Genomic DNA, 51666 nt, shown 5'->3' on the forward strand with positions numbered 1-51666 from the left:
CGGCCTTGAACTGCGGGCTGAACCGACGACGCTGCTCGGGCATGGACTCATCCTCTCAACTCGGAGGACATGTCCAGGATCCTTGGTACACCTCACCTCGCTGCGTAGCCAGTCGGGGTTGTCGCCAGCGGTGACCAGCAACTGCCCGGCGACCTTGACCGCGCCTTGGAGCGAGCAGCCGCGGTTGATCGCGGTAACCAGTGGTGTAATCAACGCGTCCAGCTCGGTGGTCTCTGCGGTGGGCTGATGTAACGGCGGTCGAGACTGCGCAGCACGATGATGACGGCGTAGCCGGGTCGAACTGCCGGGCGGCCGCCGCGAGATGGCCACGAGTTCGCGGACCGGGTAGCCGACGCAGCCGGGTTGGACCTGCTCGGGCTCGGTGACGTCAGCGTCTCACTTGCCGCTGGGTGGCGGCGCGGACGGTGACCACTCCGCGGCGGGCGACCCGCAGGTTCCGCAGCACCTCCGCCTATCTGTCAGGGTCCTTCCAGTATGCGGTGCGGGCCGTCGGTGCGGTTTGCGTGTCGCGGTGGGTTTACGCACCATCGGTGACCTCGATGAGCTGCTGTCATGGTGGTATATCCGTCATGTTCCTCGCCTGGGTAGGCGGCATGCACCCAGCCGGGCGAGGATGGACAAGACATGACGGGCCTCTGGCCGGGCTCCTGTGAGGTCAGGATCGCCACATCCGGTGAGTGCACCCCATACCGGCACGGCCAACAGATCCCCAAGGCCCCGATCAGTCAGTCCAAGGGTCAGACCGCGGTACGGGACTCACCCACATCCTGACTGTTAGGCCAGGCCGAGGCGGTGAGCGGCCAGGTCGCGGATCACGGACGGGTCGACGCCCAGCTCACCAAGCAGCTGCGGACCACCCTCGTCCGAGTCGGTCAACAGGGCGTAGATCAGGTGGGCGCTTCCGGCCGGCACCCGGGCGCCGAGGGTGCTCAACTCCCGGGCCCGCTCGGCAATCCGGGCCGCCGCCACGGTCCATGGCGGGTTGTTCCGATCGGTGCGCCAAGCCCGCTTGCGCTGCGGCCCGGTGAACTCTCCGCCGTAGCCCGTCGCGGCCACGGCTAGGCCGGCTTTCTGCCGAGCCAGCCCGAAGTGGCCGAGCAGGATCTCGTTCGCGGCTCCGGAGGGCGCACGAGGATGCAGCTTCCCGGCCCGCATCTCTTCCTCTAGTACGAGCACCGCCATGATCAGATGGGCCGGCACAGTGCGATCGTGTCCGAGCCGCACCGTCTCGGCCACCGCCTCCAGCTCCAGCCAACCGAGCGCCGGCGTGGTTTGGCTGAGCAACCGGCTGGCCGAGGAGATAAGGCGGGCTTTGAACATGCCGGCCGGCGCAGGGCTCGAGACAGCGAGCACCCCGATCTGCCGAAGCGGACCAGCCAAGCCCAACCGGGGCGGTTCCTGGTCGCCCTGGGGCCAAATCCGAGCTGCCACGTCGTCGAGCCGGCCAGGCAGGAAACGATCTTCGGCGATGTTCTGTATGGCGCGATTACCGGGAGTCTCCAGGAGCGCTTCCAGCAAATGGTTGCTCCCTACCAACGGAGCCCGGCGACGCACCGCCAGGAGGGCGGCCACGCGCAGCACCATCGCTGCCTCGGGCTCCCAGCCGGGTGTCCCGGCGAACCGGTCCCTGGCCGGGCCGGGCCAACCAAAGGAGCGCCAGAATGCCTCCCGCATCGCCCGGGCCAGCTCGAGCGTCAGCCCCACCGACAGCTCGGGGTCAGCAGGTACTTCGTGCGGCGGCTCCACCGTCGTGACCGGCGGCGACCGGAGCGGGATCGCCGGGCGTAGTTGCGGATAACGTCCCAACAGCCCGAAGAGTAGGTCGTCGCTGCCGATGCTCGGGCTCTTGAGCCTTGCTGCCTCGTGCCCGGCGCGGCGTAGTACTGAGTAGAGGCCGTCGCTGATCGTGATAGACATGATCACCTCCGTCTTCCCGTGCTACGCCGCGCCGCTCGGGTCGCCGGCCCCTGGCCGGCCGTAGTCAGATCCCGGTCGCCTGGTTGGGGTTGTACTGGGACCGGTGCTGCGGGGTGTGCCGGTGCTTGCCTCGATAAGGCTGGGGCTTGCGGTGCCCGGCGTAGCCGCCGCCAGCGTCCCGATAGCTCTTCTTCGCGTTCCGTGCCCCGTAGTAGGCCCGACTGCTGTACTCCGCAGCTTGCCTCGACCAGTGGTTGCTCGGCAGGAGACCCAACGCCTTGGCGAGCAGGCTTTTCTCGTACGTTTCCAGCGCGCCCTCGCCGGCGCCGTAGATCGCGGCACGCGCCCACGGGGGCAGCAGCCGAGTGGCCAGGCTGGGCGAACCGTGGCTGCGCAACTCCCGGCCGTGCCTGGGTTCGTAACCTGTGGGTTGGTCGGAGTAGCCCTTGCCGCGATGCTTACCTCCGCAGTTGTGCACCAGGACCGGGTCGTCGCCGGCCAGCACATAGTACGTGTGCACGTGCTGCACGGTGAGGTCGTGCATCTGCCGTTCGCCGAGCCGGTTGTCGACCTCGGCGACCACGACCGCTTCACCGTGCGCGGTTCGCAGTCGGTGCCCGACACGCAGGTCAGCCGCCGCCACCCAGGCCTGGTCGGTCTCGTCCCAGAACGGGTGCTGGCCGGTGGTCTCGATGACCTCGGTGTCGCCCTCAACGTCGGTGACCGTCACGTCAGTGAGGTCGTAGTCGGTGTTGACGTAGGTGGCGACGACCAACTCGGCGCTGTCCTCACCGGTCTCCGGGTCGGTGGTAGCCACCGTGTCACCCGGTTCCAGATCGGCGATGGCCCTGCTCTCACCGCCGGGAACCAGCACCCGCGTGTACGGCGGGAACGAGTGCGGCACCTGGCAGGCGTCGTCGATGAAGCCGAGGTTCCCGGCGAACTTGCGGCCGAGTTTGTCCACGCCGACATCGAGGCCAGCGGTAGCGGCGCCGACAGCACCGCCCACCACCATCTCGGTTGCGAGGTCCTTCGGGGAGAACTCCCGCTCCCCCTGGGCAACGTCCACGCCGTATGCGCTGCCGGCTGCGGCTGCACCAGCGGCAGCGCCGGCGAGGATGACGCAGCCCACACCGGTGGCGCAGACGCTGGCCACCGCTGCGGTCACGGCGATGCCGACAGCGACTTCGCAGGCGAACTTGAGGGGGTCCTCCTTGACGGACTGGTAGGTCTCCTTTGCCGCGCTAACCGCGAACTCGCCGACGTTCTGTGAGGCGTTGGCGACGGCGTTGGTGGCCTTGTCGGCGGCGTTGCCGACCGCGCCGGCCGCCTGCTTGAGGAACTTCGGCCATAGCCCGTCGGGGTCGAGCATGGTGGGTGGCGCATTGTTTGCGTACGCGTACCCGTGCATTTGTTGTGGGTCGTTGGTGTCGATGACCGGGTCGACGGAGACAAACCGGCCGGTCGACGGGTCGTACTCCCGAGCGCCGAGGTTGGTCAGGCCGGTCGGGTCGATCGTGCCGCCGACGAAGCCCTTGTCCCCGGCCCAGACCGTCGGCGGGTCACCCCGGACTTCGCCAAAGGGCAGGGTCCGGCGCCGCTGCACGGTCAGATCCGCCGCATTCAGGTTGACCTCGGCGGTGCCGTGGTGGTCGGCTACCACCCAGATGGTGCCGCCCGCCTTGGTACGGACAGCGATCTGCTGGTCGACGTGGCTGTAGTAGCGGGTGCAAGAGGCCGTGCTAGCCCCTGCGGCGACCTTGACCTCCATGCCACCTGGCAGGTAGAGAACAGTGCCGGTGCCGTTGGGATCGCGGCGGATCAGCCGGTTGCCGTCGGCGTCGTATAGGTAGCTGACGGTCTTGCCGGACCTGGTGACCGCGGTGAGTCGGCCCTCGGTGTCCCAGTCCAGCGTCTGCTCGACGCCGGCCAGGTTACGGACGGTGGTGTTCCCGGCGGCGTCGTAGGCGTAGGTGTCCAGGGTGTCCGTGCCGGTGCCGGGCTTGTCGGTGCTGACCTGCCGCAGGGCGTGTGGCCGCGAGCCGGCCGCAACGGCCTGTGCCGGGTACTGGTAGGTGCGGACGGTGTCACCATCGGCGGCGTGCCAGGTTTCCTTGGTGCGGGATCCGGTCAACCCTTCCGCGCCAGCGTATTCGTAGGAGTGCCAGTAGGGGGCCGGCCCGCCTAGGGTGTCGGCGTCGGGGCTGGCTTGGCAGTCTCCTGAAGACGGAGTCCAGGCGTCGGTCAGACGGCGCACGTGGTCGTAGCGGTAACACTGGGTGTCGGCGTTCTGCCCGTACGGGCTGTCGACGATCTTCGTTAGGTTGCCGAAGGCGTCGTAGGTGTAGTCAAACTGGGCCGGAACGGGTTTGTTCTCCGGGGAAACCTTGGTCCGGTCCAGCCGGCCGGTGATGTCGTTGATGGTGTAGTTGATCTGGACGCGTTTACCAAGAGCGCCGAACTGACGCTCGACCAGTTCGCCGATCTTGTTGTAGGTAACCGCGTAAACCAGGATGCCCAGGTTCGAGCTGATCGTCGTCGGGGCACCGACGTCGTTGTAGTTGAACAGCAGTTGCTCGGCGGCGAGGTCGTTGCGGATGCCCGGCAGGATCGTCGAGGCGGTCTGCCCGTCTGGCTTGTAGGCCGTCCGGAAGGTGTAGCTACATGCGTTGGTCGCCGTGGAGGCGCAGAGCGCTCCCTCAGACGACGGAATCGTCACCGTCGTGCCGGTGGCCCGCCCGGCGCTGTCGTACCCCAACACCTCGCTGACGTACTGCTGGCCGTTGTCGTGCCGGACTGACCTGGTGAGCTTGCCAACGCCGTTCGCCAGGGTGTCGTAGACCCATTCGGCGCGGACCGGGCCGATGGCCGAATCCTCCCGCAGGCTGGTCCGGCGGCCCAGTTCATCGTAGGTAGTGACCAGCGAGGTGTTCCGGGCGTCGGTGACCCTGGTGATGTTGCCGGCCGCGTCGTACTCGGTGGCAGTGACGCCTTTGTCTGGGTCCTCGTCCCGGATCTTGTTGCCGCGAAGGTCGTAGGAGTACTTCCAGACGTTGCCAGCTGCGTCGGTGACGGTGGCCAGTTCGCCGGCATCGGTATAGGTGTAGCGGGTGGCGTCGTAGCTGCTGGCAGTGGAAAACTCGCGGAACTCGACAGTCCGGCCACGGCCGTCAACCAGGGTCGCGGTCCGGGTCCCACCGTCCGGTGGCATGACTGTGGTCAGGTCACCCGTGTAGCTGGTGTCGGTGCGCCACTTGATGGTGCCGCCAATACCCTGTTCCTTGAGGATCTCCGATGTGACCCGGCCGGCGCCGTCGTAGCGATACTCGGTCAGCGCTGGCACCACGGGCTGGCCGGTAGTGCCAACCAGATCTGTGGAAACCGGGGCGCCGCTGATGTCGTAGTAGGTATGCGCCTTCCACCAGGTCAGGCCGCGTGAGTCGTAAAAGGTGTCGGTCAGCGCCCGGCCTCCACCCGGCGCCTGGGTCTGGGTCTGCCGTTCCCGCAGCCACCCGTCGAAGAGGGTGACCGAGGTCTTAAACCCGGTCCCGGTGGGCAGCAGCCGCCGGGTTGTCACGGCGGTTGGCTTGCTGTTGCGCACTAGATAGTCGAACTCGATGTTCGGCAGGTCCGTGCCCTTGGTCCGGCCCGGCTGCCAGACCTGCTTGAGTCGGCCCAGCCCGTCATAGGCCAAGTCGGTGATCGCGTCGTTCGCGTCCATGGTCCGGATGGGCAGGTGCCAGGCCGGGGCGAAGGTCGTGGTCACCGACTGCTGCTTCGGGTTGATCACGGTGGTGCTGGTGACCGGACCGGTCAACGTCGGGGTGTAGCTGGTACCGGTGGTGTGGCCGCGGGCATCGGTGGCCGAGGTGGTCCGCCCGTTGGCGTCGTAGCCGGTGATGGAGGTGGTCAACCAGACCGGGGTGCTGCCGGAGAACCGCTCAACCTCCTCGGTCTTGACCGGCAGGCCCCGCACCGGCAGATCGGTGTCCCAGTTGTTGGTCACCTCGTCGTAGGTGGTGCGCGAATCGGCGACCAGGTCGCCGGGCAAGGTGGCGGAGGTGGCGCAACTGACCCCCACGGTCTGGGTCCGCTTGACCCGGTCCAGCATCCAGTTGCTAGCGTTCCGGGCGTACCAGGTCCGAGTGCAGAGATCGTCGGCCGCAATCGTCACGTCGCCCAAGTCGTCGACCTCGTACGGCAGGTTGTCGCTGTTGTACTTCGTCTGGGTTTCGGTCCAGCGGACACCGTCGGGCTCACTGACCGTACGGCTGTAGCTCCGGTTCTTCGCCGTATTGACCATGAAGGCCTTGAGTGAGTTCGCCGAGGCGGTCTGGGCCGGTACGGTGGGCTCGGTGATGCTGCCCGTCACCCATGCCCCGGTCGCACCGTCCAGGGTCGTCTCTTCCAGGGTGAGCCCAGAGTAGGCCTCATGATCCTCGATGGAGCCGCCGAAGGAGTCGTTCACCCAGACGTTGCGGGTGCCAGTAGGCTGCTTGTCTCCGTCCATACCACGCAGGAAGCGGTACTCGCTGATCAATTGTGGGCCGCTGGCAAGTCCCTGGCGGACCTTGACATGCCCGTAGCCGCGGAACTGGCCCCAGGTGCGCTTCTTCTCCTTAACCAACTCGCTGTCTTCGTACCGCCAGGCCGGCGGGTCCAGGTAGTCGTAGTAGGTCTTCTGCGCCTCGGAGGCGCCGGTGTTGTCGGTGACGTCGACAAAGTCGACTACGTACTTGTGGAACCAGTCCAGCGTCGGATCGGTCCCGTCGTTGCTGTAGTACTGCGGCATGCACCGCTTCGTGTTGCTGTGCGGGGTGGGGAGCGCCGAGCGCGTGCACTCGGTCGGCTTGAAGGTGACAACAATCTGCGCACCGGTCTCGGTAGTGATGGTCCGGATCCGCCAACGGAACAGCGCCGTCCGCCCGTCATTTGGCCCGTCAACGCGATTGGCGAACGGGTCCGCTCCCGGGTCGAAGACGATCTCCGGGTCGGAGACCGCGGAGCCACCAGCAGTGGTGACGTGTCCGGTCCGGGTCAGCCCGCGCAAATACATCGGGATGCCCTCGCCGTACGGGTAGCCGGCATCCAGGTACTCGTGCCGCAGTGACCACGACTCGACGTCCGAGTAGCCCCCGCCCCCGGTGTGTATCTGAGCGCGGATCTTCGCTAGCCGCTTCTGGGTGAAAAAGACCGGCGTGTACTTGTCGGTGCACGGGGTGGCGTCGCAGTACAGATCCCATGGGGTGTCTGGCCACGACGGCTTCACCGGCTTGCCGCCACTGTCGTAGCAGGTCGCCCCCGCCTTGCACCGGTCCAACACGTCGAAGACCACCCGGGCTGCGGCGTATGTGACCGAGGAGGCGTCCTTGCGGTTGCCGTACTCTATCCGGGTGAGGTAGCCACCCCGGTCATAGGTAGTCCGCTTGCTCGTATCGGCTTCCCGGCCGTACGCTCCAGCCTCCTTCCCATAGAAGAGCATCATGGTGTTGCCGTTGGCGTCCTCGACATAGTCGAGGTTCCACCGCCACGCCTGCGTCTGCCGCGACCCGGCGAAATCCCCGGACTTGTAGCCTGGCTCGCCCGGGTGGTTGCCATATACCTGGGTAGTCCAGACCGAGTTGGTTTCGGTGCCCGCACTCGCGCCACCGATCCCGTGATGCCGCCCGAAGTAGTACCGAGTGCCATCCATAGTGGTGACGCGCCAGTACTCGCCATCGTTGTCACCGTTGCCAAATCCGGTGTCTTTCAGCAGCTCGATTCGGGACCCGTCGTCGGCGACTCCCTTCCACTTCCCGCCACCGGCATCCACCAACTCGGTGGACTGCCCATTCAGCGACATCGTGGCGTTGTAGCGCCACCAGCACTGATCGCCGGTCTTTTTTTCCTTGTTGTTTGGATCATCGCCACCGACCGCGTCCGTGTCCTCGCTGCACGTCTGGTAAGTCCGCTCGATGAACCCGGGCCACATGTCCCAGCCGTCGCCGATCCAGGAACCCTGCCCATTCGTGCCGCCAGTGCGGCCGTCGATCGCCTGCGAGTTGTAAGACAGCGTTAGCGACGGCTCCGGCCCACCCACCCCGGGCACCATCCGCAACGGATAGGACCATGCGAACGCCCCGGTCTGAGGAGACACCTCCCAGGTGGAGGCGGGCGTCAGGCTCGTCGCCGAGTAGTCCCCGTTGTCTCCGGACGCCTCTGACGAGAGCGCCAGCACCGTGGCACTGCCGTCAGCGGCCAGTGGCGCTTCTGCCGTCACCGTCCCCGATCGGAAGTCCCGAGTGGAGTGCAGAGGGGTGCCGGCCGTGCAACCGGCCGCGGTGGGCGTGGTCAGCGCGCAGTCCGGCAGCATGGTCAGCCGCAGCCGGGAAACCCAGTCTGCGCCGAACGCGGCGGCGACCTCCCGGTAGTCAACGGCCACCTGCGCCCGGGCAGCTCGGCGAACCGCGTCGGCCCGATGCAGTTGCAATAGCAGCCCGTCCACCCCGGCCCGGGCTGCCGTGGCACGGTCGTGCAGCCGTACCCCGACCGTCCGCAGCGGCCCGGCCCCGGCCCGCCCACTGACCTCCGGGTCCGGTTCGGGCACGGCGGCCACCGACACCGGTAGCCCACCGGCCCGGACCCGCGCTGGGGCCGCCGGCAGAGCGCCCGGCGACGTCGGCTGGGCCGTGGTCAACTCGATCGTTGCGCTGCCCGCCGCCGGCCAGGCGACCGTGGCGTCCCCGCGCACTTCTCGGCCAATCGCGGTCCAGGTCGGGCGGGCAGTCCACGGCAACTTGCCGACCGCGATCCCCGGCGCCCGGTCCGGACCCGGCGGATCCCACTTCGGGGCTGCCGAGGCCGCCGGCACGTACGGCACCAACGTCGCCGCCAGCACCACCACCAACAACCAACCGAGCCGCTTCGTCCGCTGGGCCACCACCGCCATCCGCGGGGCACCACGCCATACGGTCCTGCGGCCGTGCCTGGTCAACATCGCTACAGCCCTCCCCGTCACCGGCCCCGGCCGGTGCTCACGACTGCTAGAAGAAGGTCTCGTTGGGCGCTCAGTTCAGCGCAAGTAACTCGATCTCGGTCTGCTCCGGGGTGCGCTGCCACGCCCACACCTCGTCGATGTCGCCGACGAAATGGGCTCCGGCGATCGCCCGGCCGATGGTGAACGCACCGGTGGCGTCCCAGACCGCGGTGAACGATCCGGTCCGAATCTCCGTTCTTCCCGTGTCAACGAAGCCGAACTCGTCCTTGTGATGCACGTAGAGCGTCATGGTTCCGCTAGGACCGTCATAGACCCCAGCCAGATGCACCCACTCACCGGCCACCACTGGCGCGGTGGCACAGACCCGGGTCCCGGCGGCGGCGGTGGAGTCGGATTCGAACATGGTGAAGCAGTAGTTGTTGGTCGAGCCGGCCTGATAGCCCAGCTCGAAGATGCTCTTGTTGGCTCCCTGCTGGGAGACAGCAGTCCGGTAGGCCGTGGTGTCGGTGACCCGGACCCAGGCCGCGACGCCGAAACTGCGCCTCTCCCCGGTCTCTGGATGCGGACCGGTCGCCAGGACCGGGAGGCTCGACCAGGTGTTGATCGAGGCTGTTCCGTCGAACCGAGCCTCGTAGTACCCCTCTGGGTAGTAGGGCGCCACGTATCCCGTGGGCGTGAAGGTCACGCCGTAACCGGTCGAGAGTGGCTGCTGATCAGCGTGATAGACCACCGCCCTGCTGCCGGCCGCGTTCTCGATGCCGATCGTGGCGTTCCTGCCGTCCTCTCTCGGGTCGCCCGCGGCGATGTCCCTGTATGCGAACACAACCGTGCCGTTTTCGTGCAGCTGCACTTGGAACGTAACTCGAGCGGTGCTGGACGCCCAGAACCCGACGTTGCGCCATTCCACGATGAAGGCCCGGTTCGGCGCTGTACCGTGCACCGCCGTACGGATGCTCGAATCCGGCTCGACAATGAGGTCATCCCAGAACGGATAGACCGCCAGGTTCGCCTCGTTCTGCCAGGGGGACGAGGGAATGGTCCAGCCGTACGACATCGAGTAGGGCAACTCGGCGAAGGCGACGATGCCCTTGATGTCCACCCAGGCCTGGCTGTACGAGCCGCCGTAGAACGGGAAAGCGAAGGGCAGCGCGACCTGTTCCACACCCTCGTAGTCCTCGAGCGGCAACACGGCGCCTTCTGCCGGGATGAAGGTCCGCAGACCACTCGTCATCGTGTATTCCGGCTGGTCCGGCTCCGGCGCGAGGCGGCTCTGCGTGTAGACGACCTTGTGGCCACTCGCGTGGTGCGGCACGGCGATCAGGTCTTCGTCGTCCATGGAGCTGCCGTCGAGTTTCCAGTGACCCGCCTCCGGTTCCGGCGAGCAGACCCGGAACTCGTAGCTGGCTTCGCCGTAGCGGCCCGCACCGTCGTAGGCCCGCACCCGCAGCGTACGTGCCAGGTCCTTGAATGGTTTGACGTTGATCGTCGCGGTCTTCGGGCTGGTGCCACCGGCGGCGACAGGGCTGCTGAACGCGCCGCCGTCCAGCGACCAGGTGAACTGCAACACGCTGGTGTCGGCGCTGAGATTGAATGCACCGTTCACGCCAATGCCGCCGCTGCACGATCCGGAGTTGTCGTCGGGGAAGTATAGGGACGAGTTGCTCGGTGTGACCTTTGGTACGGCCGGTGCCGTGGAGTCGGTGGAGAAGTAGAACCAGCCGGTGTAGTCCGAGTAGCTGTTCTGCTCATCCCTAGTTCGGGCCCGCCAGCGATAGCTGCCGTCACCGAGCAGTGGCGTAATCCGCCATTTGGCCGGCTGGGACGGCTTGGTCGGCCCGCTGGCGTAACCGGTCTTGGCTCCGCTGGCCACCACCGCGCCACCTGAGGTCTGCACCTCGAAATACACCGTCAGGATCGTGTTCGGGTCGGGGTCGGTACCGAAAACCGACAGCTCTGGATCCTTGCGGGACACCACGGGGCTGGACGTGCAGTTCAGGTAGCAGTCCGAGATCGCCATGTTGGTCGGCAGGTTCGGCTTACGGTTGTAGGTGACGGTCAGGAAACTCTTGTTGCCAAGAAACCGGGTCCACTGGTAATGATCCGACTCGTTGCTGGCGCGCAGCCCGACGGTGAACCGGCTGGAGTTGCCCGTCGCACCCGCCTGCAGCTTGCCCTTCAGGTAGCCACCGAAGACGTTTTCGTCGTCACCCTCGGGGCAGGACGACTCGTTGGCGCTAAATGTCTTGGTGTCCAATCTGGACATCCAGTCGCCATCGGAGTCGTTGTACCAGGTGTAACTCCCCGGGCTGGACACGTACTGCGTCTGCCAGAGCTGGATACTCGTACCGCTGCAAGATGCCGTGTGGTCGGCGGTCATCGACAGGTCGGCGGTAAGGATGGTGCTGCCCTTGAGTTCGGCCGTGTCGAACTGCATGTGCGCCCGCCACACGTTGGACGTGGTCCAGGCCCGGCCGACCCGCAGCTCCGAATAGTCCCCGTAGAAGGACGTGTTCGGGCTGTCGTCCATCACGTTCGTGTACCACATGGGTGCGGGCTTAGAGAACGCAGGATCGATCATGACCGGAAAGATGGTGTCGGCCGCGGTCAGCATCTGCTGCAGCGGAAGAACGGCCAGTTCGGTCTTGCTGACCTCGACCGGCATCCGCTCCCTCCGGTGCGGCGTCGGCTCTCCATGCTGGGCCGTACGCTCGGCCTCCACCTGGGCCGCCTTCGCAGCGGTCGTCGCACCCCGGGCGATCTCGTTGGCCGGCACGACCGGCTGGGGCGAGTCCCACATGTATGCCCCAGATGACTCGAAGACCAGGGCACCAGCGGTGTCGACAACCTCGACCCGACCACCGGCTCCGGCCCGCAGCGCGACGCCATCGGTTGTGAGGGACAGGGCCACCCGCCGCAGCGCTGGGTTGCTCGCAGCCTGCCGGGTCTTAATCACCAGCAGTTGCCGGTACGAGTCGACCCCAGCATCGATCCGCAGGTCGACCCCGGGCAGCACTTCCGGGTAGATAGCGGTCGGCCCGTTCAGCACCGGCTGCGGCAGTACCCCCAGCGGCCAGGTCAGCGAGTAGCGTCGACCGGGCTTGCCGAACGTCAGCAGCGGTCCGGTACCGCCCCGGGAGAGGGCCAGCGGCTCCAGCACGGCGCGTGCGGCGATAGCGCCGTCGCCTCGGCGGATCAGGGTCGGGTCGACGTCCGCCCAACCCGCGCCCTGCCGCACCCGCTGCGGAACAGGCGAGATCACCGAGGTGAACGAGCCGTCCGGATTCACGTAGGTCAACGATCGCTCTGACCGACGCGAGGTCACCTCCACCCGAACGCCGCAGGCCTGGGCGAGCACCCGAGCATCCGCCTCGACCACGACCTCGGTGCGGCACTCAGGCTTCGGCGGCGCAGCCCCCGCCGGTCCGGTTACCGGTGCCATGACGGCCACCAGGGTGAGCCCCAACAGTTTGGCAAGGCACGACCGACGTAGGTACCGGCGAGACATGAGCGCTCCCCCGCAAAGCGATGTCCAAGAGTGCGCGCACTGTAACTGGGTTCCCACAAATCGAAGGGAGAGGCAAGTGATAGATAAATCTAGATTAATAGATGTCACGGGCTCGCCGAGGGCGCGGAATCCACCCGAGGGCGGGGTCGCGATCAGCAAGGATCACTGTCCGCGACCAGCCTGCGAGGCCGGTCGACATCGACGGCGAACCCCACGGAAATCGTCGACATTTATCGAATCGTTATAAATGACTGCACCGGGACACCCAACCAGCCCTCGATAGTCACATCCGTCGATTTCGATCAATTCCGGCGCGGCCTTCTATATCGGCTATAGTCGATTATTTTTGGTTAACTCGAACAAGAGGGATCATTATCCGGATCAACGTCGGCCGAGCGCCGGGGCATACCCGGCGTCGATGCGCACTGAACCTGCGGTAGAAGGTGTAAGCGGGGCGGCACTCGGGGCTACCGGCTGGCCAGGAGTCGGCCCTCTGCGGTGACACTGGGTGCCAGACGGGCGGCACCGGCGGCACGGGCGCCACTGAGGTCGACCTGCGACGTCGGAGATCGATGGCGCGTGGAGGCGGACGGGATCGTCCGCCGTAGCGCGGGAGCACAGCGCTGGCGTATACCGTCGGGTCAATGGACGCCACCTTTTTCTTCGACCCCGCCTGCCCGTGGACCTGGCGCACGTCCCGGTGGCTCGTCGCCGTCGCCGACGCCCGCGGGCTGCGCCTCGAGTGGCGGGCCTTCAGCCTGGCCATCCTCAACGAGGGGAACGTCGCGCCGCAGTTCGCCGAGGCGATAACCGCCTCCAGCCGGGCGCTGCGGCTGGTGGAGGCGCTGCGCGCCGACGGCCGCCACGACGACGTCGCCCGGTTCTACGCCGAGGTCGGCGCGCGCAGCCACGACGCCGGCAACCCGCTGTCGCCGAAGATCGTGGCCGCGGCCGTCGAGGCGGCGGACCTCCAGGAGGCCGCGCCGGCCCTCGACGACGACCGCTGGGACGACGCGGTACGCGAGTCGCACGCGCTGGCGTACGCCTCCGCCGGCCCGGACGTCGGCTCACCCGTGCTGATGCTGCCCGGCGCCGAACGCGGCGTCCACGGCCCCATCCTGACCGAGGTCCCCACCGACGACGCCCTGACCATCTGGGACTCCCTGCTCCCGCTGATCCGGATGCCCGCCTTCCACGAGCTCAAGCGCGCCCGCCACTGACCCTCCCTCCTCCCGCCTCGCCCGTTGATCATGAGGCTGTTGGGGAAGATTGTCCGCTTCGTCGCCGCTAGCCTCATGATCAACGGGGCTGGTGGAGGCTGGCGTGGAGAGGCGGACTGGTCGGCGGAGCGGGCGTGGCGGGGCGGGTCGGGCGGGGTGGGGCGGGATGATGGGGGCGTGATCGCGAGTTTCAAGGACCTCTGCCTGGACGCCGCCGACCCCCGCGAGACGGGGGGTTTCTGGGCGCGGGTGCTCGACGGCGATCTCGTCGACCTCGGCGACGGGGACACGCGGGTCGACCCCCGGGCCGCCCGGTCCGGCGCCGAGTCGATCTGGGTCAACCGGGTGCCCGAGCCGCGTACGGTCAAGACCCGCGTACACCTGGACCTGCGCCTGGCCGAGGCGGACCCGGCGGCGCTGCTGGCGGCCGGCGCCCGGCTGGTGCGCGAGCCGGACGCGAAGATCGGCTGGTGGGTGCTGGCCGACCCCGACGGCAACCTGTTCTGCGCGTTCCCGCCCCGCGAGGACGCCCGGCCCGGGCCGTTCGAGCTGGTCGTCGACGCGGCCGACCCGGCTGCTCAGGCCGCCTGGTGGGCCGGGGTGACGGGCGGCAAGGTCGAGGCCGGCGACGCGGGCGCGGCCTCGGTCGTGGGCGCCGCCGGCTTCCCGTGGGACTGGTGGGTCTTCGACCCCGTGCCGGAGCGCAAGACGGTCAAGAACCGGATGCACTGGGACGTCGACCTGACCGACCCGGAGCCGACCGCGCTGCTCCGGGCCGGCGCGACGCTGCTGCGCGAGCCCGACGACGCGGTCCGCTGGTGGGTCCTGGCCGACCCCGAGGACAACGAGTCTGCGCCTTCGCGCCGCGTCCCACCCCGTGAGCGTGGAGCTACCGAGCGGCCGGCCGGTCGACTAACGTTTCCGTAGCTCCGCAGCCAGCGCGTTCGCCGCCGACGTCGACACGCCTCCGGCCGACCCCATCCTGTCCGATCGGTTGGTTCTCGCGGGAACTCCCCTGCACCGCTCCACCGGTTGGGCAGGATCGTCCCCAACGAGGAGGTGCCGTCGTGCAGGACACCCGCGCTCTCGCCCTGACGTTCGAGGTGAGCGGCCTGCCACCGGTCAAGACCGAGGCGCTGTCCATCTTCGCCGCCGGGCACCGGCAGGCGACGAGGGTCCGCGCCCTGCTCCTGGCGGCCTGCGAGGCGGCCCAGCGCACCGGCTGGACCCCGCTGTCGGGGCCGGTCGAGGTGGACCTCGTGCTGCGCTGCCCGCCGGGGCACCGCACCTCCGACGCCAGCACCCTGCTCGGCGGGGTGTGCGCGGTGCTCCAGGACAAGAAGCGGGTGGCCAGCATCGGCCTGGCGCACCTCGGCGTCCTCGTGGACGTCGCCCTCTACGAGGACGACCGGCAGATCCGCCGGCTGTCGTACGTGGAGGAACCGGCCGATGACTTCTCGTACCAGGTGCGGGTCGCCGCCGCACCGAACGTGGTTTGACCGACGGCCGTGGTGGGGTACCGCGGACGCCGACGAAAGGAGCGCCGATGTCGGAGCCACATGTCACGCTGGACCCTCGCGGGCTCGATCCCGTGCAGCAGAAGCTGCGCGGCCCGCTGGAGGACCAGCTGACGTCGGCGCTGCAGGCCGCGACGGAACGGGTCCGGGCCAGCTACGCCGGTGAGCCGGTCGAGCAGGTCTGCCAACGGCTGCTCGACGAGACGCGCGGCGGCCTGCACCCCGACATCGCGGCCGGCTTCCAGCCGGACATGGACGAGTTCTGCCGGGTGGCGGTGGCGATCGTCCGCGGCGAGGTCTCCTAAGGTCGACAGGCCCGTCGGTGCGCTGCCCGGCGAGCGTCAGGCCGTCGACACGGCCCGCCCGCCGAGGTGTGGGGTCACCGGTCTCGGGGTCGTCTCCAGCGATCTCACGACAGTCGTCGATCGGTCAGGCGACGAGTGGGTCCACCCGCCGCACCGTCAGCGGGGCAGCCGGCGTCGGCTCGTCGGACAGCAGGCCTGCGATGGCGCGGATGGAGGCATCGAAGTGTTCGCGTCGGCCGTGGTAGCGGGACAGGATCCGCCAGTTCTTGAGGTGCCCGATGACATGCTCGACCCGAATGCGCTGCGACGAGTGCCGTTAACGAGCCGCGTCGTGCGGCGATGCCCCTCGGCGGCAGCGACCCCTGCCCTTTCCGCGGCTTGGGCCTTGGGGTGATCACCGCGCCGGCGGTATCCGCACCGAGTCCTTGGTAGCCAGCGTCGGCAAGGACCTGAACCCCGATCGGCGCCTGAAGGAGGAGCAGGTCGACGAGGCCCGCAGTCTGCGCCTGGGTGAGGTCGTGCATCGAGCCCAGCCGGGTCTCGCCGCAGAACAACAGCCGACCGGCCGGATCGCAATTCACCAGGGCTTCATCGTGTTCAGCCGGGCCTTGCCAGACACAAGCCGGTCCCGGCCCGCCCTGCCCTCGACCGGTCGGCGGACCCGCACCTCGGTGGCGTCCATCAGAGCGCGTGGCTGGTGACCCAGGTACGCCACCACGTCCGCGAACGTGCGAAGCCGCGCGCCGTCGTGCACCCGGCAGCCACGCTCGGCCAGCAGCGGCCGCACCTCGGCGACACTGCGGGTGATCGTCGAGCGATGGACTCCGAACCAGGCGGCCACCACGTCATGGGTGACCCAGGGCCCCGGCAAAGTCGTGACGGTGTCTGCCTTGTGGGGCTTGGAGTAGAAGCGCCGCTGTTGGTGGCAGCAAGACGGGCATGACCGGCTCAGAAGATCATCAAGGTTCTCTACGCCATGCTGATCGCCCGAAGTGAGTCATGCCCACACTGCCATCATCGCTGATCTCGTCCTTGTCCTGCGCACCGGCTCTGAGCGTTGTCGAAACCGCCGGTGGGCTGCCCGAAGCGCTTGCCGGTCTGCCTGATCCACGGGCCCGGCGAGGTGTCCGGCACCGGCTGACGGTCGTGGTCACCGCAGCTGTGTTCCGTGACAGCACCGCTTCCAACCTCCCAAGCCGGGCAGTCGCGCAGCGGCGGGATTGCCGAGGTGACGCCCAGCTGGCCGTTCAGGACGTTCCCGGCGCCTGAACATCTCGGCCTGTTCGTTGAATCCAGGTCAACGATCCTAGTTCGATCTTGGCTTGATGGATGCTGCCGGCCGCCGAAGACTGGAGGTCATCACCGCTTCGACTCCTACCGATGGGAACCCACGCATGAACATCGAAAGCACCGTCGAGCCGGTCGCGCCGGCGGGCGCGCGGCCCCGAACCACCAGTACTCGAACTCGTCCAACGATGCTGATGGGCTGCGGTATCGCCGCGGGCCCGCTGTTCCTGGCGGCGGGCGTGATCCAGGGCCTGACCCGCGAGGGCTTCGACTTCACCCGCAACGCCATCAGCCAGCTCAGCCTCGGAGATCTGGGCTGGATCCAGGTGATGAATTTCGTCGTCTGCGGAATGCTGATCATCGCTGGCGCGGTCGGCCTGCGGCGGGCGCTGCAGGACGGGCCAGGCACCACCTGGGCACCCCCACTGGTCACCGTGTTCGGCGCCTCATTCCTGGTCAGCGCGGTGTTCGCCGCCGACCCCGGTGCCGGCTTCCCCGTCGGCACCTCCGACGGCCCGACCACCTCTCTCAGCACCCACGGCGCCGTCCACATGGCCGGCGGCATGATCGGCTACCTGGCGTTGTGCGCGGCGTTCATCGTGCTCGCGCGTCGCTTCTCCGCCCAGGGCCGGCGTGGCTGGGCGCTGGCTTCTCGCATCGTTCCGGTGGTCGTCGTCGCCGGTTTCGTCGGTTCGGCGGCAAGCGTCCTGCTCTTCTTCACGGGAGCGGCCCTGGGTCTTGTGTGGCTCTCCGCGACGATCGCCAGGCTCGCCACGACGACGTCGAGCAGACGGTGATCGACCGACGCTTCGACCGTTGAGCGGGCGAGCCCTACCTCAGGCCCAGCCACCGCTTCACCAGTCCCGCTGACCGTGTGGATGGCTCGGCGTTTCCGGGCTACTGCATCCTCCAAGCCCGCTCGCTGCTCTCGGGATGCCCCGGAGTCTCACCACATATCGGATGGCCGGCCGCGGGCACGTGACAGGGCTCGGTCAACCGACCCGGTAGGCCCTGATGGTCGTCTGTTGCACCGTGTTGCCGTCCACGTCCGTGGTGCTCGCGCGGAGAGACACGTAGCCGGCCTGTCCGTATGGCACCTGTGCCCGCCAGCTGTTCCCGTCTCTGGTGACCGTCACCTGACGCCAGGTCCAGCCGTCGTCGTAGGAGGCGGCGACGGTAAGGGAGGTGACTATGGGTGACCCATGACGTAGATGCACCAGCGTGGCCAACAGTCGATCCCTGAACGCAGACCAGTGTTTCGCCCCAGCGCCAATCCCACGCCGACGCGCCCGCGGCAAGCCGATCACGATGCCGGGCCTGCCAGCGCGGCGCCAGCTCCACAACCAGAGCCTCGATCACCAGCCGGGACGGCCCCATGTACGAGGTCGTTAGGCGTAGGACCTTTATGATCACTGATGCCTGTGCCCGTCTCCCACTCGCCCGCCCCCGACTTATTTGCGCGACCTCTTACTGGATCACCTCACAGACGGCAACCCAACCTCGACAACCTCTTGCTCCTTGCCAGTCGAGTGCACCACCGCCGCGCGCTGGCCGTCAATCGCCACCGCTATAGCGCCATAAGAGCCAGAGGAAACCAGGGATGCTTGTCCATCACTGACCGTCACCTGCCATAGGCCCCTCTTGCCATTCACGACACCAGACACTAGAACGGAACCCCTCTGCACCACGGCAACCTGATCATAAGGATCAATAAATTCTGGGCCAATTTCCCGTAGGTGCTCAGACTCAGGCTGATAGACCAGCAAGCTCCACCGAGGCCCGGATGGATCACCGAGTGAGGTCTCAGCCTCGTCAGATGCAAGGAAATACAGCTCGTTCACATTTCCAACGGCGACGAAGCCCGCCCTACCCCGGGCGGCGCAGCTCGAGCCCTCAAGAGCGTCTCGACCCAGATCCCAGGTCACGACATTTGCCGGCCGGTACCTAGGAAAAGGCAGTGCCTTTCCGTCGACAAACCGAGCGATGCTCCTGCAGCGACCCGTCAGGACTTCCAGCCAACCGGTCTCAAAATCGGCATTCCAGGTGATTAGCCGATCTGGGCCACCGAGTGTAGCCAGCTCAATAAGCTTTCCATCCTCGATCGCCACAGACACCCTTTCGTCCCTCGAATACGTACCACCTCCTTCGCATGTCACGACGGCACCAAGCCTCCCGTCCGGGAGTATGGACAAGTCAACGAAGGCTGGCTGAGGGCAGAAACCGACTGGCGCAAGAGCCACTTCTCGTGGCATTTCCGTCTCAGAGGTGAACTCGACGAGCTTAGGCTCATCTTCGCTTGCAGTGCGATGAAGACCGAAGATAGTGCCGTCAGCTCGCCAAGCAATGTCCTCCACATTGCCGCCGACAGGCTTCCCCAGCCGCTTCCAGGGGGACTCGACCTCCGGGCTGCAGGCCGCCGCAGAAAGGAGGGAGGAGGCAGCAACGGCGGTCAAGCAGCATCGCACAAACCGATTGACACCAACGAACGCCATTGCTGCCTCACACCTTCCTAATTAACTGCCGTCAGAAGCAGAGCCCGACAGAGTTCGAGGCAAGGGCACTACTTACACCGTCTATCGTCCGGCTACTGCGGCGACCGACTCCAGTGGATCACCGAGGCGGGCCCGAACGGTGGCGACAACCGGAGATCCGCCGGACCGTCACCGGCCACCAGCCGTGCCGGCCACTGGGCCGACACGGCTGGAGGATCCTCAGGTTCGGGTCGACGGCGAGCGTCAGTAACGGTCGAGGTTCGCGTACGGGCTAATCACGATGCGCGGCGACAGCGCCGGGTTAATCCACCGCAGGACGGCCACCAGGTTGGTGTGCGACAGGCTGACGCAGCCGGCGGTGGGGTTACCGCCGCTGGTGCTGAACTCGTGCAGGAAGATGCCGCTGCCCGCGTACGGGACAGGCTTCGCCACGTTCGGCGGCATGTTGTACGTGATCACCGCGAAGTGCGTGTACGCGGGCGTCTCCTGCCACAGCGCCTCGCTGTAGCCGCCGGGGTTGGTGGCGCTGTGCTGGAAGGTGTTGTAGAGCGACGACTCCGGGTTCTCGTTCCACCAGTCGCCGCTGACGAGGCGGTGGTACGGGTAGCGCACGCCCGGGTTGGCCCCGATGCCGTACATGGTCGGGCCGATCGAGTAGACCCCGGTCGGGGTGGTGGGCACCCCTTCCACGTGATTGTCGCTGAAACCCTTCGACCCGATCCGGGCGGGCAGCGCGCCCGACACCCGCCGCCAGTGGCCCAGCACCTTGGCGTACGTCTCGAGGGTCGCGTAGGTGGTGGTGTAGCTGGCGCCGCCGACGACGATGACCTGCTGGCACTCCACCGGCAGCGTCCGCAGCTTGGCGGCACGGTTGTTCGGGTCGACCCACATGCGCCGGTCACTCGGATAGCGGGCCACGGTGGTCGTGGTGCTCCAGGCGTCCCGGGTTCCCGGGGCCACGGGGGCCGCGGAGGCGCGGGCCGCGGGGGCGACGACGGCGGACGCCGCCGCGCCGGCGGCGGCAATTAGGAGGTTTCTCCGATTCATGCCGGATATCCTGGCAGCCGGCACACGTTCCCGTGGTCCCTTGGCATCACGGTTCCCGACCCTTGATGTCGAGCCGGGGTGGAAGGGGCGTGTCCGCTGGGGCGGGTCAGGACCGGGTCCGCAACTCCCCGATCCTGACCCCCAGCCGTCCGGCGTGGTAGCGGACATCACCGAATGAGCGCGCGGGCGTGGCACGCCGCCCACGCCGGGCTCACCACGGCGAGCCTGCCGCCTGCACTCAGCTCCACGGTGCCCAACTACCGGACTTCGGCGCGCCCCCGACTCACCCCGACGAGCCGTGAGCGCCGGCTCAGGTTAGGCGCGCGTCCGCGGGCCGGACAAGGACGAACCGGGTCCGAGCGAGCGTGATTGATGTCAAGGTGAAAAAGCGGCATGTCGACGTAACGCGGCCCCGCGGGCCAGCGCTGTTCCCCGTCGAGGCGACCACCGTGCCGCGGCCCTCGCGCGGCCGCCCACGACCAGCGTACGGCTCAGAAGTGGAGCAGCAGTTCGGGGAACGCGGACAGCCGCAGCACGCCCCGGTCGGCCGGGTCCAGCTCGGCGTGCTCCAGCACCCAGGTGTTGTCGTTGGGGATGAGCACGGCGTTCATGCCGGCGGCGCGGGCGGGCAGGATGTCGGACTTCGGGGAGTTGCCGATCATCCAGGCGACGGCCGGGTCGATGTCGTGCTCCCGGGTCAGCCACCGGTAGGTGTCGACGTCCTTCTCCGGCACGATGTGGGCGGCCCGGAAGTGGTGCAGCAGCCCGGAGGCGTCGAGCTTGCGCTGCTGATCCTCGGGCTCGCCCTTGGTCAGCAGCAACAGCTCGTGCCGGCCGGCCAGGTCGTCCAGCGCCTCGGCCACCCCCGGCATCAGCTCCACCCGGTGATCGGCCAGCGCCGCCGCCAAGCCCTCGATCTCGCGCCGCTCGGCCTCCGTGGCGGGTCGCTGGCGCAGCCGCTCCAGGCACTCGGCCAGGCTGCGCAGGAAGACCTTGCTGCCGTAGCCGTGCGCGACCGTGTTGGCCCGCTCGATGTCGTCCAGGATGGCGCGGGTCTCGGCGCGGTCGAGGGTGGGGTGGTCCAGCCACTCCAGGAAGTCGTCGATGACCCGCTCGAACAGGATGTTGTTCTCCCAGAGCGTGTCGTCGGCGTCGAAGACGAGCACCTGCCCGCCGCGCCGGCGTGTCGTGTCTGCCATGGCTTCCTCCCGTTGACGGCCGGCGCCACGGTACTGCCCTCCGCCGGCCCGGTCATCCGGGTTCCGCCCGCCCCGATGCCCGTCGCCCGACCGGCGGGCGAGAGCGGGTGACGGGGGAAGGCCCGGCGGGTGTCGGTCAGCGGCGCAGGGTGAGGATCAGGTCGGCGACCAGCGCCGTCCAGCCGGTCTGGTGCCAGGCGCCCAGGCCCGCCCCGTTGTCGCCGTGGAAGTACTCGGGGAAGCAGATCAGGTCCCGCCAGTCCGGGTGGGTCTGGAAGAGCTGGGCGGCGCCGTAGATCGGTCGCCGGCCCCAGCCGTCGCGGGTGAACAGCGAGATCAGCCGCGCGGAAAGGTCGTCGGCGATCTCGTCGAGCGTCCGCTTCACCCCCGAGCGCGTCGGGTACTCCACCTGGAGGTCGTCGCCGAAGAACGCGGCGTAGTCGCGCAGCGCGCTGATCAGCAGGAAGTTCGTCGGCATCCAGATCGGGCCGCGCCAGTTGGAGTTGCCGCCGAACAGGCCGCTGGTCGACTCGGCCGGCTCGTAGCCGACGCTGAACTCCTGCCCGCCGAGGGTCACCGAGAACGGCTTGTCCAGGTGGGCCCGGGAAAGCGTCCGCAGGCCGTACTCGGAGAGGAACTCGTCGGGGTCGAGCATCCGGGCCAGCAGCGGGACGATCTGCTCCGGGCCGACCATGGACAGCAGCCGGTGCTGGCGGCCGTCCGGCCCGAGCCGCCGCGCGCCGATCACGTCGGCGTACTCGGGGCGGTTGGTGAGGAACCAGCGCAGCCGGGCGCCCAGTTCGGGCAGCCGGTGCAGGGTGCGCGCGGTGAGCCGGGTCGTCGCCGCGAGCGGCAGCAGCCCCACCACCGAGCGGACCTTCAGCGGCACCTTCGTGCCGTCGGCGAGCCGCAGCACGTCGTAGAAGAACGCGTCCTCGTCGTCCCACAGGCCCTGCTCGTACGCGGCGGCCGCGATGTAGGCGAAGTGCTCGAAGAACTTGGTGGCGGTGTCGACCCAGGTGCGGTCGTGCTCGGCCAGCACGATCGCGATGTCGAGCAGGTTGAGGGCGTACATGGCCATCCAGCCGGTGCCGTCGGACTGCTCCAGCACCCCCGCCACGGGCAGCGCCGCCGAACGGTCGAACGGGCCGACGTTGTCCAGCCCGAGGAAGCCGCCCTCGAAGACGTTGTTGCCGCCGGTGTCCTTGCGGTTGACCCACCAGGTGAAGTTGAGCAGCAGCTTGTGCATCGCCCGGGCCAGGAAGTCGTGGTCCCGGCTGCCGTCGATCTCGAACACCTTGAGCGCCGCCCAGGCGTGCACCGGCGGGTTCACGTCGCCGAACGCCCACTCGTACGCCGGGATCTGCCCGTTGGGGTGCAGGTACCACTCGCGGAGCAGGAGCAGCAGCTGCTCCTTGGCGAAGCCGGGGTCGACCCGGGCGATGCTGACGCAGTGGAAGGCCAGGTCCCAGGCCGCGTACCAGGGGTACTCCCACGGGTCCGGCATGGAGATCACGTCGAAGCTGCTCATGTGCCACCAGGCGCTGTTGCGCCCGTGCCGGCGTCCGGGCGGCGGCGCTGACCCCGGATCGCCCTCCAGCCAGCGCTTGACGTCGAAGTGGTAGAACTGCTTGCCCCACATCAGCCCGGCGATCGCCTGCCGGGCGACCAGGGCCTCGTCGGGGGTCGCCGCGGCCGGGATCACGCCGGCGAAGAACCGGTTCGCCTCCGCCCGCCGGGCCCAGACCACCGCGTCGAAGCCGTCGCCGAGGTCCGCCGGCGGGGGCGGGGTGCCGCCCGGCGGTGGGGCGGTACGGGTCAGCCGCAGCCGGATCCGCCGCTGCGCGCCGGCCGGCACGTCCAGCACGTAGTGCAACGCGCCCTTGGTGCCCTCCCGGGCCGGGTTGACCGTCGCGGCCCCGTCGACGACGTGGTCGTTGATGCCGTCCTTCGGGTAGCGGGACCGGCTGCGCAGTCCCCAGAGCCGCTCGGCGTTGCTGTCGTTGTCGCAGAGCAGCGGCGTGGGCTCGCCGTCGCCCTCCAGCAGCAGCTGGCCGAGCACCCGGTGCTCCCCCACCAGCCGCGACCCCTCGCCGACCAGCCGAGGCACCCGGTCGCAGCCGGGCAGCCCCCACGCCCAGGTGTTGCGGAACCAGAGGGTGGGCAGCACGTGCAGGGTGGCCGCCCGGTCGCCCCGGTTGGCGACCGTGACGACGACGCACATGTCCGTCGGGGTCGCCTTGGCGTAGTCGACGGTCACCGCCCAGTACCGGTCGTCGTCGAAGATGCCGGTGTCGACCAGCTCGTACTCGGTGTCGTCCCGGCTGCGCAGGGCGTTGACCGCGACCAGCTCGTCGTACGGGAAGGCGGCCTGCGGGTAGTGGTACCGCCAGCGCATCCACGAGTGGGTGGGCGTGGAGTCCTCGTACCACCAGTACTCCTTGGCGTCCTCCCCGTGGTTGCCGCCGTCGCCGCCGAGGCCGAACATCCGCTCCTTGAGGATCGGGTCCTCGCCGTTCCACAGGGCGAGGGCGAAGCAGAAGGTCTGCCGGTCGTCGCAGACGCCGGCCATCCCGTCCTCGCTCCACCGGTAGGCTCGGGACCGCGCGTGGTCGTGCGGGAAGTAGTCCCAGGCCGTACCGTGCTCGCTGTAGTCCTCCCGCACCGTCCCCCACGCCCGCTCGGACAGATAGGGACCCCATGCGCGCCAGTCCTGCTCCCCGGCGTCGGCCTGAGCCAGCCGGAGCCGTTCGGGGTCGGGCGCGCGGTCGTCGGGGGGCGGCACGTCGGTGATCACTCGGACATCTTCGACGCCGCCGGAGGACTTCACCACACGGGCCATTCTCGTCGTGCTCCGTCGCACGCCGCCGCCGGTGGAGGAAAGTTGATCGACATTCGCTTGGGTCCGCAGGTGTGCGGCGACCTGACCGGCGGGGCGACCCGGGAGTGGCTGGTCACCGACGGCCTCGGCGGGTACGCCATGGGCACCGTGAGCGGCCTGCGGACCCGCCGCTACCACGGCCTGCTGGTGGTGGCCGGTGAGACGCCGGCGTCCCGACGGGTGGGACTGGTCAGCCTGGACCCGGCGGTGGTCCTCCCCTCCGGCGCGCGGGTGCGCCTGGGCGCGCACGAGTGGGCCTCCGGCGACGTCGACCCGCGTGGCTTCGAGCTGCTGGAGCGGTTCGACCTGACCGACGGCCTGCCGCGGTGGCGCTGGCGGGTCGGCGATGTGGTGATCGAGCGGGAGCTGGCGATGACGCACGGCCGCCCGGCCGTGGCCGTGGTGCACCGGCTGGTCGCCGGCGGCCCGGCGCGGCTCGAACTGGCGGCGGTCTGCACCTGGCGGGACGCGCACGGTGAGCGCCGCGCCGACGGCCCGGCCCCGCGGGTGGAGCCGGTGCCGGGCGGGGCGGTGATCGAGGGCGGGTTCCGGCTCGCCGGGCCGGACTGGACCCCGGAGGGCCAGTGGTGGCACGGCGCGCACCACCGCGAGGAGGCGGCGCGCGGCCTGCACCCCGACGACGACCTCTGGTACGCCGGTCGCTTCTCCGGGGAGCTGGGCGGGCCGGGCGACATAGTGTCGGTGCTCGCCTGGGCCGGCGACCCGGCGCAGGAGCCCCCGCCGGCGACCGAGGTGGTGGCGGCGGCCCGGGCCCGCAACCGGCGGGTCGTGGCGGCGGCGAAGCCGGCGGACCCGGTCGAGGCGACGCTCGCGCTGGCTGCGGACGCCTTCGTGATCCGCACCGGCGCCGGGCCGGACGTGGTGGCTGGCTACCCGTGGTTCGGCGCCTGGTCGCGGGACACGATGCTCTCCTACGAGGGGCTGTTCCTCTGCACCAACCGGGCCGACGAGGGCCGCGAGCTGCTGCGGGCGTACGCGGCGACCCTGTCGGAGGGGATGCTCGCCAACACCGCCGACACCGGCCGGGTGGAGTACAACACCGTCGACGCGACGCTGTGGTTCCTGCACGCGGTGAGCCGGCACGTCACCGTCACCGGCGACACCGACCTCGGCGACGAGCTGCTGCCCGCGTTGCGCGGGGTGGTCGACGCGCACCTTGCCGGCACCCGGTTCGGCATCGCCGTCGACCCGGCCGACGGGCTGATCACCCAGGGCGGCACCCCGGGCACGGCGCTGACCTGGATGGACGCCCGGGTGTACGGGGTGCCGGTCACGCCGCGCATCGGCAAGCCGGTGGAGGTCAACGCGCTGTGGGTCAACGGGCTGGCCGGCCTCGCCGAGCTGACCGAGCTGGCCGGGCGGGACGCGACCGACCTGCGGCGGCTGCACGAGCGGGCCGTCGCCGCGTTCCGGGACCGGTTCCCCGCCCCGACGGGCTGGCTGCACGACGTGGTGGACGCGCCCGCGCCGGCGTACCCGCTGGGCGGGGCCGCCCACCACGACGACGACCTGCTCCGCCCCAACCAGCTGCTGGCCTGGTCGCTGCCGTACGCCCCGCTGGAGCCCGACGAGCCCACGCTGCGCCGGATCGCCGCCGGGCTGCTCACCCCGCTGGGCCCGCGCAGCCTCTCCCCCGACTCGCCCGAGTTCGCCGGGCGGCACCAGGGCGGGCCGGCCGAGCGGGACGGCGCCTACCACCAGGGCACCGTGTGGCCCTGGCTGCTCGGCCCGTACGCCGACGCCGCCCGGCGGGCCAAGATGCCGGTTGACGACCTTTTCGTGGGCATCGAAGCTCATCTGACCGAATACGGCCTGGGATCGGTGAGCGAGACGGCCGACGGGCTCCCGCCGCACCGCGCGACCGGCTGCCCGTTCCAGGCGTGGTCGGTCGCCGAGACGCTGCGCGCGCGCCGCACCCGCCGGTAGCGCTTCACACGACCGCAACGGCGGCGTCTCCGCTGGTTAGCCAGCCGCCAGGAGGATGGGTGCCGATCCGGTCGCGACGTCCGACGGGCATCCTCGCGGTGCCGGTCGACGCGCGTTCGGGGACAACTCAAAGGGGGCCGCATGTCACCTGACGCCGACGTGATCGACATCCACCTCACCCGGCAGCAGCGGGTGCTGATGCTCTCCTGGGAATACCCACCCGTGCTCGTCGGCGGGCTCGGCCGGCACGTGCACGCGCTGTCGGTGGCCCTGGCCGCCGCCGGGCACGAGGTCACCGTCGTCACCCGGCACGCCGACGGCGCGCCCCTCGAGGAGTACGCCGACGGCGTCCGCATCCTGCGCGCCGCCGAGGACCCGGTGACCTTCCCGCTCGCCACCTCCTCCCTGCTGGCCTGGACGATGGCGTTCAACCACACCCTCACCCGGGCCGCCCTGCGGGCCACCGAGGCCGGCTCGTACGACGTGGTCCACGCCCACGACTGGCTCGTCGCGCACACCGCCGTCACGCTCGCCGAGCACCTGGACCTGCCGCTGGTCAGCACCATCCACGCCACCGAGGCCGGCCGGCACCAGGGCTGGCTGCCGGAGGAGCTGAACCGCACCATCCACGGCGTCGAGCACTGGCTGGCCGGCGAGTCCGGCCGGGTGATCGTCTGCTCCGGCTACATGCGCGACCAGGTCGCCACGCTCTTCGACCTGCCGGCCGACCGGATCGACGTGGTACCCAACGGGGTCGACGACCGGGCCTGGCGGGCGCGAGCAGGGGCGGTCGCCTCGGCCCGCGCCCGGTTCGCCGGGGACGGCCCCCTCGTCGGGTACGCCGGCCGGCTGGTCTACGAGAAGGGCGTGCAGCATCTGGTGCACGCCGTGCCGCACCTGCGCGACCGGCACCCCGGGCTGCGGGTGGTGATCGCGGGCGACGGCCCCTACCGCGCCGAGTTGGAGGAGGAAACCCGCCGGCTCGCGCTCGGGCAGACCGTACGCTTCGCCGGCTTCCTGGACTCGACCCAGCTCCCGGCGCTGCTCGGCGCCACCGACGCGACCGTGGTGCCCAGCCTCTACGAGCCCTTCGGGATGGTGGCCCTGGAGGCGGCGGCGGCCGGCGCGCCCCTCGCGGTGGCCCGCACCGGCGGCCTCGCGGAGATCGTCGAGCCCGGCGTGACCGGCGTGACCTTCCCGCACAGCGACCCGGGCGCCCTCGCCAGCGCGGTCGACCGGCTCATCGGCGACGAGGTCTTCGCCCGGCGGGTGGCCCGGCGGGCCCGCACCATGGTCGGCCGGCGGTACGGCTGGGCCACCATCGCGGCCCGGACCGCCGGCACGTACGCGACCGCCCGCCGCGAGCACGGCCCGGCGCGGGCCCGGCGGGCCGCCGCCCGGCTCGGCGAGCCCCGGCAGAAGATCACCATCCCCGAGGGGAACCTGCTCGCGCTCGACGGTGCCGCCTGCTGAACCCGCCGGCGGCCTGCCGAACGGCGTGCGACACCACCCCGCGCGGCACGTCCGGTGCCCGACACAACAGCCCCGCCCGCCCGTCGGCACGCGATACTTCCTGGTGGCCCGGCATCGACCGGCACCCCCCCTCCCCGGCACCACCCTCTGTGGACCGTCCGGGTGATGCCCTGCGCCACGGCGGCGAACTACAGTGGCGTAGTTTTGGCGCTCAAGATCCCTGGGGAGGGCGAGCCGACATGATGGGACCGTCCCACGCGCTGTCCGGCGCGGCGGTGTGGCTGACCGGGTCCTGGGCGCTGGACCACTTCGCCAACTACCACCAGACCCCGCTGGAGCTCGCCGTCGGCACCGCGGTCTGCGCCGGCGGGGCGCTCTTCCCCGACCTCGACCTGTCCGGCAAGGTGACCCGCAACCAGGGCGGGGCCACCGTCGCCCGCACCTTCGGCGTGTTCTCGCTCTTCATCGCCGAGGTGATGGAGAAGATCTCGCTCGGGGTCTACTACGCGACCAAGCTCAGCAAGGACCCCCGCCGCAACAACGGCCACCGGACCCTGACCCACACCATCCCGTTCACCCTGCTGGTCGGCTGGGGCACCACCACGCTCTGCGCCGCGTACGGCAAGTGGGCGGTGATCGGCATCCTGTTCTTCATGTTCGGGCTGGCCCTGCGCGGGCTGTTCGACAAGTGGGCGGAGCGGGCCGGCTGGGTCATCGTGACCCTCGCGTCGGCCGGGGCGGCCTGGTTCACCTTCGCCAACCTGCCCGGCGGCCGGGGCTACCCGCTGATCGGCACCGCCGTCGGGGTGGGCTGCTTCGTGCACATCCTCGGCGACATGATCACCCGGGCGGGGGTGCCGATCCTGTGGCCGATCCCGATCAAACGTCGGATGTGGACGCCGATCGGCCTGCCGAACAAGATCGCCCTGCGGGCCGGCAGCAAGACCGAGGTGGTCGTCGTCCGGGCCGTGCTGACGGCGGTCTCGGTGCTCGCGGCGCTGGGGCTGGTCGCCCCGTCGGTGTTGCAGCGCTTCAACATCGAGGGCTGAGGGCCCCCGACCTGTCAGGACAGCGCCTCGGCGGCCCAGCACACCAGCAACTCCAGCACCGGCCGGCGGCCGGCCATCATCTCCGCCTCGTCACGCCCGTCGTAGGTCCCGCTGATCGCGGTCCGGCCGAGCCGGCCGAGCATCATCGGCGCCAGCCAGAAGTACTTGGCCGCCCCGGTGAGCCGGACGGCCCGGACGACCACGGCCGGCGCGACGGCGCCGCGCAGCCCCTCGACGTAGCGGTCGACCACCGTGGCGGCCACCTCGTCGAGCAGGGCGACGTCGACCAGCCCGTCGAGGAAGGTGTCGAGTGCCAGGTTCGCCGCGTCCTCGCCGAGCGGCCCCGGCCCGACGCCCGACCAGTCCAGCAGCACCGGGCCGCCGTCGCCGAACACCAGGTTCATCGGCCAGCAGTCGTGGTGGCAGAGCGTGCGGGGCAGCGCGTCGGTGGCCGCCAGCACCTCGTGCCGCCGCTCCCACAGCGCGCGCAGGGCGTCGCGCAGGGGGCGCGGCCAGGCGGCGACGGCGACCGGGTGCTCCCACGGCACCGGGGCGGCCACCGGCCGGGTGAGCGTGTAGTCGCGCAGCCAGTCACGCGCCAGCCAGTCCGGCGCCCGGCCGCCCGGCAGCAGTTCCCGCGCCGCGGGATCGCCCAGCCAGCGGGCGTGTCCGGCGGCGAGCCGGGCGGCAACCTCGCCGAGGTCGGCGGGCGTGCAGGCGATGCCCGGCCGGCCGGTCGCCTCGGCCAGCCACAGCGCCACCGAGCCGTCCGGCCGGTCGTCGACCGCCAGCGGCGTCGGCGCGGCCAGCCCCGCGTCGGCGTACGCGGCGGTGGCCAGGCCGCTGCGGTACGCCTCGACCTCGCGTCGCCAGTAGTTCCAGTGCCCCGGCTCGTCGCTGCCGGCCCAGTGCGCGGGGCCGGGGCGGCCGGGCGGGGTGACCAGCTTCAGCACGGCCGCTTGCCCGTCCCGGCGGGTGCGCCAGATGCCGCCGGTCACCCCGTTGAGGGTGTTGTGGGTGAGCTGCTCGGCCGGCACGCCGGCGGGGACCAGGTCGGCCGGTGGACGGTCCGGTACGCCGGTCACCATCAGGGCCGCTCGGCGTGGTCGGCCCGGCGGGCCGCCAGCACCGGGCCCTCGGAGCCGCTGGGCGACGGCTGGGCGGGCACGGTGCCGGAGGGATCGGTGCGGCGCCAACGGGCGAGGAGCCGGGTCGCCGCCGGCGAGCCGTGCACGACGGCGGCGTAGGTCACGACGGGCCAGAGCAGCGTCGCCGTCGTGAGCGGCCAGGCCAGCGCCGCGTCGGCGACGGCCGTCTCGGTGACCGCGGCGACGCCGCCGACGTACAGCCCGACGATCACCACGGCGACGGCGCAGGCCGCGAGGGTGCGGGCCGCCGGCCCGTGGCGGCTCGCGGCGGCGTCGCCGATCACGACGGCCGGCGCCACCGCCAGCGGCACGAGCGCGGCGCCCAGCAGGGCGGCGACCAGCACCCAGAACGGCCCGGCCAGCGGACTGCCCAGGGGGGCGCCCGTGATCAGCGCGTACGCGAACAGCGCCAGGTAGCAGACCGCTGCCTCGACGACGAACACCAGCCAGGCGGCCACCGCCCCGGCGGCGTAGCGGGCCACCGTGCCGATCATGGAGCCTCCCCGGTGCCGGCGGGCTCCCCCGGCCCGCGTCGGCGAGCGGCGACGCGCCGCACCCGCCGACGCTATCGGAAGGACCGCCCGTCGTGCCTCCCCGCGTCGCGGCCCCGCCTGACGCCGGGCACGTCGCCGACGGGCAGGAGCTACGTCACGCCTGGCGTACGGGCGGCCGGCGGTGCGTCGGCCCGCTTCGGGGTCGCGGTCATCCGGCCGGTTCGAAGACGACCCGTACACAGCCGTCGAGCCTGTTCTTGAACAGGTGGTAGCCCTGCGGGGCGTCGGCGAGCGGCATGGTGTGGGTCGCGAGGTGTTCGGTGACGAGCTCGTCGCGGGCCATGCGCTCCAGCAGCATCGGAATGTAGCGCTGGCCGTGCTGCTGGGCGCCGCGCAGGGTGAGGCCCTTGTTCGTCACGGCCCCGAGCGGGAACTTGTCGACCGGGCCGGCGTAGCCGCCGAGGAGGAACACGCTTCCGCCCTTGCGGCAGTGGTGGATCGCCTCGCGGGCGGCGACGGGACGCTCCGATTCGAGGCGCAGCTGCTGCTTGACCTGGTCGAACAGGAACTGCGGGCCGCTGCTGGGTGGTTGCATGCCGACGGCCTCGATGCACACGTCGGGTCCGCGTCCGCCGCTGCGTTCCAGCAGTTCCCCGCCGACGTCCTGGGTCTGGTAGTTGAGCGTCTCCGCCCCCAGGTGGTCCCGCGCCATCCGCAACCGGTTCTCGATCCGGTCGATCACAACGACGCGCTCCGCGCCGAGCAGGACGGCCGCGCGTGCCGCCAGTTGTCCGACCGCGCCGGCGCCCCAGACGGCGACCACGTCGCCGGCCTTGACGCCACCGAGATCGGCGCCCATCCAACCCGTCGGGGCGGCGTCGGAGGCGAACACGGCCCGTTCGTCGCTGACGCCGTCGGGAACCGTGAAGGCCCCGTGGTCGGCGTAGGGGACGCGGACGTAGTCGGCGTGACTGCCCGCGAAGGGGCCCAGGGCGTGCGAGTAGCCGTAGCACCCGCCCGGTGCGAAGCCCCACACGCCCTCGGTGACAGCCGGGTTGGTGTTCCCGTTGTCGCACAGCGAGAACTGCTGCTGCCGGCAGTACCAGCAGCGCCCGCAGGCGACGAAGGAGCAGACCACCACGCGGTCGCCCACCCTGTGCTCGCGCACCTGCGGGCCGACCTCGACCACCTCGCCGAGGAACTCGTGGCCCAGCACGTCGCCCCGCTCCATGAACGGGATGTAGCCGTCCAGCAGGTGCAGGTCCGAGCCGCAGGTGGCCGTCTTGCGTACCCGGACGATCATGTCCTGTTCGTTGCGCAGCTGCGGATCCGGCACCCGCGTCACGGCAAGCTCGTCGGCGCCCTGCCACACCAACGCCTTCACGGTCGCCCCTTCCGGCGCTGAGCGGACACAGTCACCGACGTCGTGGGCGGAACACCTAGACGCCGACCCGCTGGGGCGGGACCGTCAGCCCGTAGAGCGCCATCAGCTCCGGAGTGTCGACCCGGCTGCCGTCGGCGACCGAGTCGCAGGAGATGTCGACGATCTGGTCCTTGTGGGCCAGCAGGTAGGGCCGGGCGCCGACGTCCGCGCTGGCCAGGGTGGCGATGCCGGACCAGTGCCGGCGCCCGAACAGCATCGGGTAGCCGCGCAGCCCGGCGTACGTGGCGCAGACGAGCACGTCGGGGTACGGCAGCGCGGTCACCCGGCGGACGGCGGCGGCGGTGAGGCCGGGCATGTCGACCGGCACGACCACGACCGCCTCGATCCCCTCGTCGTCGAGCGCGGCCAGGCCGGCCCGGATGGACGAGCCGACGCCGGTGCCCCACGCCCGGTTGATCACCACCGTGGCCCGGCTCAGGTCGGCCGTCTCGCGGACCTGGTCGGCCGCCGCGCCCAGCACGACCACGATCTGCTCGCAGCCCGCCTCGGTCATCGTGTCGATCATCTGGTCCACCAGCGGCTTCTCCCCGTGGTGCAGCAGGGCCTCCGGGCCACCGATGCGGCGTCCCCCGCCCGCGGCGATGATCATTCCTGCGATCCGGTTCAGCTGGGCCCCCTCCACCATGGAGCGGACCGTGCCGCGAGGGCACGGCCCGCTCCGTCGTACGGACATCGGGAGCAACGAGGACAAGGCGAGCCGGGTAGCGGGGCGAAAGGGGAAAATAGTGCAACTGTTACCGATCGGCAACCCCACCGGACCGCCCGCGACGGACTGTCCGGCCGATCAGGACGACGCCCTCGCGGCGGCGACCGCGACCGGCATCGGGTCACGGGGTGGACGCGGGAGCAGGCGGGCAAGGTCGCCGTGGGTCTCGGCGAGGAACCCGCCCGCCGTGGCGGAGTAGATCGACATGAGCATCGCCGGCTGGAAGGGCAGCAGGCCCAGGCCCGCCAGCGCGGCACGACGCTCGCCCAGCGACGCCGGACGGTAGGGCACCTCCAGCGCGGCGGCGAGACCGGCCGCCGTGAGCGCGCCGGGCCCCGTCAGCTCGTACGTGCGGTGGCGGTGGGCGGCGGGGTCGGCGGCGACCCCGACGGCGGCGTCGGCCAGGTCCTGCCGGGCCACCGCCGCCAACGCGCCCGCGCCGAACGGGGCGGTCACCGCGCCCCCGACGGGGGCGGCCAACTGGCCGAACAGCTCCGCGTAGAGCCCGTTGCGCAGGATCGTCCAACCCAGCCGGCTCTCCCGCAGGCGGCGCTCCGTCCACCGGTGCGCCAGCGCGAACGCCAGGTGGTCGCCGGCCCCGACCAGGCTGGTGTAGATCACGTGGTCCACCCCGTGCCGCTCCGCCGCCGCGATCACCCGCTCGTGGCGGGCGATGACCACGTCGTCCTCGCCGTAGCCGGCGGAGACCAGCACCAGGACACGTACGCCCGCGAGGTCCGGCCCCGCCGGGTCGTCGAAGTCCACGTGCCGCCCGGCGTCGGCGAAGCGGCCGGGGGTACGGGTGCCGGCGAGCGGGGCCAGGCCCCGCTCGGCCAGACCGGCGTAGATGAGGGAGCCCAGGTGCCCGGAGGCACCAGTGACCAGCAACATGAGATGAGCCTTCCGCGTGGTACCGAATCGGAACTAACCTCATCGTCGGGAACCACGGAACCGGGCACAAGGAGGCACTTCCATGTCGGCAGGGCACACGGCGGTAACCGACGCGCTGGCACCGTGCGGGCTGCCCGAGCACCCGGACTGCGGAATCCGCGACGTGCTCGACCGCATCGGCGACAAGTGGTCGGTGCTCGCGGTCGTCGAACTCTCCTCCGGCGTCCGGCGGTTCCGGGAGTTGCAGCGGGGCATCCACGGCATCTCGCAACGGATGCTCACCCTGACCCTGCGCCGCCTGGAACGCGACGGCCTGGTGCTGCGCACCGCGTACCCGACCGTCCCGGTGACCGTGACCTACGAGCTGACCGCGCGCGGCCGGAGCCTGACCCACCTCGTCCGGCAGCTGGCCGACTGGTCGCTGGCGCACAAGGACGCGATCGCCGAGTCCCGTCGGGCGTGGGACGCCGCCAACCCCGGATCAGCCGTCTCCTGACCGGTGCCCGTCACGTGGCGTCCGCGTAGCAGTCGACGACGGACAGATCCAGCGGGAAGCGGACCGGGGTGTCGCCGAAGAGCAGGGCGGCGGCCCGCTCGCCGGCGCGGGTGACCGCCTCGGCGACCGCGCCGGCCTGCTCCGCCGGACAGTGCACGATCACCTCGTCGTGCTGGAAGAAGACCAGCTCGGCGCCGGTGCCGGCGAGCCCGCCGCGCAGCGTCGCCAGCAGGGTCGAGGCCCACTCGGCGGCGGTGGCCTGGATGACGAAGTTGCGGGTGAACCGCCCCCGGGACCGGGCCGCCCGGGCGCGCGGCGACTGCGGGTCGCCGCCGCCGTCGGGGTCGGCCTCCTCGCCGTCGCCGAACCCGGCCGTGCCCGGCGGGCAGGTGCGCCCCAGCCAGGAACGCACGAGCCCGCCGGCCTCGCCGGTGCGGGCGGCCGCCTCGACGTAGCCGAAGGCGGTCGGGTAGCTGCGCCGCAGCACCGCCAGCGCCGGCACCGCCGACCCGCCGGTCTGCCCGTACATGGCCCCGAGCAGGGCCACCTTGGCGCGGGCCCGGTCACCGGCGAAGGCGTCCTGGGCGAGGGCGGCGTAGAGGTCGCCGGCGCCGCCGGCCGCGGCGAGCCGGGCGTCGCCCGAGACTGCGGCGAGCACCCTCGGCTCCAACTGGCCCGCGTCGGCGACCACGAACCGCCAGCCCGGGTCGGCGACCACCGCCCGCCGGATCACCTTGGGGATCTGCAACGCGCCCCCGCCCCGGGTGGCCCACCGGCCGGAGACCACCCCGCCCGGGACGTACTCCGGCTGGAACCGCCCGTCCCGCACCCACGCGTCGCGCCAGGCCCAGCCGTGCGCCGTCCAGATCCGGTAGAGCTCCTTGTATTCCAGGACCAACGGCACCGCCGGGTGGTCCACCCCGCGCAGCACCCAGGCGCGGGTGTTGGGCAGTTCCACGCCGGCCCGGGCGAACGCCCGCAACAGCTCCGCCGGGGAGTCGGCGTGCAGTTGGCGTACGCCGAACGCGTCGGCGATCCGGGCGGCCAGCTCGGCCAGCCGGCGGGGCGGGCCGCCGACCGGGGAGGGCTCGCCGAGCAGCTCGGCGAGGATCTCGTCGTGCACCTCGGCCCGCCAGGGCAGCCCGGCCGCACCCATCTCCACGGCGATCAGCGCGCCGGCCGACTCGGCGGCGACCAGCAGCCGGAACCGGCCGGGGTGCTCGGTCGCGGCGATCCGGGCGAGCTGGTCGGCGTACACCCGGGTCAACGCCTCGATGCCCGGGCCCGGCGGGCCGGGCAGGGCGTCGAAGAGCGCGCCCTGGCCGTGGCCCGGCGGCGCGGCCGGGCGCGGCGGCGGGTCGGCCGGCACCGGCGCACCGGTGAGCCGCGCCCACGCCGCGGCGAGCGCGCGGGGCTCGCCCCAGCGGCCGGCGTGCCCGAGCAGCAGGGCCTCGGTCAGCTCCACGTCGTGGCAGCGCTCCACCCGCACCCCGGCGCGCAGCAGCGCAGGGTAGACCGTGGCGCCGGACGCCCACACCCAGCGCGGGTGGGCGACCCGCTCGCGCGCGGCCACCGCGGCGGCCAGGTCGGCCGCCGGCTCGACCGGGCCGACAGGAGCCCCGGCAGCGTCGAGGGGTTGCAGGGCTCCCCCGCCCCGCTCATCCGACACCACCGCCACCAGCACGAACGCGATTCTGCCTCGTTCCTACGACACTCCCCGCGACCCACCCCACCGCCACAACGTCTACTGCTGTGACCGCACAGGTGGGCGGGGTTGGCTGCCGAAGCAGTTGGTGGACGCGTTTCCGCTCCGCCGCATCGGTGAGCGGTAGAAGGTGGCAACGGCAGAAGTGAGGCAGATCCCGGCAGCTGCGATGAGTGACGGGCGGCTGCCGAGGTGAACAGCTGCGGAGCCGAGCGGGATCGCCAGAGCGATCGGCCCGAACATCACGGTGTTGGCCGTCGCGGCGACTCGCCCGAGCAACGCCGTCGGTGTGTGCGTCTGCACTGCGGTCACCGCTGCGACCAGGGTCCAGGGCAGGCCGATGCCGGCGACCACCGAGGCGGCAACCGTGACCGGCCACCAGGGCAGGCAGCGCGCCAGGCAGCCGGCTGCGAACAGCACCGTGCCGGCGATGCCGACAGCAACTGGGCCCCGACGGGCGATGAGTGGGCCGACGATCAGTCCGCCGAGGATGGACCCGGCGCCCTGGGCACCGGCCAGCACGCCGAGGAACGCAGGCGGCAGGCCAAGCACCCCGATGACGATCGCGTAGACGGCCGCGGTCGTGAAGCCGGACATGGCAATGGACACTGCGGCGAGTGCGACGGTGACGCGCACCACCGGTTGCCCGAACAGGATGGCGAGCCCTGCGCGGAGGCCGCGCTGCCGCTCCTGCGGACGGTCGGCTGGCGTACGGGTCAGTCGCACTCTCGCGTACAGGATGGCGACCAGGACGGGCACGGCCGCGCTGAGGACGGCCACCACGTGACCACCGTGCCATGCGTAGAGGCCCGCGCCGGCCAGTGGAGCCACGAGCTTCATGCCTTCCTGAGCACTCGAACGCCAGCCGTTGACATGGCCGAGTTCCGCAGGTGACAGCGATGACGGCAGCAGCGCGGTCTCGCCCGCGTCAATCACCACGTGGCCGAGCCCGTAGGCGCACAGGACGGCGAAGATCAGCCAGGTCTCGCCGGGTCCCCGCACCGCGAACAGACTCAGCAGGACGGCGGCCAACGTGAGGTTGACTGCGATGATCAGTGGTCGCGCCGGCGCCCGGTCGAAGAGACCTCCCAGCCACGGGCCAGCAAGTACCGGGGCATACACGCATAGCCCGGCGAGGGCCGCGAGGCTGCTGGAACCGGTGAGGTCAAGGAGCCAGATCCCGGCTACCAGGGACATGACGCTGCCACCGAAGCCCGACAGCAGCGATATCGCCACGAACAGCCCAGCATTGCGGCGCATGGGGCCTCCAAGATTGAGCCGAGGTGACTCATCCTCATTACTTGAGCCTCAGCAAGGCAATGCCGCTGGCGGCTGTCAAGCTTTCGTTGACAGCCCCGCCTCCAGGCTCGCGGCGACCGCTCGAACGGGCCTCGGCAACCGTTGGCACCCCGCCTCGGCGAGGTCGGCGGCGACATGCGATGCCAGCGCGTAGAGCGAGCCCGGAGCGGCATCGAGCGCGGCCTCTGCCGTACTTCGTATGAGCGCCGCCCGCCGGAACCGGTTATCCCAACCTCGATCCACATCGATCCAGCGATGAAGATCCGCTATCGCGGTCCGCAACGCCGCGATCCGCGGCGAATAGTGAAGATCGAGGTTCTGCCGCCGGGACCACCGGGCTGCCGCCAGACGTTGGCGACGCTGCTCCGCAGCCTGCCGACTACCGAGTCCCAGCGCGGCAGCGATCTGCGCCCATGTCGCACCCTGGTAGCGGGCGCGGTCGATGAGCTCCAACTCTTGCTCGTCGAGTCGGCAACGGGCAGCTCGGATCTCGGCCAACTGACCCATCTCCGGTGTCACACGTCAACGCTACGTCGACGGTGGAAACGGGTCGATGCGGCGACAGCCGGCTCGGTAGCGTGGGCGGGTGCCACCACAGATCCCCCATCCCGATCCCGGAGTTCCGGACACCAGGGGGCCGCTGCGGTACCTGTGGTGGCTGGCCCGCTGCCAGCCGTGGCGGGTGCTGCGCGGCGCACTGCTCGGCACGGCCTGGATGACCGGGCTGTCGGTCCGGCCCTACCTGATCTCCCGGGCCGTGGACGACGGGTTGCGTCCCGGCGACACCCGCGCCCTGACCCTGTGGGTGGCCGCGATCGTCGTCGCCGGCGCGGCGCTGGCCTACCTGGGCATCATGCGGCACCGCACGATGACCTTCATCCGGGAGGACGCGAAGGCCCGGTCGGCCGCCGTGGTGCTGCGCCACCTGTCCCGGGTCGGCGCGGTGCTGCCCCGCCGCAGCGCGGCGGGCGAGGTGGCCACGGTCGGCGGCACCGACGTCGACCGGGTCGCGCAGGTGCTGACGATCACCGGACCCGGCGTCGGCGCGGTGGTCGCGTACGTGGTCGTCGCCGTCGTGCTCTGGTCGATCTCACCCCTGCTCGCGCTCTGCGTGCTGGTGGGCGTGCCGACGGTCGGCCTGGTCGTGGCCCCCCTGCTGCGCCGGCTGGACCGGGTGGAGTCGACCTACCGGCAGCAGCAGGGCGAGCTGACCGCCCGCTCCGGCGACATCGTGGCCGGGCTGCGGGTGCTCGCCGGGGTGGGCGGCCGGGGCCTGTTCGCCCGCCGGTACGCCGCCCGGTCCCGGGACCTGCTCGCCGAGGGCTACCGGGTGGGGGCGGTGAACAGCTGGATCGACGCGGCCACGGTCGCCGTCCCGGGGCTGTTCCTCGCCGCGGTGGTGTGGCTGGCGGCCCGGATGGCGGTGACCGGCGAGATCAGCGTCGGGGAACTGGTCGCCGTCTACGGCTACGTCGCCACGCTCATCGTGCCGGTCTGGTTCCTGCTCGAGGGCAGCCACCAGCTGATCCGGGGCCGGGTCGCCGCCCGTCGGATCATTGCCCTGCTCGCCGTGACGCCGGACGGTGTCGGCGGCCCGCGCCCCCTGCCGTCCTCCCCCGGCGCGGCACCGGTTCCCGACGCCCGGCGGCCGGCGCGGGCCGCCGCCCCGGACGTCCCCGCCGACCTGCACGACCCGGCGAGCGGGTTGACCGTGCCCGCCGGCCGGCTCACCGCGGTCGCCGCCACCGACCCGGCCGACGCCGTCGCGCTGGCCGACCGGCTCGGCCGGTACGTCGTCGGCGACGTGACCTGGGGCGGGGCACCGCTGAGCGGCGTCGGACTCGACGAGGTGCGGGCCCGCATCCTGCTCGCCGACCACGACGCGTACCTGTTCGCCGGGACGCTGCGGGAGACGCTGCGCGGGGCCCGCCCCGACGCCGACGACGAGCGGATCGCCGCCGCTCTGCACGCCGCGTCGGCCGAGGACGTGGTCGACGCGCTGCCGCACGGGCTCGACACCCCGCTGGACAGCCGGGCCCGTTCCCTCTCCGGCGGTCAGCGGCAACGGGTGCGGCTGGCCCGGGCCCTGCTCGCCGACCCGGAGGTGCTGATCCTCGTCGAGCCGACCTCGGCGGTGGACGCGCACACCGAGGCCCGCGTCGCCGCGCGGCTGTGGGAGGCCCGGGCCGGCCGTACCACCGTCGTGTTCACCACCTCGCCGCTGTTGCTCGGGCGGGCCGACCGGGTCGCACACCTTCACGCGGGGCGGGTCGTCGGCGCCGGCGGGCACGCCGACCTGCTGGACGCGGACCCGGGCTACCGGCGACTGGTGGCGCGCGACGACGCCGACGCCGAGCGGGTGCCGCGGTGAACGGGCTGCCGGTGGCCGACCGGGCCGCCGTGCGCCGGGCGACGTGGGAGCTGATCAGCCGGGACCGGCGCGCCGTCGCAGCCGTGCTGGCGCTGCACGTCGCGGCCACGGTCGCGGGGCTCGCCCCGCCGTGGCTGCTCGGCGCCGTCGTCGACCGGGTCTCCACCGGGACGGGCGTCGGCACCGTCGACCGGCTCGCCCTGGCGATCGTGGCCTGCGTGCTGGTGCAGACGCTGCTGTCGCGCTTCGCGCAGTACGCCGGCCACCGCTTCGGCGAGCGGGCCGTGGCCCGGCTGCGCGAGGAGTTCGTCGACCGGACGCTGAACCTCCCCGTCGCCGTCGTCGAACGGGCCGGGTCCGGGGAGCTGGCCACCCGCAGCTCGGTCGACGTGGCCACCGTCGGCATCACGGTCCGGGACGTGGTGCCCACCATCGTCATCGCCTCGGTGCAGCTGACGCTGCTGTTCGGGGCGGTCTTCCTGCTGCACCCGGTGCTCGGGGTGGTCGCACTGGCCGGGCTGCCGACGATCGTGGGGGTGACCCGCTGGTACCTGCGGCGGGCCAGCCCCGCCTACCTGGCCGAGGGGGCGGCCGCCGCCGAGCTGACCGAGACGCTGACCAGCACCGCCGAGGGCGCCCGTACGGTCGAGGCGTTCCGCCTCGCCGACGAGCGGGTCGGGCACGGCGAAGCGCGCATCGCCCGGGTGTGGTCGGCCCGGCGGGCCACCCTCGCGCTGCGTTCCGTCTTCTTCCCCGCGATCGAGGCCAGCTACCCGCTGCCCGTCGCGGCGGTGCTGCTGGCCGGTGGCTTCCTGCTCACCGGGGGCGAGGTGTCGCTCGGCGCGGTGGTCGCTGCGGCGCTCTACCTGCAACAGGCGATCGATCCGCTGGACCGGATCCTGCAGTGGACGGAGCAGGCGCAGCGCGGCTTCGCCTCGTTCGCCCGGGTGCTCGGCGTCGGCGAGGTGCCACCGGAGTCGCCCGGCCGGGCCGCCGCGCCGGCCGGCGAACGGCTGGTCGTGCGCGGCGCCCGGTTCGGGTACGCGGACGGGCCCGACGTGCTGCACGGCATCGACCTGGCGGTGCGCCCCGGCGAGCGGCTGGCGGTCGTCGGGCCGTCGGGGGCCGGGAAGTCCACCCTGGCCCGGCTGCTCGCCGGCATCGACCCGCCCCGGGAAGGGCAGGTCAGCGTCGGCGGCTGCCCTGTCACGGACCTGGACCCGGCCGAGCGGCGGCGACGCATCGCACTGGTCACCCAGGAGCACCACGTCTTCATCGGTACGCTGCGCGACAATCTCGCCTTCGCCGCCCCGGAAGCCACCGACGACCGGATGCGTGCGGTGCTGGCCACCGTCGGCGCCGACTGGTACACGCGGCTGCCCGACGGCCTCGAGACCCGCCTCGGCGACGGCGCGCATCCGCTCGGCGCGGCCGAGGCCCAGCAGCTCGCGCTGGCCCGGCTGGTGCTCGCCGACCCGCACACGCTGATCCTCGACGAGGCGACCGCCGCCCTCGACCCGACCACGGCGCGGCGTACCGAGCGGGCCCTGGCCGCCCTGCTCGGCGGGCGGACCGTGATCGCCATCGCGCACCGGCTCAACACCGCGCACGACGCCGACCGGGTGGCGGTGCTGGAGGGCGGCCGGATCACCGAGCTCGGCAGCCACGACGAGCTGATCCGCGCCGACGGCCCGTACGCCGCCCTCTGGCGCTCCTGGCATTCCTGACGTCGGCCCCGTCGGGCCGGCGGTCGACGTCGGCGGGCACCGCGTCGACCGCCCGGGTCAGGTCACTTCACGGCGCCGGAGGTGAGGCCGGACTGGATCTGCCGTTGGAAGATCGCGTAGACGACGATCATGGGGAGGATGGCGATGGTCAGGGCCGCGAAGAGGCCGGACCAGTCGGCCTCGTAGCCGGCGTTGACCGAGATGTCCGCGATGCCCTGGGTGAGCACCCACTTGTCCTTGGCGTTGGAGAGCAGCACGAGCGGCAACTGGTACTGCGCCCACTGGCCGATGATGTTGAAGATCCCCACGCTGATCAGGCCCGGCTTGGCCATCGGCAGCATCACCTGGAAGAACAGCCGGGTGTGCGAACAGCCGTCGATCATCCCCGCCTCGGCGACCGACGCCGGCAGCGTCTTGAAGAACGCGGCCAGGAAGAAGACCGTGAACGGCAGCGAGTAGGCGATGTAGACCAGCACCAGCCCGGTGTGGGTGTCCAGCAGCCCCAGGTTCTTCACCACGAAGAACAGCGGCACCAGGGCCAGGAAGACCGGGAAGGCCAGCCCCGAGACGAACAGATAGTAGATCGCCCGGTTGCCCCAGAACTTGTAGCGCGCCAACACGTACGCGGCCATCGAACCGAACAGCATGGTGCCGAAGGTGCTGCACGTCACCACGATCACGCTGTTGAGGAAGTAGCGGCCCACGTTCGCCTTGTTCCACGCCCGGGCGTAGTTCTCGAACCGCAGCTCCGCCGGGAGCGTCCACGGGCTGCTGAAGATCTCCGTGGTGTTCTTGAACGAGGCGAGGAAGGTCCAGAGGATCGGCACGATCACGATCACCGCCCAGACCGCGAGCGCCACGTGCCCGAGGCCGGCGAACAGCCGGGCCTCCGAGCGTCGGCCCCCGCGCCCGCGCCCACCCGCGGCGCCCGGCTTGACGGTCTTCGGCGGTAGCGCCGCCGGTGTCGGCGGCAGCGTCGTCTGCGGGTTCATCAGTACTCCACGCTTTCCCGCTTGGTCAGCCGCAGCGTCAACGCCGCGAAGGTGATGGTGAGGAAGAACAGCGCCACGCCCATGGCCGAGGCGTAGCCGTACTTCGAGTAGACGAAGGCGTTGCGGTAGATCTCCATGGCCAGCACGGTGGTCGCGCCGTCCGGGCCGCCGCCGTCGACCGAGAGCACGGAGACGATGGCGAACGCGTCGAACGCGGCGATGCCCAGGTAGACCCAGGCCACCTGGAGGGTGTCCCAGAGCAGCGGCAGGGTGACCCGGAAGAAGAGCGTCACCCGGCTCGCCCCGTCGATCTCGGCGGCCTCGTAGATCTCGCCGGGGATGGAGGCCATGCCCGCCGAGAAGAGCACCACGTAGAAGCCGACCGCCTGCCAGACCAGCACCGCGAGGATCGACCAGAGGGCCAGGTTCGGCCGGACCAGGAAGAGCACCGGGTCGAAGCCGAGCTTCATCAGCACGCCGTTGATCAGGCCGGACTCGTTGGGCCGGTAGACCGTCTGGAACAGCACCGCGATGATGGCCACCGCCAGGACCTGGGGGAAGAAGAACACCACCCGGTAGAACTTCGACCCCCAGACCCCCTGGCGCTGCCCGCCGCTGCTCTTGCCGCCCACGTTGAGCAGGAACGAGAAGAACAGCGCGATGGCGATGGTGATCAGCGGCAGGGCAAGCAGCAGTACGCCGTGGTGCTGGACCGCCTTCCAGAAGTTGTCGTCGTCGAACAACCTCCGGAAGTTGTCGAAGCCCACCCACTGCGGGGCGGAGAGCCCCCGCCAGTTGGTCATCGAGATCTGGAACGCCTGCGCGTACGGCGCGATGACGAAGACCACGTACAGCGTGACCGGGACGAAGAGGAACCCGATCACGAACGGATACTTGCCGTGCCGCATGACCCCTACGCTCCGTTCGATCAGCGCTTGAACTTGGTGACGGAGCTGTCCTTCTTGATCGCGTCGGCGCGCTTCTGGATCCGCTCCACGAAGGCGTCCGCCTTGATCCGGCCGAACATCAGCTCGTTGGTGGCCGTCCGCGCCTCCGTGTCGAGCTCCTTGTACCAGCCGTCGAAGTACAGGTTGAACACGTCCTGGCCGGCGGCCTTGAGCGCGGCCTGCGAGCTGGCCACACCCGGCGGGAAGGCGAAGCCCGCCGAGCCGGCGGTCAGCACCGTCGGGGCCTTGACCACCTCGGTGAAGCCCTTCGCGCCGGCCACCGAGAGCATCTGGCGCATGTACTCCAGGCCGCCCCTGGGGTTCTTGCTCTTGGCCGAGACGAAGTAGCCCTCACCGGCGGTCGCCCGCAGCGCCGTCGCCGGCAGCTTGTCCGAGGCGGACAGGCTCGGCACCGGCATCAGCTGGTACTCGAAGCCGGACGGGGTGTCCTTCTTCTGCTCGCCCTCCAGCCAGTCGCCGCTGGGGTAGAAAGCCAGCTTGTACTGGTTCTGCCGCAGCTGCACGTCGGTGTGCTTGAGCCCCTCGAAGCTCTTGTCGACGTACTTGGCGCCGATCTCGGCCCACGCCTCGGCGGCCTGCTTGACCGCGTCCTGCTGCCAGGCGCCGTCCTCCAGGTTGTCGATGTTCTTCAGCACGTCCGTGCCGCCGATCTTCGCCGCGTGGGTGAGGATCACGTTCCACTGGTAGTAGGCCGCGTTCGCGCCGGCGTAGCCGTACGGGGTGATGCCCTTGGCCTTGATCTTGTCGAGCAGCGCGGTGAACTCGCCCCAGTTCTTCGCCGGGGCCCAGCCGTTGTCCTTGAACAGCTTGCCCGAGTACCAGATGCCGAAGACGGTGGAGACGTAGTACAGGACGTACGGCTTGCCGTTGAACGACCCGGCCTCGACGGTGCCCGGCACCACGGTGTCGCGGACCTTCTTGTTGGGGTCGTCGACCGACGGGGCGTCCCACAGCTCGGTGAGGTCCTGGAGCTGGCCGTCGGCGACCAGGGCGCCGAAGTCCATCAGCTTCTCGCCGGAGTTGTTCACGAACTCCGGCGGGTTGCCCGAGGCGAACCGCGGCTGGAGCACCGTGGACACGGCCTGGGTCGACTGGTGCTTGACCTCGGCCTTCGGGAACGCCTTCTTGTAGAGCGGCTGGTGCACGTCGGTGGCGTACTTCTCGCCGTAGCCGCCGTTGAAGATGACCACCTCGATCGGGGCGTCCTCGGGGACGCCGAGCGGGTTGGTGGCGCTCTTCGTGCCGCCAGCGACCTGCTCGTTCTTCTCGTCGCCACCGCTGGTCGCGCAGGCGCTCAGCAGGCCGGCCGCCGGGGTGGCGAGCAGGCCCACCGCGGCGGCCCGGCGCAGCACGCTCCGGCGGCTCAGGTCGGCCGGGTTGTCGGGGGTAATCGACATCGTCGTCTCTCCTTGTGGTGTCGGGTCAGGCGGTCCGCCGGAGGCGCCCGGCGTACCGCGACTCGAGGGCGTGGTTGTGCTCGTCCCCGCCGGGGACGTTGGCGGAGAGGTAGATAGGGGGTACCTCACCGGCCTGGTGGAACCGTCGTACGACCTCGGCGGTCAGCAGCTGCGCCAGCAGCGCCGCGGTGACCGAGGAGACCGCACAGACCGCGCCGCCGCCCTCGAGCGGCAGCAGTGCGTCGCCGTACGGCGCGCCGTTGTCCAGCACGACGTCGGCGAGATCGGCGAGCCGCCGGCCCGACGGGTGCCGTGGGGCGACCCGGGCGGTGTGCTCGACCGAGGTGACCGCGATCAGCGGGTGACCGCGGCCGGTGACCAGCGTCGCCAGCTCGACCACGGAGCCGTTGATGCCGGACTGGGACGCCACCACGAACACGTCCTGCGGCTGCGGGGCCGCCAGCGCGTAGAGCTGGTGGGCGATGGCGGGGTCGCGCTCCAGCTTCGGATCGGCGAGCACGTCGCGCGGGGCGTCGCCGTGCAGCACGAGGTCGTGGATGGCGAGCCGGTTGGTGGGCACGAGTCCACCCGCCCGGGCGACCAGCTCCCCGGCGAACGCCTCGGAGTGGCCGGCGCCGAACGCCTGGAGCAGTCCGCCGGCGCGCAGGCTGGTGGCGATCAGGTCGGCGGCGGCGCCGATCCCGTCGGCGCTGGTGTCGACCAGCCGGTCGAGCACCGGGCGGACGGCGTCGGCGTACCCCTGGGCGCTGATCATGCGGTGGCCCCCTTCGCGGCCTTGTGCCCGTCGACGGCCTGGGCGGTGCGCCGGAAGGCCGCGTGGGCGCGGTCGTGGGTGCGCTGGGCGACGGCGATGTAGAGCAGGTCGAGCACGACCAGCTGCGGGTGCCGGGCCGACAGCGCGTCGGGGCGGAACGTGGTGGCCTGGCTGGCGGTGAGCAGCACGATGTCGGCCAGCTCGGCCAGGGGCGAGCGCGGGAAGCCGGTCAGCGCCACGGTGGTCGCGCCCCGGCTGCCGGCCTCGGCGAGCATCTCGATGGTCTCCCGGGTCTGGCCGGTGTGCGAGATGCCGAGCGCCACGTCGCCCTGGCGCAGCAGGGCCGCGCTGGCGAGTCCCTCGTGCACGTCGTTCCAGGCCCAGGCCGCCACGCCGATGCGGTGCAGGCTGAACTGCATCTCCTCGCCGACGAGGGCGCTGCCGCTGGCGCCGAAGATGTTCACCCGGGACGCCCCGGCGATGGCGACGGCGGCGCGTTCGACCTCGGCGAGGTCGAGCAGCGCGGCGGTGTCGTGCATGGCGCGGGTGTCGGCGGCCATGATCTGGTCGAGCACCCGGGAGAGCGGGTCACTCGGCTGGATCTCGCGTCCGATGTCGACGGTCCAGCCCGCCGAGCGGGCCCGGCCGGTCTCGGCGGCGATGCCCAGCCGCAGGTCGGCGTAGCCGTCGAAGCCCATCGCCCGACAGAACCGGGTGATCGTCGCCGGGGAGGTGCCACTGCGCTCGGCCAACTCCACGATGGTCGCCCGGGCGGCCGCCTCCGGGTCGCTGAGCACGTGTTCGGCGACCCGGCGCAGCGCCCCGGTCAGCTCGCCCGCGCCGGCCCGGACCCGGGCCAGCACACCGTCGGAGGGGACCCCCAGCGCGGGCCGCCGGTCGACCGCGTCGGCGTCGACCACCGCGGTCCCCGCGGAGATGTCCACCTCGTGATCAACCATGGGACGCCTTTCCGAAAAGATTATTAACTGTTACTGGTAAAAGTTCTTACTAAAAGCCCCTCGATGTCAAGACCGCGGGCGAAGTTTTCAAACTGTTACCTGGCGCACAGCCCGCCACAGGCCCCGGCCCTTGCCCTACGTCGCTGGGCCGACCAGCATGAACGCGGCGTTGATCAAGGAGGTGGGTGCCGATGTCCGACACCGTCGTGGTCGGTCTCGACGTCGGAGGTACGTCCACCCGGGCGGCCGCCCTGAGCCTGGACGGGCGCCGGCTCGGCACCGGCCGGGCCGGCGGTGGCAACCCCACCAGCCACGGCGCCGAGCGGGCCGCCGGCGAACTCCTGGCCGCCCTGCGGGAGGCGCTCGCCGATGTCGACCCCACCCGGGTCCGGGCCGGCACCATCGGCCTGGCCGGGGCCGCCCGGCTGCTCGCCGACCCCGCCGGCCGGGACGCCTTCGACCGGGCCTGGCGCGACGCCGGCCTGCGCTGCCCGTACGACGTGCACGGCGACGCCCTGGTCGCGTACGCCTCGGGCACCGCGAGCCCCGAGGGCACCGTGGTCATCGCCGGCACCGGCGCGATCGCCGCACAGGTCCGCGAACTGCGGCTGGACCGGGTCGCCGACGGTCACGGCTGGCTGCTCGGCGACGCCGGCTCCGGCTTCTGGCTGGGCCGGGAGGCGGTCCGCCGGCTGCTGTCCGACCTGGACCGGGGGCAGGCCCCGGGGCGGCTGGGGACGGCAGTGCTCACCGAGCTGATGGGCTCCGCCGAGGTGGCGCCCCGGCCCCGGGACACCGGCGACGCGCTGATCCAGGCGGTGACCCGACGATCCCCGGTGGAGCTGGCCCGGCTCGCGCCCCTGGTGGTCACCGCCGCCGTCGACGGCGAGCCGGTCGCCCGCGGCCTGATCGACGAGGCCGCCGCCCACCTGGCGGAGAGCACCGCGCGGATCCGCCCGGCCGGCGACGCCTCCCCGATCGTGCTCGGCGGCGGGCTGCTGACCGGCGACACCCCGCTGGCCTCCGCGGTCCGGGCCGAGGTCGCCCGGCGGTGGCCGGACGCGCCGCTGTGCTCGGCCGGCGACGGCGCGGCCGCCGCGGCGTGGCTCGCCGCCCGCGACCTGCCCGAGGTGACCGATCCCGGGGCCCTGCACGCCCTGCTGCTTCCACCAACCTCCTGACCAACCTCGTCACCGCCCGCGCCCGCCGTGCATCGACAACGGGCCGACCCGGACGACGGTGGGCCCGGGACGACGGCGAGGCGGTGCCGCCGGCTGGGCATCCCACTGCGCCGCACCTGATCGCCGAGATGCTCGCCTGGATCTGTGGATTGCCAGCGAGGCGTTGCTGACGGCCCGATACACAGCTCGCGAGCGTCGTCGGGGCCGCCGACGGCTGTGACGGTCCCGTGAGTTGCCGTACTTTCGTGCTGTACGGCGATGGGGTGCGACTGCGGCTCATCGGCGGCTCCGTAGCGGTAGACGAGCCCTGTCACGATCCCGACGGAGGCCGCCGCAACAACACAGGGAGGACTGCGCCATCGGCCTCGGCGTCAACGTCAAACGCCACAACCGTAGGCAGCTCCTCACCGACGTAACGACGCACTCACCGGGCATGGTGGCTGCGATCGCCCCACGAACCGGAGGTCAGCCCTCAGCCCAGCCGACGTCCCCGCGTACCCGGTCTACGAACGGGCGCTCGCCACCGCCCGCCGCTCCCGCCGCCGTACCGCCCTCGCGGCCGCGGCGGCAATGGTGCTGGTCGCGCTGGCCGGGGCGGTGCTGCCGCTGGCGGGTACCCCCGCCGTCGACCCGGCGGCCGGCGCTGAGGCCGCGCTGCCCGACCGGGTCGGCGTGCCGCCCTTCGGCAGCCTGCACGCCACCGATCGACCGCGCCTCGGTCCCGCCTCGGTGATATTCACCGGTCAGGCCCCGCTCCTGACGTACGGCAACGAGGGCAGCATCATCGCGGTCGTCGGTGCGGACGCCGACCGCTACCGGATCATCAAAGGCGAAATCGAGGCGCAAGCCTGCGAGGACACGGTGCTGTCTCCCGACGGTCGCCGGGTCGCCTTCAGATCCGTCGGCTACACGCATCCCCGAGTGGAGATCGTCGACCTGGTGACTGGGCGCAGCCGTACCGTGGCCAGCGGGGTCTCCGGCACCGTTATGGTCGAACCGGCGGGCTGGTCGCCGGACGGGCGGGCGCTGGTCGTCCGAGACACTGTGCCGGCCAACCCGGAGCGCAGCGCCTACCGGCAGGTGCTGAGCATCGTCTGGCTGGACGGCGACCGCCGGACCCGGCTGGCCGACGATTACGAGGGGAACGGGTCCCCGGTCGCATTCGCCCCGGACGGTGCACGGCTCGCCTTCCAAACCGGGCGGACGGTTGCCGTCGCCGACCTCGACGGCCGGCGGCTCTTCTCGTTCACCCTCGCGCCCGAGACGGAGCTGGCCGGCAAGGGCGCCTGGAGCACCGACGGCCGGGCGCTGACGGTCACCCGGCGGGACGGCGGCAGCTGGAGCCTGCGGCGGATCGACCCGGCCACGGGCAGGGACCTCGGCGCGATCGACACGCCGGCCGTCTCCGGGGTGACCGCCATTCGGCTGCTGGGGTGGGCGGCGGATGGGACTGCGCGGGTCGTCGCCTACCAGCCCGCACCCCACGCTCCGGCCGCGTTCGACGCGCCCCTAGAGATGGATCAGCGACTGGCGTACGGCAACGTCGGCACTGTGCGGGGTGCTGGCCCTCGGTCGTGGCGCGGATGCTCCCACCACCCTGCTCACCGCCCCAAGAGACGTCGTCGCGATCGACGTTTCCGACGACGTGATCCGCAGTGGTCGCACCCGTGACGCAAGCCCGCCCCACGGAGTGGGCCCCCGATTCTGGTTCTGGGCCCTCCTCATCACCGTCCTGGTGACCGGCATCGCGGCGTACCGCTGTCGCGAAGGGCTGGCGCTCTGGCTCGACAACCGGCGTGTCAGACGTGCGCGCGGGCGGGGTGAGGGATCATCGTGATCGCAGAGGCTAGAAGATCGAGTAGCACTTGGCGGATCTTCACCTGGGCCGCAAGACGCTCGCGGATGAACGACCCCCGTCGGGGGGAAAGTGACCTGACGTAGCGGCGAGTGTGATCAAGTGCCGTACCGCGTGGTCAGACCCACCGGTCGTGCAGTCGAGCATGATCGAGTGTGACTGCGCGGTACGGCGTTCGCTGACGATCCGCTGACTATCGGTTGACGCGCTGCGGGCGCCCGAGGACGGCCGGAGGCCGCCCGCAGGGCAGTCCGCGAGCGCGCGCCCAGCTTCCGACCCCTGCCTTGCAAAGATCAAGACTGCTGTCGGCTGGCGTCGGTGACGGCCGTTGACCTGCTCGCCATGTCGCCTCGCGTCGGCCCCTAACCGTCTCCGTCGGTCGGCTTGGCTGTACGGGTGGCTGTACAGCCACCCCTCGTCACGGCAGTTCTAGGCCGTGTCTCCCGGATCATGGCTTGGGGCGGTGTCCGGTTTCGCGCGTAGCCAGATGAGGATGTCGGCGATCTGCACGGTGGCCCGGTAGCGGCAGGCGAGCTTGTCGTACCTGGTGGCCACGGCACGGAACTGCTTGCGCCGGTTCATCAGCCGTTCGATGGTGTTGCGCTGCCGGTAGCGGTAAGGGCGGAACGTGGGCGGGCGGCCACCGCGTGATCTTTTCCGGGCCCGGTTGGCTTTCTGGTCGTCCTTCTCCGGGATGTCGTGCGGGATGCGCCGGGCCCGTAACGCTCGGCGGTTGCCGCGCGAGCTGTACGCCTTGTCCGCCGAGAGGGAATCGAGGCGTTTGCGCGGACGGCCGATCCCGCCGGGACGGGCCACGGCCACGTCGTCGAGTAGCCGCACCAGTTGGCGGGTGTCGTGGTCCTGGCCCGGGGTCAGGTGGCTGGTCAGGTTCCGGCCACGCCCGTCACCGATCGTGTGGATCTTCGTGGTCCACCCGCCGCGCGACTTGCCGAGTCCTTCTCGTCGCGCTGCGTCACGGCTGCTCAGCCCCCTTTACGCGCACCGGCGGCGTGCTGGTGGGCGCGCACGATCGTGGAATCGGCGTTGCCGTGCCAGTCCAGGTCCCCGACAGCGTCCGCGTCGGCCTGCAGCATCGCCTCGATCCGCGCCCACGTCCCGTCCTCCTGCCAGCGGGTGAACCGCTTGTACAGCGTCTTCCACGGCCCGTACCGCTGCGGGACGTCCCGCCACGGCACCCCGGTCCGCACCCGGAACACGATCCCGTTGATCACCTGCCGATGATCACGCCACCGTCCACCACGCTGCGGTGTCATCGCCGGCAGCAACGACGCGATCCGCGCGTACTCGACATCGGTCAGCTCAAACCGTCCACCCACGACACGTGTGAATAGCCGAACATTGCCCCAAGATCCAGGAGACACGCCCTAGCTCCCAAGCCTCGAATGGCGGCTCGACTGTGTACTCCCGGTCGCAGTAGCGGCGGATGTACTGCGCGGCGCGCCACTCGGCATCACCTGCGTTCGTCACCTGGCCGTGCTCGTCGATGTCGAGCACGTTGGAGAAGATCGCCATGACCTGTTCGAGCGTCGAGCCGAACTGCATCAGAGCAGGCCGGTAGTCAATCCCGTCCAGGAGGTCTAGGCACAGCGTGCCATTGGCGAGGTAGAACGCGAAGAACCGGTAACACGACCTGACATCTTCCGGCAACTGGCCCACGCGCTGATCATGCAGCACTGGCCAGAGCTACCCGGTGGCAAGCCGCGTAGCGGCGCGGCAGCGATCGCCCCGCCCTCGGCGTCGGCTAGCCTCTCTCGCGATCGTCACGGCATCACTTGGAAGCGACCGCATCAGCGACCTACGCATTACGAGATCAAGATGGGCGACATCGCCGACCTGGGCACATGGTGGTCTAGCAGCGGGAACACCTTCTGATATCTCTTGACGCTCCCCCACCTTCGGTGGACCTCTTGCGGACCAGATGCGGACCGTCAGCGGCTAGCAGGCAGACTTCTGGACGAAGGTCTCGCGTTCCCCGGTGTCCGGGTCGTCGACCCATTGCCACAGGCTCACGTCCCCCCGCCAGCTGCGATCAGCGTTGAACTCAAGGCTTGTTCTGGGTTCCTTCATCCGCAGGAATAGCCGACCATTCGCCGCCAAGTCGCCCGAACGCAACAGACCCCTGCCGGAAATCGTGTCCCTAGATCCGTCCTCCTTGTAACCGAACATGACCTCAGACACCGTGAAAGCGCGATCAGGCGCGATCTCGATGACCCCGCCCTGGCGGGACTGGAAGACCCCGCACAGAGCGTGTAGGCGAACCGGCCACAGTGCTTGCCAGGCAAGGGCACATGGCAACAGCGCCACTAGTGCCGCGTCAGGCAATGTTGGCCCTGTTGACTACCTGGCTGAGGCGTTTGTCGGTGGCGTGCTTGTTCCGCCAGATGATGTAGCGGCGGATCAT

Annotated in this window: 36 protein-coding genes and 1 pseudogene; 13 read left to right on the top strand and 24 right to left on the bottom strand. The window is 70.8% G+C overall.

The annotated features are described in order from the left end of the window. Positions 1–795 precede the first annotated feature (795 nt). From ACGF5C_RS31235 to ACGF5C_RS31245, 3 genes are all read right to left on the bottom strand, one after another. Positions 796–1938: a Clp protease N-terminal domain-containing protein gene (locus tag ACGF5C_RS31235; RefSeq protein ID WP_393307441.1), complete on the bottom strand. Its 1143-nt coding sequence runs from the start codon at positions 1936–1938 to the stop codon at positions 796–798. 64 nt (positions 1939–2002) lie between these two features. Beyond that, entirely contained in the window at positions 2003–8821 is a 6819-nt protein-coding gene (locus ACGF5C_RS31240; RefSeq protein WP_393307502.1) for a polymorphic toxin-type HINT domain-containing protein, read from the bottom strand. Between the two features lie 163 nt (positions 8822–8984). After that, entirely contained in the window at positions 8985–12353 is a 3369-nt protein-coding gene (locus ACGF5C_RS31245) for a LamG domain-containing protein (protein WP_393307443.1), read from the bottom strand. Positions 12354–13063: 710 nt separating this feature from the next. Between ACGF5C_RS31245 and ACGF5C_RS31250 the strand changes: the two genes are divergently transcribed. From ACGF5C_RS31250 to ACGF5C_RS31265, 4 genes are all read left to right on the top strand, one after another. Beyond that, entirely contained in the window at positions 13064–13639 is a 576-nt protein-coding gene (locus ACGF5C_RS31250) for a DsbA family protein (RefSeq protein ID WP_393307445.1), read from the top strand. A 177-nt stretch (positions 13640–13816) separates the two neighbouring features. Next, positions 13817–14566 (top strand): VOC family protein, encoded by a 750-nt coding sequence (locus tag ACGF5C_RS31255; RefSeq protein ID WP_393307447.1) that lies wholly within the window; start codon positions 13817–13819, stop codon positions 14564–14566. A gap of 140 nt (positions 14567–14706) precedes the next feature. Beyond that, positions 14707–15138 carry a hypothetical protein gene (locus ACGF5C_RS31260; protein WP_393307449.1) on the top strand — a complete coding sequence of 144 codons (432 nt, stop codon included), beginning with the start codon at positions 14707–14709 and terminating at the stop codon, positions 15136–15138. 47 nt (positions 15139–15185) lie between these two features. Then, positions 15186–15461 (top strand): hypothetical protein, encoded by a 276-nt coding sequence (locus ACGF5C_RS31265; protein WP_350684079.1) that lies wholly within the window; start codon positions 15186–15188, stop codon positions 15459–15461. A 577-nt stretch (positions 15462–16038) separates the two neighbouring features. On the opposite strand, the gene ACGF5C_RS31270 is transcribed toward ACGF5C_RS31265, so the two are convergent. Further along, on the bottom strand, positions 16039–16332 hold the full coding sequence (locus ACGF5C_RS31270) for a transposase family protein (protein ID WP_393307451.1): 294 nt from the start codon (positions 16330–16332) through the stop codon (positions 16039–16041). A gap of 523 nt (positions 16333–16855) precedes the next feature. Between ACGF5C_RS31270 and ACGF5C_RS31275 the strand changes: the two genes are divergently transcribed. Next, on the top strand, positions 16856–17545 hold the full coding sequence (locus ACGF5C_RS31275; RefSeq protein ID WP_393307453.1) for a DUF998 domain-containing protein: 690 nt from the start codon (positions 16856–16858) through the stop codon (positions 17543–17545). 195 nt (positions 17546–17740) lie between these two features. Here ACGF5C_RS31275 and ACGF5C_RS31280 read toward each other — a convergent pair whose 3' ends face one another. From ACGF5C_RS31280 to ACGF5C_RS31300, 5 genes are all read right to left on the bottom strand, one after another. Next, positions 17741–17977, bottom strand: a complete 237-nt coding sequence (locus ACGF5C_RS31280) for a hypothetical protein (protein WP_393307455.1) — start codon at positions 17975–17977, stop codon at positions 17741–17743. A 246-nt stretch (positions 17978–18223) separates the two neighbouring features. Continuing rightward, entirely contained in the window at positions 18224–19240 is a 1017-nt protein-coding gene (locus ACGF5C_RS31285) for a hypothetical protein (protein ID WP_393307457.1), read from the bottom strand. Positions 19241–19483: 243 nt separating this feature from the next. Then, positions 19484–20287, bottom strand: coding sequence for a L,D-transpeptidase (locus ACGF5C_RS31290; protein WP_393307459.1), 804 nt, complete (start codon positions 20285–20287; stop codon positions 19484–19486). A gap of 491 nt (positions 20288–20778) precedes the next feature. Then, positions 20779–21486 carry an HAD family hydrolase gene (locus tag ACGF5C_RS31295; protein WP_393307461.1) on the bottom strand — a complete coding sequence of 236 codons (708 nt, stop codon included), beginning with the start codon at positions 21484–21486 and terminating at the stop codon, positions 20779–20781. Positions 21487–21622: 136 nt separating this feature from the next. Continuing rightward, entirely contained in the window at positions 21623–24328 is a 2706-nt protein-coding gene (locus tag ACGF5C_RS31300; protein ID WP_393307463.1) for a glucosidase, read from the bottom strand. A gap of 42 nt (positions 24329–24370) precedes the next feature. Between ACGF5C_RS31300 and ACGF5C_RS31305 the strand changes: the two genes are divergently transcribed. The 3 genes from ACGF5C_RS31305 to ACGF5C_RS31315 all read left to right on the top strand — a co-directional run bounded on the left by ACGF5C_RS31305 (position 24371) and on the right by ACGF5C_RS31315 (position 28836). Then, the gene (locus ACGF5C_RS31305) at positions 24371–26314 is read left to right on the top strand and encodes an amylo-alpha-1,6-glucosidase (protein WP_393307465.1); all 1944 of its coding nucleotides are present in this window, start codon (positions 24371–24373) and stop codon (positions 26312–26314) included. A 141-nt stretch (positions 26315–26455) separates the two neighbouring features. Further along, entirely contained in the window at positions 26456–27787 is a 1332-nt protein-coding gene (locus tag ACGF5C_RS31310) for a glycosyltransferase family 4 protein (protein WP_393307467.1), read from the top strand. Positions 27788–28026: 239 nt separating this feature from the next. Beyond that, a complete protein-coding gene (locus ACGF5C_RS31315; protein ID WP_393307469.1) occupies positions 28027–28836 on the top strand; it encodes a metal-dependent hydrolase in 810 nt (269 codons plus the stop codon). Positions 28837–28850: 14 nt separating this feature from the next. Here ACGF5C_RS31315 and ACGF5C_RS31320 read toward each other — a convergent pair whose 3' ends face one another. From ACGF5C_RS31320 to ACGF5C_RS31340, 5 genes are all read right to left on the bottom strand, one after another. Continuing rightward, positions 28851–29924 carry a phosphotransferase gene (locus tag ACGF5C_RS31320; RefSeq protein ID WP_393307471.1) on the bottom strand — a complete coding sequence of 358 codons (1074 nt, stop codon included), beginning with the start codon at positions 29922–29924 and terminating at the stop codon, positions 28851–28853. Further along, positions 29924–30478, bottom strand: coding sequence for a hypothetical protein (locus ACGF5C_RS31325; RefSeq protein WP_393307473.1), 555 nt, complete (start codon positions 30476–30478; stop codon positions 29924–29926). Before ACGF5C_RS31325 ends, ACGF5C_RS31320 begins: the two co-directional genes overlap by 1 nt. A gap of 208 nt (positions 30479–30686) precedes the next feature. Beyond that, entirely contained in the window at positions 30687–31862 is a 1176-nt protein-coding gene (locus ACGF5C_RS31330; RefSeq protein WP_393307475.1) for a zinc-dependent alcohol dehydrogenase, read from the bottom strand. 55 nt (positions 31863–31917) lie between these two features. Further along, positions 31918–32511 (bottom strand): NTP transferase domain-containing protein, encoded by a 594-nt coding sequence (locus ACGF5C_RS31335; RefSeq protein ID WP_393307504.1) that lies wholly within the window; start codon positions 32509–32511, stop codon positions 31918–31920. A gap of 195 nt (positions 32512–32706) precedes the next feature. Next, positions 32707–33519 (bottom strand): NAD(P)H-binding protein, encoded by an 813-nt coding sequence (locus ACGF5C_RS31340; RefSeq protein WP_393307477.1) that lies wholly within the window; start codon positions 33517–33519, stop codon positions 32707–32709. An 82-nt stretch (positions 33520–33601) separates the two neighbouring features. On the opposite strand from ACGF5C_RS31340, the gene ACGF5C_RS31345 reads away from it, so the two are divergent. After that, positions 33602–34015, top strand: coding sequence for a winged helix-turn-helix transcriptional regulator (locus tag ACGF5C_RS31345; RefSeq protein WP_393307479.1), 414 nt, complete (start codon positions 33602–33604; stop codon positions 34013–34015). Positions 34016–34025: 10 nt separating this feature from the next. On the opposite strand, the gene ACGF5C_RS31350 is transcribed toward ACGF5C_RS31345, so the two are convergent. From ACGF5C_RS31350 to ACGF5C_RS31360, 3 genes are all read right to left on the bottom strand, one after another. Beyond that, the gene (locus ACGF5C_RS31350) at positions 34026–35699 is read right to left on the bottom strand and encodes a bifunctional 3'-5' exonuclease/DNA polymerase (RefSeq protein WP_393307481.1); all 1674 of its coding nucleotides are present in this window, start codon (positions 35697–35699) and stop codon (positions 34026–34028) included. 60 nt (positions 35700–35759) lie between these two features. Further along, positions 35760–36980, bottom strand: coding sequence for an MFS transporter (locus ACGF5C_RS31355; protein WP_393307483.1), 1221 nt, complete (start codon positions 36978–36980; stop codon positions 35760–35762). A gap of 75 nt (positions 36981–37055) precedes the next feature. After that, complete coding sequence (locus ACGF5C_RS31360) at positions 37056–37538, bottom strand: hypothetical protein (protein WP_350686732.1); 483 nt, start codon at positions 37536–37538, stop codon at positions 37056–37058. Positions 37539–37701: 163 nt separating this feature from the next. Between ACGF5C_RS31360 and ACGF5C_RS31365 the strand changes: the two genes are divergently transcribed. Both ACGF5C_RS31365 and ACGF5C_RS31370 read left to right on the top strand, forming a co-directional pair. Continuing rightward, positions 37702–39390 carry an ABC transporter transmembrane domain-containing protein gene (locus ACGF5C_RS31365; protein WP_393307506.1) on the top strand — a complete coding sequence of 563 codons (1689 nt, stop codon included), beginning with the start codon at positions 37702–37704 and terminating at the stop codon, positions 39388–39390. Next, on the top strand, positions 39387–41117 hold the full coding sequence (locus ACGF5C_RS31370) for an ABC transporter ATP-binding protein (protein ID WP_393307486.1): 1731 nt from the start codon (positions 39387–39389) through the stop codon (positions 41115–41117). The genes ACGF5C_RS31365 and ACGF5C_RS31370 overlap by 4 nt, the downstream gene beginning before the upstream one ends. 62 nt (positions 41118–41179) lie before the next feature. Here the strand turns inward: ACGF5C_RS31370 and ACGF5C_RS31375 are convergent, their stop codons facing one another. From ACGF5C_RS31375 to ACGF5C_RS31395, 5 genes are read right to left on the bottom strand one after another with little or no spacing between them, the layout of a single operon-like run. Then, positions 41180–42109: a carbohydrate ABC transporter permease gene (locus ACGF5C_RS31375; protein ID WP_393307488.1), complete on the bottom strand. Its 930-nt coding sequence runs from the start codon at positions 42107–42109 to the stop codon at positions 41180–41182. Beyond that, a complete protein-coding gene (locus ACGF5C_RS31380) occupies positions 42109–43017 on the bottom strand; it encodes a sugar ABC transporter permease (RefSeq protein WP_357699230.1) in 909 nt (302 codons plus the stop codon). The genes ACGF5C_RS31375 and ACGF5C_RS31380 overlap by 1 nt, the downstream gene beginning before the upstream one ends. A 20-nt stretch (positions 43018–43037) precedes the next feature. Further along, positions 43038–44474: an N-acetylglucosamine/diacetylchitobiose ABC transporter substrate-binding protein gene (ngcE, locus tag ACGF5C_RS31385; protein ID WP_393307490.1), complete on the bottom strand. Its 1437-nt coding sequence runs from the start codon at positions 44472–44474 to the stop codon at positions 43038–43040. A 25-nt stretch (positions 44475–44499) separates the two neighbouring features. Further along, positions 44500–45249: a sugar isomerase domain-containing protein gene (locus ACGF5C_RS31390; protein ID WP_393307492.1), complete on the bottom strand. Its 750-nt coding sequence runs from the start codon at positions 45247–45249 to the stop codon at positions 44500–44502. Continuing rightward, a complete protein-coding gene (locus tag ACGF5C_RS31395; RefSeq protein WP_393307494.1) occupies positions 45246–46208 on the bottom strand; it encodes a MurR/RpiR family transcriptional regulator in 963 nt (320 codons plus the stop codon). Before ACGF5C_RS31395 ends, ACGF5C_RS31390 begins: the two co-directional genes overlap by 4 nt. A 191-nt stretch (positions 46209–46399) precedes the next feature. Here ACGF5C_RS31395 and ACGF5C_RS31400 point away from each other — a divergent pair, with 191 nt between their 5' ends. Further along, positions 46400–47389: an N-acetylglucosamine kinase gene (locus ACGF5C_RS31400; protein ID WP_393307496.1), complete on the top strand. Its 990-nt coding sequence runs from the start codon at positions 46400–46402 to the stop codon at positions 47387–47389. Positions 47390–47962: 573 nt separating this feature from the next. Then, a complete protein-coding gene (locus ACGF5C_RS31405; RefSeq protein ID WP_393307498.1) occupies positions 47963–49060 on the top strand; it encodes a TolB family protein in 1098 nt (365 codons plus the stop codon). Positions 49061–49673: 613 nt separating this feature from the next. Here the strand turns inward: ACGF5C_RS31405 and ACGF5C_RS31410 are convergent. Continuing rightward, positions 49674–50518: pseudogene (locus ACGF5C_RS31410) on the bottom strand (IS5 family transposase). Positions 50519–50564: 46 nt separating this feature from the next. Next, positions 50565–50921 (bottom strand): hypothetical protein, encoded by a 357-nt coding sequence (locus tag ACGF5C_RS31415; protein ID WP_393307500.1) that lies wholly within the window; start codon positions 50919–50921, stop codon positions 50565–50567. Between the last annotated feature and the right edge of the window lie 745 nt (positions 50922–51666).

This window comes from Micromonospora sp. NPDC047620 (assembly GCF_043205005.1).
Classification (GTDB): Bacteria; Actinomycetota; Actinomycetes; order Mycobacteriales; family Micromonosporaceae; genus Micromonospora.

Bases quoted from the DNA above. Each gene is read 5' to 3' on its own strand.
- ACGF5C_RS31400 (WP_393307496.1), top strand. From the start codon at position 46,400: ATGTCCGACACCGTCGTGGTCGGTCTCGACGTCGGAGGTACGTCCACC.
- ACGF5C_RS31245 (WP_393307443.1), bottom strand. From the start codon at position 12,353: ATGGCACCGGTAACCGGACCGGCGGGGGCTGCGCCGCCGAAGCCTGAG.
- ACGF5C_RS31340 (WP_393307477.1), bottom strand. From the start codon at position 33,519: ATGTTGCTGGTCACTGGTGCCTCCGGGCACCTGGGCTCCCTCATCTAC.
- ACGF5C_RS31285 (WP_393307457.1), bottom strand. From the start codon at position 19,240: ATGGCGTTCGTTGGTGTCAATCGGTTTGTGCGATGCTGCTTGACCGCC.
- ACGF5C_RS31290 (WP_393307459.1), bottom strand. From the start codon at position 20,287: ATGAATCGGAGAAACCTCCTAATTGCCGCCGCCGGCGCGGCGGCGTCC.
- ACGF5C_RS31315 (WP_393307469.1), top strand. From the start codon at position 28,027: ATGATGGGACCGTCCCACGCGCTGTCCGGCGCGGCGGTGTGGCTGACC.
- ACGF5C_RS31335 (WP_393307504.1), bottom strand. From the start codon at position 32,511: ATGATCATCGCCGCGGGCGGGGGACGCCGCATCGGTGGCCCGGAGGCC.
- ACGF5C_RS31310 (WP_393307467.1), top strand. From the start codon at position 26,456: ATGTCACCTGACGCCGACGTGATCGACATCCACCTCACCCGGCAGCAG.
- ngcE (WP_393307490.1), bottom strand. From the start codon at position 44,474: ATGTCGATTACCCCCGACAACCCGGCCGACCTGAGCCGCCGGAGCGTG.
- ACGF5C_RS31395 (WP_393307494.1), bottom strand. From the start codon at position 46,208: ATGGTTGATCACGAGGTGGACATCTCCGCGGGGACCGCGGTGGTCGAC.
- ACGF5C_RS31235 (WP_393307441.1), bottom strand. From the start codon at position 1,938: ATGTCTATCACGATCAGCGACGGCCTCTACTCAGTACTACGCCGCGCC.
- ACGF5C_RS31295 (WP_393307461.1), bottom strand. From the start codon at position 21,486: ATGGCAGACACGACACGCCGGCGCGGCGGGCAGGTGCTCGTCTTCGAC.
- ACGF5C_RS31375 (WP_393307488.1), bottom strand. From the start codon at position 42,109: ATGAACCCGCAGACGACGCTGCCGCCGACACCGGCGGCGCTACCGCCG.
- ACGF5C_RS31355 (WP_393307483.1), bottom strand. From the start codon at position 36,980: ATGCGCCGCAATGCTGGGCTGTTCGTGGCGATATCGCTGCTGTCGGGC.
- ACGF5C_RS31320 (WP_393307471.1), bottom strand. From the start codon at position 29,924: ATGGTGACCGGCGTACCGGACCGTCCACCGGCCGACCTGGTCCCCGCC.
- ACGF5C_RS31300 (WP_393307463.1), bottom strand. From the start codon at position 24,328: ATGGCCCGTGTGGTGAAGTCCTCCGGCGGCGTCGAAGATGTCCGAGTG.
- ACGF5C_RS31325 (WP_393307473.1), bottom strand. From the start codon at position 30,478: ATGATCGGCACGGTGGCCCGCTACGCCGCCGGGGCGGTGGCCGCCTGG.
- ACGF5C_RS31345 (WP_393307479.1), top strand. From the start codon at position 33,602: ATGTCGGCAGGGCACACGGCGGTAACCGACGCGCTGGCACCGTGCGGG.
- ACGF5C_RS31390 (WP_393307492.1), bottom strand. From the start codon at position 45,249: ATGATCAGCGCCCAGGGGTACGCCGACGCCGTCCGCCCGGTGCTCGAC.
- ACGF5C_RS31265 (WP_350684079.1), top strand. From the start codon at position 15,186: ATGTCGGAGCCACATGTCACGCTGGACCCTCGCGGGCTCGATCCCGTG.
- ACGF5C_RS31250 (WP_393307445.1), top strand. From the start codon at position 13,064: ATGGACGCCACCTTTTTCTTCGACCCCGCCTGCCCGTGGACCTGGCGC.
- ACGF5C_RS31275 (WP_393307453.1), top strand. From the start codon at position 16,856: ATGAACATCGAAAGCACCGTCGAGCCGGTCGCGCCGGCGGGCGCGCGG.
- ACGF5C_RS31380 (WP_357699230.1), bottom strand. From the start codon at position 43,017: ATGCGGCACGGCAAGTATCCGTTCGTGATCGGGTTCCTCTTCGTCCCG.